This is a genomic window from Novacetimonas pomaceti (assembly GCF_003207955.1).
Lineage (GTDB): Bacteria > Pseudomonadota > Alphaproteobacteria > Acetobacterales > Acetobacteraceae > Novacetimonas > Novacetimonas pomaceti.
In genome coordinates this window covers 1-44,568 of record NZ_NOXG01000018.1, presented here as the reverse complement: position 1 = coordinate 44,568, position 44,568 = coordinate 1, and the positions used below count along the sequence as shown (strand labels likewise).

Below are 44,568 nucleotides of genomic sequence, written 5' to 3'. Positions count from 1 at the left end.
CCATCCAGAATGCCTCCTTCAGAGAATGGTCTGCATCCTATGAATCACATTTTTAAACCGATGGGTACCCCGTGAGTCAGGCCAAACAATGGTTGGTATAAATCCTCACCGTGAAAGTGGTGTATTTTATGCAGGATATAATTTTCATTCAATGATCTTGCGCGTGTTGAAGTCCCCCGTCGTGTCGGGATTACTGTTCATCGTGCTGATGGCGGTAACATGTCTGACCTATCTGCCACCTGATCGGCAGTTATTCGTGGCAATTGGCGGCGTAATACTGTTTTTCCTTGTCCGCAGACATCAGGAACGATGGTCGCGCGGCTTTCTGATGGTGCTTTCCATTGTCGTGTCAGGCCGTTACCTGGTCTGGAGGTTCACATCGACGCTGGACCTTGACGGCACGTTGCAGCGCATTCTGGTGCTGGCGCTCGCGGTCTGTGAAATCTATACCACCTTTCGCGTCGGGTTTACCTATTTCCAGCTTGCATGGCCCCTGCGCCGACAGGTCCATCCCCTGCCGGAGGATACGGCCCTGTGGCCGGTCGTCGATGTGTATGTTCCCACTTACAATGAAGATATTTCCATCGTCCGGACCACGGTGCTGGGGTGCCTGTCCATGGACTGGCCCGCGGAAAAGCTGAATGTCTATATCCTCGATGACGGGCGGCGCCGCGCATTCCGTGATTTCGCCGAGCAGGTTGGCGCGGGCTATATCAACCGTGCGCAGAACATGCACGCCAAGGCCGGCAATCTCAATCATGCCATCGAGGCCACCAATGGCGACGTGATTGCGATTTTTGACTGTGACCATGTGCCCGTGCGCGGCTTCCTGAAGAAAACCGTCGGATGGATGATCGCCGACCCCAATCTGGCGCTGCTGCAGACGCCGCATCATTTCTATTCACCGGATCCCTTCCGGCGCAACATGAGCGAGGGCTGGCAGGTCCCGCCGGAAAGCAATCTGTTCTATGGTCTGTTGCAGGATGGAAATGATTTCTGGAATGCCACGTTCTTTTGCGGCTCCTGTGCGTTGCTGCGGCGCAAGGCGATCATGTCGATCAACGGTTTCGCCACCGAAACCGTAACGGAGGACGCGCATACCGCCCTGCGCATGCAGCGCAAGGGGTGGGGGACGGGCTATCTGCGCGAACCTCTGGCGGCGGGGCTGGAGACGGAAACCCTGGCCCTTCAGCTTGGGCAGCGTATCCGCTGGGCGCGCGGCATGTTCCAGATGCTTCGTATTGATAATCCGCTGGCGGGACGTGGCCTGCGCCTGACGCAGCGGATCTGTTACCTGGCGGCGTCCACGAATTACCTGTTCGCCCTGCCGCGCATGATGTTCCTGCTGGCGCCGCTGGCCTATCTTTTCCTGGGCGTCACGATGATCGCGGCCTCGCCGTACGAACTTGCGGTCTATGCGTTGCCGCATCTGTTTCATACGATCATGACCATGTCGCGCCTGCAGGGACGGTGGCGCTATTCTTTCTGGAGCGAGATTTACGAAACCGTGCTTGCGCCATTTCTCGTGCGCATGACTTTCATCACCTTTATCGCGCCGCACAAGGGCAGCTTCAACGTGACGGACAAGGGCGGCCTGCTGGACCGTGAACGCTTTGACTGGCGGGCGTCCTATCCCAACGTCATCATCGCGGGCATCCTGGGCGTGGGACTGGTTACGGGAATATGGTCCGCAATCGCCCATTATCATGAAACGCTTGTGTTCCGGGCCATGAGCGTCAATTCCGTTTGGGTGCTGTTCAGCCTGATAATCGTCCTTGGCGCTGTCGCGGCCGCCCGTGAAACGCGACAGCGTCGTCGTAATCACCGTGTGTCGGCATGCATCCCCTTCGAAATCGTGGATGACGGCGGGTATGTCCATGCATGCACCACTGTCGATGTCTCGATGGGGGGCTGTCAGCTGGCTGTCTCCTCGACAGGGCCATGGGCCGTGGGGGACAGGCTGGCCCTGCGGTGGTCACTGGCATCCGGCACTGTTGAAATGTGTGCCGTGGTTATCGCGCGGCGCGAGGGGCGTCTGCATCTGCAATGGGTCATTCCCGACATCGAGGCGGAAAGGCAGATTGTCGGCCTGGTGTTCGGGCGTGATGACGCGTGGTCGAAATGGTCCGATTTTCCCCCCGACAATCCGCTGCGCAGTTTTTACCTGCTGCTGCGCAGTATTGTCGCGCTGTTCCGTCCGTTCCCCAGGGATGAACCCACGGACCATGAACCCCCGGTGGAAGGGAAAACCGTCCCCGAAGAGCAGCTTCCGCGCCAGCGCCTGGTGATCCCGCCACGCCATGATGCCGCACGCGGTGCGGGCAGGACCGTGGTGATGGCAGTCGGCCTGGTACTGCTGCACTCGGCGGCATGGGCGCAGGCGGTGTCGGGCGGTCAGCCCGCGCCGGCGGGAAATGGATCGGTAAGCGCGATTGACGACGCGCATATGACCACGGCCGATGTAGGCGAGGTTTCGCGCCAGCCGGTGACGCGCACGCGCGCGTTTGCGGATATGGGCCATACGGATCCCATGGTGCTGCAGGCGGATGCGCCGCTTCATGGACTGCGTGCGAATGTTGGCCGCGATGCCATCGTCACCGATGCTCACCTGACCGTCATGGGGACCGTGCAGGTCCCGCACGCGCCTGATCGCGCCGCGATCGCCGTGACCGTCAACAATCAGGATGTCGGGGTTGTCTGCGTTTCGGGCAATGGTGGGTTCGGCCCGGTGGACCTTCCGGTCAGTCCCATGTTTTTCGATGTGCGCAACCGCGTCAATTTCCGCCTGTTCATGCGTCCCGTCTCAAATGCGGGGACGCAGGCACCCGCCTGCGGTCCGGATGCCTCCGCGCCGGTGGACGATATGGCGGCCGTTCATGATCCCGCCGCCCGGATATCCATTTCCCCCCGGTCCAGCCTGACATTGACGACCGTGGGACTGGTGCCGCACCGACTGCTGTCGGCCCTGCCATATCCTGTCATCGATCCCGACGCGGCACAGGCTGTCCCGGTGTTTTTCGTCCTGCCGGACGTGCCGGACCCGGCGATACTGGCGTCCGCCGGGATGGTGGCATCGTGGCTGGGGGTGCAGACGCGCAACACCCGCATTCATTTCGAGGTCGGGGCCCAGGCGCCACGGCAAGGCAATGCGATCATGATGGCATCCGACCTGCCGGGGCCGTGGGGGGAGCATCCCGCAGGGCCGAGCGTGGCGGCCATTGCAAATCCGTACGATAGATTTGGCACCCAGCTTGTGGTGACGGGGCGTACCACGGCGGAGGTCGGGACGGCGGCACGCGCACTGGTGCTGGGGGCGGAACATGACGAATCAGGATCACATGCGATGGCCCCCGTCGTGGTGGCGCCACCGCGCAGGCCGTACGATGCGCCCGGTCTGGTCCGGACGGATCGGCCCGTAACCTTTGGCGAGCTGGTGTCCACGGCGGCCCTGCGCACCAATGGCCTGACGTCAAAAAAAGTGGAAATCTCCCTGTCCCTTCCGCCCGATCTCCGGTCGTGGCGTTCAAGGCCGTTCATGGCCCGCCTGATGTTGGAGGCACCGGGCGGCGATGTGCTGGACCGTGCGAAATCCCATGTAAGCGTCATGATGAACGGGATGTTCCTGCATTCCTATTCGCTGGCGCCGTGGTCCCTCAACCCGTTTCGCAAATCTGGCGCACCGGTGGAACACGTCCTGGAACTGCCGGTATGGAACATGTCGGAACATAACCGGCTGGACCTGTATTTCGACGTTCATCCCCGTCATGGCGGGGGGGGCGCGGCCCAGGCATCCGACGCGGTGGTGGAACTCGACCCTTCCTCGACCATGGATTTTTCCAAATCGCGGCATTTCGCCGTCCTTCCTGATATCGCGATGTTCGCGCAGGCCGGTTTCCCGTTTTCGCGCATGGCCGACCTGTCGGAAACCACCGTCGTGATTCCGCCGCGACCCGCGCCCGATACCATCGGCGCGTTTCTGGACATGATGGGGTTCATGGGTGCGCTCGACCGTTACCCCACGACGGGCCTTGACGTGCGCACGACAGACATGCCCCTCGACATGTCGGTGACGGGCGACATCCTGGTTTTTTCACCGCTGAAAGATCTCGGGAACGCCAGCAGCGCCCTGTCCCTTGCGGGCTACCGGCGCAAGGACACCCCGGCCACACGCGTCATGCGCTGGCTGGCTCACCCGCTGTCAGGCGGGAATGTCGCGCCTGCCTTCGTGAACCTTGATGAGGGCGCCGTGGTTGCCGCGCAGTCGCCCTTTGCCGCGCATCGTTCCGTGGTCGCCGTGTTGGGGGCGACACCCGCGGCATTGTCCGCCATCGTGCGCGACCTGCGCGATCCGGCGGATCTGGCGCGGTTTCAGGGGGACATGGTGGTTCGCCATGGCGCGCGGCTGGATGATTACCGCACCGGCGGGATCTATACCGTCGGCAGCATGCCGGCATGGATGCTGCCGGACTGGTATCTGGGCGGCCATCCACTGCTTCTGTGCCTGATCGGGATGCTGACGGCGGTATGTGGCACCTCGTGCGCCATATCGCTCCTGAGCGCGCGTAGCAGGCGGCGCATCCTTGACCACGACCTGACCGGCGATCTGTAGCAGAGGAACCTCACCATGTCCGATGGACCTTCCATGCCCTGCTGCATGTCGCGTGCCGCTGCGTCCTGGCATGACGTGCGCAGGTGGGGCGGGGCTGCCATTGCCGGCATGCTTGGCCTGTCCATTCCCATGGCGCAGGCGCAGACATCCGCGAATTATGCCGAAAGCATCCTCAACCAGCAGATAGAGGAGGGGGCGTTCTGGATCCATCATGGCGATGACATGCACGCCCTGCATGCGATCGAACGCGCGCTGCGCATAGAGCCGGATAATATCGAGGCCCGGCTGATGCTGGGGGCGATCGAGGTGCACCAGCGGGATTTTCCCGCCGCGCGCGCCACATTGCAGATCCTGCGGGCGGAAAAGGGAACGGCACAGCAGATTGCGGCCCTGCAGGGATGGATCGACGGCGGGACAGTCGATCCCGCCGCGCTGGCGCATGCCCGTTCGGTGGCGGATCACGGTACGCCACTGCAGGCGGCGGTGCAGTATCGCGCGGCCTTTCGCGGAACGCACCCGCTGCCTGAACCGGAGCTGGAATATGACCGCGTTCTGTCCGGTTCGCTTGTGGGATATGTCGAGGGGACGGACCGCCTGAAGGTCATGCGCGCCATCATGCCGCACGATCTCCAGGCGCGCGTGGCGCTGGATCAGGCGATGAGCTATCGTCCGGCAAGCCGGGCGGCCGCCATCGCGGACATGCGCGCCCTGGCGGAAACTCCCGATACGCCTTCTTTCATCCGCGATGAAATCGTCCAGTCGTGGCGCAAGGCGCTGGAATGGATGGGAACCGACCCACAGGCCGAGCCGTACTACCGGGAATGGCTGGGCCTGCATCCGGATGACAGCGTCATCCGCACCCGTCTGGAAACCGTGATCACCGCGCGGGCCGAGGCGGAGCGGCTGGCCATGGTCGGGACGGGATACCGGGCGCTGGCGCATGGTGATCTGGATCAGGCGGACCACGATTTTCACGGCTCCATGGCGTCCGGCACCCCCGAACCCGCCGCGCTGGAGGGGCTGGGCCTGGTGGCGCAGCGTCGCGGCGACCTGAAGGCCGCGCGCGCGTTCCTGATGCAGGCGCGCGCGCTGGCACCTTCCGATCCGGGAATCGGCAAGGCACTGGCGGGGCTGGACGCCCCCGCCATTGATCCGCAGCTTGCGCAGATGTGGGCGCTGGTGGCGCACCATCGGTATGATGAGGCCTGGGCCATGGTGCCTGCCGTGGAAAGGACGCATGGCCGGATCGCGGATACGGTGCGCGTAAGGGCCATCGTCCTGCAGTCGCGCCATCAGCTTGCAGCGGCAGAGGCGGCCTGGCGGGAAGTCCTGCGCCTTGTTCCCGGCGACCTGCCGACCATTGCCGCGCTTTCGGACGTGCTGATGGATGAAGGCAGGACGGACGAGGCGGCGGGCTGGGTCACAAGGCTGGTGGCGGAACGTTATCCCGGGGTTGCCGCCCTGCAGGCACGTCTGCTGGCAGCCCGCGCCGATGCGCAGACGGATCCGCGCCTGCGGGCCGAACTTCTGGAAGAAGCGGTGGACAAGGCACCGCATAATGGCTGGCTACGGCTGCATCTTGCGCAGCTGTGGCTGACGCAGGGGCAGGCCAGCCGGGCGCGCGCGCTGATGGCGGGACTGTGTGATCCAACACCCTCAGGTAACGAGGGCCTGCAGGTCTGTTTCGCCTTCGCCTTGCAGGAACAGGACATGTCGCGCGCCGACATGCTGCTGGCCCGCATGCCGCGTACGGCCATTACGCCCGATATGTCCGATGGCGTGGCGCAGGTGGTGCTGTGGCGCCAGATCCGCGACCTGCCGACAGCGGACGCGCAGGCGCTGCCCCTGCTGGAACGGATGGACATTGCGCCCGACCAGGAAGGCACGCATGCGCGTCTGGTGGTCGAGGCCATGTTGCGGCACCATGCCACGAATGACGCCATCGGAAGGGTGCTGGCCCGCGCGCTGGAGCAGAGTGCAGGGCATGTCAGCGTCAACCAGAGCCTGTCCTATGCGGGCCTGTTCCTGCAGGTGGGTGATCTGGCCGCGATGCAGCGTGTGCTGAATGGCATTCCCGCCATCACGATGGGGCAGGCCCTGACCCCGACGCAGGCGCGGGATCTGCATGCGTTGCAGGCCAGTCTTGTCATCGCGCAGGCGGATCATGACAATCTGGAGGGGCATCCCGATCTGGCGCAGCGCCTGCTTGACCCGCAACTGGCCCGCAGGCCGGCGGATGTGGCCCTCCTTCTGGCGCGTGGACGGGTAGAGGCCGCCCGCCAGCAGCCCGCGCTGGCGCTGGTTTATGATCGCAGGGCCCTTGATGTCCAGCCGGATGACAGGATGGCCCAGGCCACCTTCGCGCGGGACAGTCTGGCGGCCGGACATGAAAAGGCCGCCCGTGAAATGGCCCGCACGCTGGAGGCCCGGTATCCGAAATGGGGGGATGCCTGGGAAATCCAGGCGGAGCTTGACGGCGCGGGGGGACATGACCGCAGGCGCCTTGACGACCTGCAACGCGCGCGGGGGCTGGACTGCGCGCCGTCGCAATCCGATGACGACGCCATCGGACATGGCGCGCGGGTTGATGTGGGCTGTGCCCCGTATCGTCCAAGCGCCCGCGATGAATGGCCTGATATCGGCACGCAGTTCGTGCCCGACATGGGGGCGGCCATGCCGGAGACGTATCATTATGACCCGCGCCTGACGCCCGTTCAGGCACTGGACCGGCAAAGCGACTACCTCTCGCGGGCGCTGGCGCCACAGGCGGATGGCAATGTGGAAATCCGCGACCGTTCGGGGCAGTCGGGTCTGGGACACATGACGGTGGTCAACATTCCCATGACCGCCACCCTGCCGCTGTCGTCCACGCAGCAGCAGGTTTCTTTCTCCGTCATGCCCAGCGTGCTGATGTCCGGCGACCCGCTTTCCTCATCCGCCACGGCGCGGCAGTACGGCAGCGTTGCCACGAATGGCGTGCGATCGGGGTTCCGCATGCCTGCCGCGGCGGCCGGGGTGGCGGTGTCGGTGCATTATCAGCGCAGGTGGCTGGCGGCGGACGTGGGAACGACGCCGCTGGGCTTCGCCACGACGAACGTGCTGGGCGGACTTGAATTCACGCCGCATCTGACGCGTCATCTGGTCCTGCGGCTGACGGGCGAACGTCGCGCGGTGACCGACAGCCTGCTGGCCTATTCCGGGGCGCGTGATCCGGGAACGGGCCGCATCTGGGGCGGGGTGACCCGCAATCGCGGCCATGGGCAGCTCGAATGGGGGCAGGCCAGCTACAACCTGTATGCTGGCGGTGGTTACGCGGTCATGCAGGGGACCAATACGGTCGCCAACCATGAAACCGAAGCAGGGGCGGGGGGATCAGCGCTGGTGTGGCACCAGCATGAGGCCCATCACCTGCGGCTGGGGCTGGATCTGGTCTATTTCGGGTATCGCCGCAATACATACTTCTTTACCTGGGGGCAGGGGGGATACTTCTCCCCCCATGCGTTCCTGGCGGCACTGATGCCGCTGACCTATGACGGGCATGCCGGGCGATGGACATGGATGTTCAAGGGGGAAGGCGGCTACCAGCATTATACCGAAAATGCGACCGCGATGTTCCCGCTGGGCGAAGGTGGGATTCATGGCAGGGAGAAATATGCCGGGCAGTCAACGGGGGGCCTGGCAGGCAGCGCACAGGCGCGCGCGATCTATCAGTTGACGCCCGCGCTTCGTCTTGGCGTGGAAGGCGGCTATTCCCGGTCCGGAAGCTGGGATGAAGTGCATGGCATGTTCATGATCCACTATGCGCCGGGGCTGTAGGAACATGACGCGGGGGACCGCCTTTATCGCCGGTTCGTGCCGGGGTGCTGGCGCGAAGAGGCGTCGTGGTCATATTCCTCATGCCAGTAGATGGGATGGCGCGAGCGATGCGGGTCATGGCAGCCCGCAACGGTGGCGGCAAGCGGCAGCAGGATGAAGATACCGAAAACGCGTTTCATGAAAACCTCCCGGTAACTGCGGAATGCAACGCCGCATTATCGGGAAGGTTCGGCAGGACGGAAAATGCCGCAGGTTGCCTCATTTTCCCTCTGGCCAATGCAAGGGAAAAATATAATCATATTGTAACGGTCAGCCCGGACCATATCGGAAAGACAGGGCAATGCGCAGCCGACTTATTCTGGCCTTTTCTGTTTTCGGCCTGTTCATGATGCCATTTTCCCCTGCCGGGGCACAGGATCTTTCCCGGTGCATTACCGGCAGTGTCGTCCTGCCATTGCTGGGTGGGGCGGGGGACGGTCCCATTATTCCCGTGCGCGTCAACGACCATGACGTCGGAATGTATATCAGTCCCGATTACGACAAAATCTATGTCCGTGAAACCCGGGATATCCGCTTTCCCGATAAGGAAATGCCAGCCACACTGGACCTGAACGGGTATCATTACGAGGAAGTGGATTATATCGGCATCAAGGACCTGCAGATTGGCGGAGCCGATCTGGGGGCGGTCAATGGCATCCTGATCCGGGGGGGCAGCGTGCAGTCGGCAGGGGGCCGTCCCGTGATCGGCGTCATCGGGCAGATGGTGCTTTCACGTATGCTCGTCCTGCTCGACATGCCTCATGGGGAGGTGATGTACATCACCACCAGTAACAATGCGGGATGCGATGATGTCGGCCAACAGATCCTGGGGGACAAGGCGCGTTCCGTCCGCCTGGACGGGGACTTCCAGATTCCGGCTGTCATTGATGGAAAGAAACGATGGTTTTCCATGAACCCGGATCTGGATGTGACTTCCGTGCCGACAAGTTGGGATGACCTTCCCGAAGTTGCCCATCCGACCCTTGTCAGGGCGGAAAAGACGATTACCCGTTTTGACAGGTTCCTGACAGCGGGGCGGGAAGTAAAAATCAAAGATTTCGAGATTGGCGGAGAACGCATCAAGGACGATACTGTCGTTCTGCAACGTGATATCATGACCGGGCATATCGGGATGCCTTTTTTCGCGGACCGCGTTGTCCTGTTCGATTATCCGCATGGGCGCTTTTACTTCAAGTCCACTACGGCCGGTCCACGGCCTGCGGGGCACCACCTCCATTTCACGCAGACCTTTACAACGCATGTATCTGTCGTGGACAGGGGGGATAAGGCAGTCAATGTCGTGACCGCCGATAAAAAGGGAAAATCAGGCTGAATATGCACGGATTGATCTGAAATCCTGTTTCCGAAACAGCCTGTCATCATAAAGAAGTTTTTGGTGAAGCTTTTTTCAGAAAGCTTCAGGGGGTGTCGCCTTCTGTAAAAAAGGCGACACCCCGAAACGTTTACTGCCCTTTTGTCGGGGCGTTCTTTTACAGCATGGGGTCATCCCGTCCGGTCATTTCACGGCGGATGATGGGCATGGGCACAAGGCCGGAGCCCAGCAGCGAGTCATGGAATGCCTTCAGGGAGAACGCCTTGCCTTCATTCTTGCGCATGTCGTCACGCAGGTGAAGGATCATGAGCTTGCCGAGCAGGTAGGAATAATAACCGGGATCGGCCGTGCCGCGACGGGCCTCCTTGTACGCCATGACGGAGGACTGGTAGCATTCCTTCTGCATCAGATTTGTCGCGTCGGCCAGGCTCATGCCCTGGGTATGCATCCCGAACGATGCAAGGAAACGGCAGTCACGCAGCAGGGCGTCCTGCAACTGCGCAAGATGCAGTTTGGGATCCTGTGCGTGGAATCCCTGCTCGATCATCATCTGTTCGGTGTAATGCGCCCACCCTTCGGTGGTGGCATAGGACCGCCCGTCCTTGCGGGTCAGCGACCAGTCGGGATTGGCGCGCAGGTACAGCCCCTGCACGAAATGGCCCGGCATGGCTTCATGCACGGTGACGTTGAGCATGGACGGGGTATTGGCGTCCTCAAGCGATTCCTCAGCCTTTTCCGGGCTGAGTTTCGGGTCGATCGGCGTCACGTAGTAAAAGGATGTCGTGGCCTTGGTCTCGAACGGGCCGGGCCAGTCCGTTGCCGCCGTAATCATGGAACGTTCGAAACCTGGCGTATCGGTGACCACGGGCAGCGTGGTGTTGGGCAATGTCACGAGGTTATGTGACATCACGAAGCCCTGCGCATCGGTAAGCTGGGTGCGCACCAGCTGGTTCAGGGCATCGGCCGCGACATGGTCCTTGCGGATTTCGGCCAGGGCCTGATCCGGGTGGCGGCGATCGATCTGGCGTTCAGCCGCATGGAATGCGGCCTGATCGCGGGCAAGCTGCGCACGGCCAGCCTTGATGATGGTGTCTATAGGCGTGTTGACCATATCGGCGGCAAGCATCGCGCGGATGGTATCGGCGCCAAGCACGAATGTGCCGGACGGTTTGATGGCGTTAAGCGCCGTCTGGAATTTCGCAAGGGCGGCAAGCGTCGCCTGCGTGCTGGACCTGAGCTGGGCCTGCAATTTGTCGTCTTTCACGCTGGCGAAGGCGGCAGGCACGTTGTCACGCACGAAAACGATCGTGCCTTCCAGATCTTCCCTGGAAATCTCGACGAAAATCGCGGGAACCTGTTCAAGCTGCCTTTCGCCCCTGGCCAACATGGCGGGGATCTGCCTTTCACGGGCGATGACGTCTTTCATCCGGACGGGCAGGGGGGCGAAATCACGGTCGATCAGGCTGTAGAGCGCGTCGGTGGCAAGGGTGATGTAAAAATCCGGATTATGGCGAAAGGGCTGTATGCGTTCGTTCGTGATCAGTTCCAGATCGATATCCGCCTTGAGGATATCGCGATCGTCCTGCCTGCGTTGCGGCAGGGCGGAGACATCGAGCGCATCCAGCGCATCACGTTCGCGATGAAGGCGCTTCGTCTGCGCGCCTATGGCGCTGATCGAGACATTGTCCAGCTTTGCGTCCGTATCATGGATGCCAAGTGAGGTGGACGTAACCGGGCTTGCTGCCCATTCAGCCTTGAAATGCGCCGTTTCAAGGGAATCCAGCGAAGGTGCGGGACCTGCCCCCATTGTGGCGAAGGCGGCGGTGAAAGCCAGAAGGAGGCGTCGGGTGGTGGGCCGTGGGAATATTTTCATGCCGTCATGATATGGCGGTGATGGGTTGTTCGTAAACCAAAATGGATTGAGGCGTCATGCCGCCTGATTCAAAAAACGACCAGTGGGAAAAAAGGAGCGCAACGCTGTGGGGAACAGCGACGATCATCCCGATATCCATAACGGGAGGAGACTGTTTGAAAACAGCCGGCTGATGAAAAATAACAAAAGTTTTTGGGTATCGTCTTTTTTAAAAAGGCGATGTTTCTTGCAGCTTTTTGGGAAAAGCTGCACCAAAAACTTCTATAATTGTCAGGGTATTACGTGATCCGCCTTTTCAAGCAGACTTTAAGAAAGCCAATCATCGCCCGGCCCATTGGGGGATTCGAACTGTCAGCAATGACAGAGGCGGGGACTGAGTGGATGGCGTCCCATGAAGGCTGGTTTTTGCAGCACCAGCCTTCATGTCGGATCGCATCGCGCCCTTACCGGGGGCGTGACTCAATTCACCGGCGGCAAACCTCAGCTTTTCTGGGTCGAAGCCGCGTAAATCTGGTCGATGGATTTTGCAAGCGCCGCGTCGAATTCCGCATCGGTCATGGTATAGCGCAGATCTTCGAGCAACGCGCGGGAGAAGCTGGCGATCATGCCATGGTTGGCCGACAGGCGCTGGCAGGCTTCATCGCGCGGGTAGCCACCGGAAAGCGCCACCACACGCTGCACGCGCGGATGCTTGATGAGGTCGAGGTAAAGGTCCGCCTTTTCCGGGATCGAGACCTTGATCATCACCTGATAGTCACCGGGAAGCGCGTCCAGCCCACGATGCAGTTCATCATGCAGCAGGGTTTCCGCCCCGGCCTTGTCCGGGCTTTTGATCAGGACTTCGGGTTCCATGATGGGCACAAGTCCCCGCGCCGCGATCTGCTCCGCAAGGCTGAACTGCTGCTTGACGATCGCCGCCACGCCTTCGCGTTCGGGCAGGCGGATGACGGAACGCGCCTTCGTGCCGTAAATGCCCTTGCTGATCGCCTGATCAAGAAGGGCCTCCAGATTCGGAATGGGCTTCATCATCTGGACGCCGCCCGCTTCGGGTTCCAGGCCCTTGTCAACCTTCAGGAACGGGACGACGCCCTTGTCCTTCCACAGGTAGGTGGGAACGGGCGTGTCCTTTACCAGCCCGTTCATGGTCTGCTCGAACAGGATGGCTGCAATGATCTTCTTGCCCGTAAAGGCCGGGGCGGTAATGACCCTTACCCGCATTTCATGCATGAGGGCGAACATCTGCGCATCGGTGCTGTAGGCGCTGTCGGGAATGCCGTAATGCCGCAGCGCGCCCGGCGTGGAGCCGCCGCTCTGGTCCAGGGCCGCGATAAAACCCTTATTTTCCGACATGTTCCGACGCATCTGATCAAGAGGCATGATGATCTGTCCTATGTTCGTATATCTCATCAGGGTGATGAGGGAACATTATATATAATGTCCTGTGCGCTCAGTGACAGATAGGTTAAAATATAGGTGAATGAGCGTAAATACAAAAAGCGCGGACGGGTTTTCACGGTTGCTGGCGATAACTCCATCAGCCATGAGCAGCGGACGTGGCTGCCCTGTGTACGGTTCCGTCATTTGCCGGCAGGAAATCTTTTCAGGTTGATGCAGGCCTGATCCAACGCAAAACTTTGCGAAGTTCCATGAGTGCATGGCGCCCTCATGGACGCGAAACGGGCGATCGGCCTGCGGCCTGCGTATTGGCTGCCCATGGTGGAACATGCGGGAGTATCACGCAAAGATGGGCTTCGTTCCCTGTCCGGCCCCGTCGATGGGCGGGACGGCTGGATTTCGGGAGGATGGGGGAAGATCTGATTATTACGTGATATGTTCTATCTGTTTTTTTAAAGATCCGCAGTGCGGGTACCCTTCCGATAAACCTGCAATGGGTCCCGGAAGCATGATCTATGAACATGAAGCCCCGGATTTATTCGCATTATGAAAATGATCCAGCACAATAAGGGAAAATACGGATATTGTGTTTGCTGTCATCAGACTTCCCTCCGGATTTTTGCAGGATTTACCGCCTTTTCCCAATCAGGATGCCCTTTCTGATTGTTGGGCAGTCATATGGATAAATCTTTCAAGACAGAAAGAACCCGATACCGCCGGTGCGGGCCATTGTCAGGCCACCGTCGCTTTCATGCGCGGTTCCGGTCGCTTCCAATGTTCCGGTATGTGTCGGAAAATGGATATCTTTTCCCCTGGACGATAAATCCACTGACGGAACGGGCGGGTCGCGATACGATGCCGCAGGGGGAGTTGCATGAGCCTTGACAAGCATGGGAAAGCCGCCATTCGTGCCGTGACCTCCACCGATGTCGCCCGCATGGCAGGGGTGTCCCAGTCGGCGGTGTCGCGTGCGTTTTCCCCCGATGCCAGCATCTCGGCCCGCACCAAGCAGAAGGTGCTGGCGGCTGCCGCCAGCCTGGGGTACCGACCCAACCGTATCCCGGCCATCATGCTGTCTGGTCGGTCATACATTGTGGGCGTGGTCATCGGGGGGCTGGAAAATCCATTCTATGCCACGGCGCTTGAACGTCTTGCGGTCGCTTTGCGCGAAAGCGGCCTTCAGGTGCTGCTTGTGCATGTGGATGATGCCCTGACGCTCGACAGCGCGCTTGACCAGCTGCTCAGCTACCGGATCGATGCCGTTGTCACCTCCCTTGCCATCGGTTCGAAATCGGTGGCGCGGGCGCTGTCCCAGCTTCGCATCCCGGTTGTCTGCTTCAATTCGTCCCTTGTGGGACCATGGATTTCAACCGTGAATTCCAACAATCATGGCGCGGGCCTTGTCGCGGCGCGGCTGATGGCGCGGCGTGGGGTCACGCATCCCGTATGGCTGGCCGGTCCTGTGCGGAACACAGCCTCCCGCGCGCGGGGGGAGGGGTTCTGTCACGGATTGCGCGAGGCAGGCATGCCAGTGGCCGACCTGACCCGCCTGCAGGGCGACGATACATATGACAGCGGGTATGAGGCCGTGATCGACCTGTGGAAACGCAATATCCGGCCGGATGGTATTTTTTCCAGCAATGACATGATGGCCTGTGGCGTGATTGACGCCCTGCGCGAACGGATGGGCCTGCTCTGCCCGCGCGATGCGGTCATCGTGGGGTACGACAACATCCCCCAGGCGGCATGGCGCAGCTTCGACCTGACATCCTTCGACCAGCATACCGAGCAGATGGTAACGCGCGCCATGGACCTGCTTGATGAGGCGCTCGGGGCGAAGGATACGCCCCTTTCACGTACCCATGTCGTTGACGCGCAGTTGATCGAACGCGGCAGCACGGCCTGTAGCGAATGATGATTAGGGCTTGCACCCGGATGCAAAAATCGTCTTGTTTTGCATAGCTATGCAATCTGCATCCTCCATCCATCGGGAACGCCGTATGAGCAACCAGAATTTCCGCAGCATCCTTACCGGGTCATTTTCCACGCCCTGCGCCGACAATCCCACCGTCGCCATGATCGAGGCCGCGTATCGCCATGCCGGGATCGATGCGCGCTATATCAACTGTGACGTCAAGGCCGGGAACCTGGCCGCGGCGGTCCGGGGCGCGGTGGCGATGGAATGGGTGGGCTTCAACTGCTCCCTGCCGCACAAGGTGGCCGTGATCGAATACCTGGACGAACTGGCCGAGGCCGCGCGGATTATCGGCGCCGTGAACTGTGTTACCATTCGTGACGGCAGGCTGGTTGGCAACAATACGGACGGCAAGGGGTTTCTTGCCTCCCTCAGGGAGGTGATCGATCCGGCAGGCAAGAAGGTCTTCCTGCTGGGTGCCGGCGGCGCGGCCCGGGCCATTGCCGTTGAACTGGGACTGGCGGATGTCGCCCATATCACCGTGGTCAATCGTGACCCGGCGAAAGCCGAAACCATCGCCGCACTGGTGCGCGACAATACCAAAAGCGACGCGACCGCCCGCCCATGGGTGGGAAATGCCCGCGTTCCCGAAGGCACCGATATCGTCATCAACGCCACGTCGGTGGGGCTGGGCGATGCCGACGCCATGGTGGATGTCGATCCGGATACGCTGGCAAAGGGACAGGTCGTGGCGGATGTCATTCCCAATCCCCCCATGACCCGTTTCCTGCGCGAAGCACGGCAGCGTGGCTGCACGCCGCTTGATGGTCTTGGCATGCTGGTCAACCAGGGCGTGATCGGTGTGGAGCTGTGGCTTGGCGCGACGCTTGATGCGGGCGTGATGAAACAGACCCTGCGCGATATTTTCGGTGCGTCCGACGCAGGCTGATCAACGGCCCCTTTTGCCGCAGGGAAATTTGCCACAGGGAAAAAGGAACCCCGGCATGTCCACGATCCCGGATATTCAGGACACATCGCGTTACCATGCCCATAAACGTGCCCTGTCCGCCCTGGCGGCCATCGTGCACCGGGGGGACCAGACCCTTTCGCCGCGCCGGTATGTCTCCATCGCCGCCGCGGTCGCCGCCGTCGGGGGGCTGTTATTCGGATACGATACCGGGATCATCGCCTCTGCCCTGATTTTCGTGACGCAGACCTTTTCCCTGTCCACGGCAGGGCAGGAATGGGTGGCGGCGGCCCTGAATATCGGGGCGGTTTTCGGCGCCCTGCTCAGTGGCCCGATATCGGATCGGTGGGGCCGTCGGCCGGCCATCATGGGGGCTGCGGGCATCTTCATCGCGGCATCGCTGGGATGCGGGCTTGCGCCCGATGTCAGCACCCTGATCGCCGCGCGCCTGTGGCTGGGCGTGGCGATTGGCGCGACGACGCAGATCGTGCCGGTCTATGTCGCTGAACTGGCCCCGGCGTCCCGGCGTGGCGGGCTGGTGTCGCTGTTCCAGCTTGTCTTTTCGCTTGGCCTGCTGCTGGCTTTCTTCGTCGGGTATGAACTCTCCGGCGGTGTCGAATCATGGCGGGCGATGTTCATGCTGGGGGCCATTCCGGCAATCCTGCTTGCCCTTGGCATGCTCTTCCTGCCGGAAAGCCCGCGCTGGCTGCTGCACCATGAACGTGAACAGCATGCCGTCTCGATCCTGTACAGGCTGCGCGGGCACAAGGATGTTGTCCGGCAGGAACTCGACGATGTCCTGACGGTCGATGCGGGGCAGACCGCCGGGGCCAGCGGGTCCAGCCTGCGGCAGCGCTGGATCCGCCCGGCCCTGGTCGCGGCGTTGGGGGTGGCCGCCTTTTCCCAGCTGTCCGGCCCCAACGTGATCGTCTATTACGCCCCCATCATCCTGTCGCAGGCGGGCCTTGGCCATTCGGCGGCGCTGCTGACATCGGTTTCGGTGGGCGTTACGTCCACGATCACGACGGCCATGGGCATCGCGCTGATAGACCGGGTCGGGCGTCGCCGCATGATGCTGTGGATGCTGCCGGTCGCGGCACTGTCGCTGTTCGTGCTGGGGGCCGTGTTCCTCAGCCCCGCGCCGCTTGTCGGGGTGCGGCTGGTCCTGATGGTCGTATCGCTACTTGGGTATATCTTCTTTAATTTCGGATCGCTGTCCGTGGCGGTATGGCTGATCGCGGCCGAAGTCTTTCCCCTTTTCGTCCGCAGCAAGGCAATGGGCATGGCGAGTGCGACGGTATGGCTGTCCGATACGCTCGTCTCCCTCGTCACGCTGTCGCTGGTGCAGGCGCTGGGCACGACGGGCACGTTCTGGCTGTTCGGTTTCATCAATGTCGCGGCCTTTGTGTTCGTATGGAAATACGTGCCTGAAACCGCCGGGACCACGCTGGAGGAAATTGAAACCGCGCTGCGCTCCGGAACGTTTTACACCCATGTCGGCAATCACGTCGCCACGCAGCGGAAATCCTGAACGCGAAGGTATGGCCGGGCCATTCAGCCGGTCCGGTTTTCATGTCCTGCATGCCCCGCCCGCGGTTATGGCCGTGCGCGGGATCGCAGGCGGAGGAATGAAAAAGAAGTAATCATCCCGGTTTGTCTGTCGGAATGGCCGGGTTTTATTGTAATGATAATCATTTTCATAATAAGGTTTCACGGAACTTCCCATCTATAGGAAATCCGTTCATGTTCGCGTCAGCTTTCCCTGTTATCAACATGGCGTCATCATGATGATGGCGCGGGTCCAATATATGCAGGGGAATGGCCACACATTATGCGATGGATATTTCTGGCCGGCCTGCATGCACTCTGCATTTTCTTTCTGATCCTGCCGGCCGCGCGGGCGCAGGGCGGCACCGAGGGCATATGCATGACAGTCCATCAGGGGATCCGGCTGCATGTCGATGGCATGTATGGCGGGTATCCCCACTCCGTCCTGCGTGACGCGGTGCTTCAGGGTGTCGCCTGTCCGTCTGGCGAAGGGGAACTGCATGCCTTCAGCCAGATTGCCTCCCCGTCGCCCCATCTGCGTATTGCCGTCGTGCGGCCCATGGGACAGGGACAGCAGGGATCGATTTCCGCCCGCCTGTTCGCGCAGGGGCACTTTGTCATTGGCGAGCGTATGTCCCTCTCGCCCCTCGCGCATTCCCAGTCTCCATTTTCGGTGACTTCCGACGTCAATCTCATGATGGCGCGGCTGTGGAGCGACCTTGCCGCCCGGATCGCGCATGGCGGTTCCGTTATTCCATGACGCGCAAAGCCTGATCCGTCACATGTTCGCCATCCTGATTGCAGCCATGGCCTGCGCCATGATCTGGGCCTCTCCCGTGCGGGCGCAGGCGCCACGGCCCGGCCCCACGTTCCATGAGGCCGTCGGCATGGCATGGGCCATCGATCCCGTGCGCACCGAACTGCAGGTGGGCCACCATTCCGCCAGGGCCCGCGCCAGTGCCGCGGGATCATGGTTCGCCGGTGGTCCCGTCCTGTCGGGCGAATACATGGATGACCACATGCTGGGCAGCAACGAAGGCTACACGACCTATCAGGGCGGGGTGTCGGTGCCGCTGTGGCTGCCCGGACAGGGAAGCGCCACCCAACAGGTCGCCAGCGCGGAGGCGGCCTCCATCGAAGAGCAGCTAAATGTCGAACATCTGGCGCTGTCGATCCGGGTGCTTGACGCCAGTGCCATGGCCCGGATCGCGGGCGCGCGGGTGGATGTCGCGCGCGAACTGTACGAGGCGACATCGCGGATCGGCGCCAACGTCGCGCATGCGGTGCGTGGCGGGGAGATGGCCTCCGCCGACAGCCAGATGGCGCAGGCGGCGGTGGAAAATGCCCGTGGCGAACTGGCCCTGGCGCAGGAGGAGGCCCGCAATGCCACCGCCGCGCTGGAGGTGCTGCTGGGTCGTCCGGTCGTGCCCGACCTCGACCGCTATGGCAGCGGCGACGTGACGAAGGCCCGTTTCGTGGCCCCGCGTGACATGGAAGACAACGACCCGCGCGTCAGGGTCGCGCACCGGAACGTGGAAGCCGCCGAGGCCAACATGAAGCTGGCGCACCGCTCTTTCATGCCCAACCCGGAAATCGGCGTGGATGCGATCCATGAAAAGCAGTACGGCAGCCCGTGGGACAACCGCGTGGGCGTGAATTTCAGCATCCCCCTGCCCAGCGAGGTCCGGAACGCCCCCATCATGTCCGAGGCCCGGAACAGGCTGGCTGCGGCAGGCAGCCAGGAAACGCAGGCGCGGCGCATGGTGCATCTGGAGATGATGCGCGTGCGTGAACGCCTGATCGCGGCCACGACGGCGCGGCAGTCCACCCGGAATGCCGCCGACAGCATGGAGGCACGGGCAAAGGCGCAGGAACATGCATGGCGTCTGGGGGAGGTCAGCCTGGATACGGCGCTGGCGGCCCGGCAGGTGGCATGCGCGGCCCGGCAGGCCAGCGCCCGGGCGGACGTGGAATGGCATGTCGCCAGCATCCGCATGCTGATCGCAACAGGCATCGTGCCATGACGCGCGTTGTTGCCGCAATCGCCATGTTCGTCGTGGCCCTGTTGTCCTGCCTGCCGGCCCATGCCGGGGACACGACGCTGCCCCCGGTCGTGACGCTGGACGCGGCGGCCGTCGTCAACGAAGGCATTACGACCACCACCGCCATGACTGGCCGGCTTGCGCCCGTGCTGCCGGTCATAAGCCGGGTCATGCCCGATACGACGCGCGTCGTGCATATCCATCCCGCGGGCAGTGGCAAGGTGCTGGCGGTGCTGGTGCGGCCGGGCAGTCCCATCCGCAAGGGACAGGCGCTGCTGAGTTATCAGGACCATTCCCTGCATGTCGCGCGCCTGCAGGCCACGCAGATGCGCGCCGCGCTGACGGCGGCCATCGCCGCAAGGAACGACGCGGCGGGCGCGGTGCGGCGGGCACGCGAACTGGCGGGCGAGACCATATCCATTGCCGAGCTGCGCCGCAGGCAGGACGCGCTGGCACAGGCCGATGCGACCATGCGCGCGCGTCAGGCGGACGTGGACACGATGGGCCACCGTTTTGACGAGGAGTTCAATTCCGTCTCCGAACAGGGCGGACGCGCGGGACAGGACGAGACCTCGACCCTGATTTCCCCCATCGATGGCATGGTGCAGGCGATCAATACATCCGTCGCGGGCGATCTGGAGCCAGCCATGGATGTGGCGAGCGTGGCGGACCTGTCCAGCGTATGGATCGTCTCCGACATTGCGCCCGATCAGGCGGCGCGTATCGCGCCGGGGGACCAGCAGGTGACGCTGGCGGCGACGGGGCCGCTCATCTCGCGTATCGACACGGTGGATGGCATGGCAAGTCCGCTGACGGGGCTGGTGCGGGTCATCAGCAGTGTCGCCAACCCCACCGGTGCGCTGGTGCCCGGCATGGTGCTGGACGCGACACTGGCCCAACGCGACAGCATCGCGGGCATCGTCATCCCCGCCGAGGCGATCCAGCGGATCGACGGGCACAACGTCGTGTTCGTGCGGATTGACGGGACGCATTACCGGCCCGCCCCGGTTGACGTGGCGTTCGATGACGGAACGCGGGCGGTGCTGCGTGGCGGCCTGCAGGGGGGCGAGCAGGTGGTGGCCCATGGCAGCTTCGCCCTGCTTTCGGTCATCGGGCTGGCCGGGATGGATGCGGACTGATGGCGCGCAGGTATCTCGAGGTCCTGCTGCGCGCGCGGATGCTTGTACTGGGCGGCCTCGGGCTGGTGCTGGTCGCGGGCATCCTGGTGGTGCTGGGGCTGCCGGTGGAGGCCGTGCCCGATATCTCGCCCAAACAGGTGCTCGTCTCAGTCGTGGCCCCGGGCCTTGCGACGGAAGAAGTCGAAAAGCTCATCACCTTTCCCGTCGAGGCCAGCATGACCGGCATTCCCGGCATGACCGACCTGCGCTCCGTCTCACGCGGGGGGGTATCGGTGGTGTACGTGCAGTTCGCGGACGATACCGACATCAACCTGGACCGCACGCGCGTGAACGAACGCATACAGCAGGCGCGCGCCAGCATATCGGTGCCCGGCATTACGGTCGGCATGGGGCCGCTGGCCACCGGCATGGGCGAGATCATGCAGTTCCAGATCCGGGGGGCGGGGCGTTCGCTCATGGAACTCAACCGCATCATGAACTGGACCGTCGTCCCCCAGATGCGGCTTGTGCCCGGCGTGGTGGATGTCAACGTCAATGGCGGGGCGGAAGAGACGTATGAAGTCACGCTGGAGCAGGCGCGGCTGATCGCGGCCAACCTGTCGGTGGGCGAGGTCTATCGCGCGGTGGATGCGAACAACGCGGCATCGGGCGGCGGGTGGATCACCCACCATGCCGAACAGCAGAGCGTGGTCGGGCGCGGGCTGGTGGGCAGCCTTGCGGATTTCGGGAATATCGCCGTGCGGACCAATGCCGACGGTTCGGTCGTGCGGCTGCGTGACCTCGGGCGGATCGCCACGGGCGCGCGCACGCGGCTGGGGGCGGTGACGCGCGACGGGCATGGCGAGATCGTGATCGGCGTGGTGATGATGGAAAGCGGGGCAAGTTCCGACGCCACCCTTGCCGCCATCAACCGCGCCCTGCCGGGCATAAGGCAGGCCCTGCCCGCGGGCGTTACGCTGGAACCCTATTACACCCGCGCCACCCTGACCGGGCAGACCATCGCCACGGTGCGTGACAACCTGCTGATGGGGGCGGTGCTGGTGGCGGGTGTTCTGGTGGTGGTGATCGGAAGCTGGCGGGCGGCGCTGGTGATCGCCTCCGTCATTCCGGTCGCCCTTGTCTGCGCCATGGCGGGCATGCGGCAGTTCGGCATTTCCGCCAACCTGCTCAGCCTTGGCGCGATCGATTTCGGCATGATCGTCGATGGCTCGCTGGTGGTGATCGAACATGTCCTGTCGCGACGCGAGGAGGAGCCGGAGGCGGAATTCATCCCGCTGGTGATCTCCTCCGTGCAGCAGGTCATGCGTCCGGTCGGCTTCGCCATCCTGGTCATCATCATGGTCTACCTGCCGATCCTGACCCTGCAGGGGATAGAGGGGCACATGTTCCGCCCCATGGCGCAGACGGTCATCATGGCGCTGCTGGCCTCGCTGGCCTACTGCTTTGTCTGCGTGCCGGTGCTGGCCGCCCTCGCGCTCGGGCAGGTGCGGCCTGTGGGGGATACGCGGCTGATCGCCTTCCTGCGCCGTCCCTATACCCGCATGGTGACATGGGGGGAAACCCATCCGCGCGTCCTGTCCGGCGGCACGCTCGCGGTACTGGTCATCTCCGCCGGGCTTGCGACACGGCTGGGAGGCGAGTTCATTCCCCGGCTTGACGAAGGGGCGCTGGCGGTGACCACCACGCGCCTGCCCTCGGCCTCGCTCGATACGGTGCTGGCGTCGGTGACGCGGCAGGAGCAGATCCTGCGCCGCTTCCCCGAGGTCCGCTCCGTGGTCAGCAATACCGGAACGTCCGCCATCCCGACCGACCCGATGGGGGTGAACGAAACCGATAGCTTCATCTTCCTCAATCCGCCTTCCACCTGGAAAACCGCCCGCACGCAGGCCGGGCTGGTGGCCGCGATGGACGATACCCTGCGGCGTGAGCTGCCCGATGCGCTTTATTCATGGAGCCAGCCGGTGCAGATGCGCATGGATGACCTGCTGTCGGGGGTGCGCACGCAGATCGCCGTGTCGATCTTTGGCGATGACCTGTCCACCCTTTCCGAACTGGGCGACCGGGTGGTGGCCGCCATATCGGCGGTCAGGGGGGCGGCGGACGTCGCGGCGGCGGGGGATGGCACCGTGCCGCTGATCGTGGCCGACATCGACCGCGCGCAGGCCGCCAGCCGCGACGTGGCGGTGCAGGACATCCTTGATACGGTGGAGGCCGTGGGCGGGCATATCGGCCGGCCGGTCATCGTGGGCAACGCCATCATCGGTACGCAGGTCCGCCTTGACCCCCGCAATGTCGCCTCCGCCACGGCCATCGGAAACCTGCAGGTCCGGCGCATGGACGGGCAGGGCAGCGTCATGCTGTCGCAGGTGGCCCATGTGCACGAGGTCGACGGGCCGCCGCGCATCAGCCGCGATGGCGTGCGCAGGCGCATGGTGGTGCAGGCCAACGTGCGCGGCCGCGACCTTGCTTCCTTCGTGGCCGAAGCGCAGGCCCGCGTGGCCCACGATGTCAGGCTGCCGTCGGGCTATACCACGCAGTGGGACGGGCAGTTCCGTAACCTGCAGTCGGCCATGCGGCGGCTGGAAATCGTGCTGCCCGTGGCCCTTGGCCTGATTTTCGCGCTTCTGGTGGTGGCGTTTGGCGCGGTCCGGCCCGCGCTGCTGGTCTTTGTCAACCTGCCGGTGGCGGCGACCGGCGGGGTGATGGCGCTGACGGCGCGGGGCATGCCGTTCAGCATTTCGGCGGGGATCGGCTTCATCGCCCTGTTCGGGGTGGCCATCCTGAACGGGGTGGTGCTGGTCAGCGAGATCGCGGCCCTGCGGGCGCGGGGCATGGCGGTGGCGCAGGCGGCCTTTGCCGCGGCGGAATCGCGGTTCCGTCCGGTCATGGCCACGGCACTGGTGGCGAGCCTGGGCTTTTTCCCCATGGCATTTTCCCAAAGCGCCGGGGCGGAGGTCGAACGCCCGCTGGCGAGCGTGGTGATCGGGGGGCTGGTCACGTCCACGCTGCTGACCCTGCTGGTGCTGCCCTCCTTATATGCCCGCGTGATGCGAGAGAAGGTTCAGGACTGATGCGGATCCTTATTGTGGAAGATGAACATGACCTTGGGGCGGCGGTGCAGGAACGCGTGCGGCTGGACGGGCACGCCGTGGACTGGTTTACGACGCTGGAGGATGCGCGCGCGGCCGTGGCGACCGTGGATTACGATTTCATGCTGCTGGACCTTGGCCTGCCGGACGGGAACGGCCGCGACCTGCTGCGTGAAATCCGCCGGACTTCGTTCGATACCGCGATCCTCATCACCACGGCGGAGGACCAGGTCAGCGACCGGATCGCGGGCCTGTCCGATGGCGCGGATGATTACATCGTCAAGCCGTACGACCTGAACGAACTGGTCGCCCGCATCGCGGCAGTGGCGCGGCGGTACGCGGCGCCACGCAGGCAGGCGCGCCATCAGGTCGGCGATATCACGATCGACCGGGAAAACCGTTCCGTCTCGCGCAATGGGCATATGCTGGACCTGACCGCGCGGGAATGGGCCATCATGGAGCTTCTGTCGCGCAATCCCGGCCGGATCTATTCACGCCAGCAGATCGACACGGCCCTGTACGCGCTGGATCACGACGTGGACAGCAACACGGTGGAGGTTTTCATCAGCCGCCTGCGCAAGAAGGTCGGCAATACCGTCATCAGGACGGTCCGTGGCCGGGGATACTGCCTTGCCGATGGCGCCGGCGCATGAAGGGCTGGAGCCTGGCCACCCGGATCGTCAGCAGTGTCCTGGCGGTGGTCAGCATCAGCCTTCTTGCCCTCAGTATCGCCGTGGCCGGTTTCACCCGGTACGAGATAACGGAGCGGCTGGACAATTCCCTTCAGGAAGTCTCCGAACGGCTGCAGGCCACGATCGCGACCCAGCCGCATGGACCGCGCTCGGACAATGTCGCATGGGTGCCCGATGTCGGGCCACGGACGCTGGCCTATCAGGTTGTCGATCCGGCCGGCCACGTTGTCCTGCGCTCCCAGAATGCCCCTGTGGAACCTTTCGTGCCGGACATGCGCACGGGGTTTGCCGATACGCCGAATTTCCGGGTCTATGTCGCGGCCCCGACCACGACGGCCTATCGCGTGCTGGTGGGCGAGCCGACATTGCACCGTCGCGGCGCCACATGGCGCGCGACGGCAATCGCGGTCGTGCCAATCCTTGTTTTCCTGCCTGTCATCTGGTTTCTGGTGCGCCTGATCGTGCGGCGCGCCCTGCGCCCGCTTGAGCGCCTGCATGACGAGATGCAGTCACGCGGCAGTGGCAACCTGCGTCCTGTCCCGTCGCTTGACCTGCCTGTCGAACTGATTTCCATCCAGCACGCCGTCAACACCCTCCTGTCGCGGCTGGAGACGGCGCTGTCCACCGAACGGGCCTTTGCGGCGAGTGCCGCGCATGAACTGCGCAATCCGCTTGCCGCCCTGCTGGCGCAGGTGCAGATGCTGGGCCGCGTGGTGCCTGCTGAGTCGGAGATGGGACGGCGGGTCGGCATCATTGTCGATCGGACCCGTAGGCTGGGCCGGACGGTGGAAAAACTGCTGCAGTTTTCCCGCGCGTCCTCTGGCGTTGCCTTCCGCCGCGACCGTTTTGACCTTCTGGCCGTGCTGCATGTGCTGGTTGATGACCTGGGGCATAATCCCGGCGATGGCCGCGGCATGGACATGACGACGAATGGCATCAGCCACATATTCGTCCATGGCGACATGGATGCGACCGGCATCCTGATCCGCAACCTGCTTGAAAATGCCCTGCTGCATGGAAAAGATGCAGCGGCGGTTCATGTAAGCGTGATGCCGGATGGCAGCATTGACATAACCAATGACTGTCCCGCCCTGATGCCGGCCACACTGGCGCGGTTGACCAGCCCGTTCGTTCGTGGCGGATCCACCGCCCGTGGCAGCGGGCTGGGGCTGGCGATCGCGAATAATATCGCCAGACAGATGGATGTCCGCCTGCGGCTGCGCTCACCTCTTGCAGGGCAGGACCGGGGATTTGGCGTCTCCCTCCTTTTTCCCGATCCGGAAATCACGATGACGCCAGAAGAGGAATAGGACAGGGCGCCTGCGTTCAGGTCCGCGTCATGTCGGGGATATATGACAAGGGAATGAAACAGACGCTCCGCCTTCCTGCCCTGCGTTACGATACGCCAACGATCCTTTTCCACTGGAGCTGCGCCTTCATCATCGTGCTGCAGTTCATAGGCGCCAATTCATGGGGCCTGTTTCGCAATCCGCTGCATCATCAGCTTGTGGTCGCGCACCTTACGATGGGTATGGTGCTGAGCGTGCTGCTGCCGCTTCGGCTGCTGTGGCGGCTGAAGTGGGGACGGCGGATCCGGGCTTCTGACCGCTGGCTGGACTGTGTGATGGCACGCTCCGTGGAATATGGCCTGTATGGGCTGATCGTGCTGGAAATCTGCCTGGGCTATCTGTGGCGGTGGGGAAACGGGCAGGCCATGAGCTTCATGGCCCTGCAGATCATGCCACCCTTTGGCAGGTTTCCGGTATCGACAGTCAGCCTGCTGCAGTGGCTGCACCATTGGAATGGCTGGCTGATCATGCTGCTGGCCACGGGGCATGCGTTGGCCGCGTGTTTTCATTACTTCATTCTCAGGGATGATGTTTTTCAAAGAATGCTGATTGTGAAAGATGTATCCGATGGATATGGAAAATAGTTCCCCGCTTCGCGTCGTGGAGAGACATGCGACGTCGCGCCTGGGCTGGCTGCGGGCGGCCGTTCTGGGGGCGAATGACGGGATCCTGTCGACATCCAGCCTGATCATAGGCGTTGCAAGCGCGCACGCGACACAGGGCAGCATCCTGCTGGCCGGGATATCCAGTCTGGTGGCCGGTGCGATGTCCATGGCAGCGGGTGAATACGTATCCGTCAGTTCGCAGGCGGATTCCGAAAAAGCTGATCTTGCCCGTGAAAAAAAGGAACTGGGCAGTAGCTGGGATGCCGAAGTAAGCGAACTGGCTGGAATATACCGTCAGCGTGGACTGGACGATCTTCTGGCACGCAAGGTTGCCCTTCAGCTTATGCAACATGACGCGCTGGGGGCCCATGCCCGTGATGAACTTGGTATTTCCGAGGCTACGGCAGCCCGTCCGGTGCAGGCTGCCCTTGCATCTGCGGGCGCGTTTTCCTCCGGCGCAATATTGCCGGTGCTGGTTGCCGTGGTGTCGCCATCCGCGGTGGTGCCGTGGACGGTATCCGCGATTTCCCTGATCGGCCTTGCCATTCTGGGGATTGTCGGGGCCCGCGCAGGTGGGGCTGCGCCCATGCGCCCGGCATTGCGGGTGATATTCTGGGGAGTGATGGCGATGTTGGTGACGGCAGGGATTGGGAAAATATTTGGGATACAGACCTGATTCCATCGAAATGAAGAAAATTTCAAAATTATTCATCAGAAATTTCATGCTTCCATAGTATTTCTGATTCCATATTTGTTAAACAGTTGCCAAGAATTTCCGGCGCGTGGAGGCGTAGTGCGCGTCAGCTTTCGCACGTCTCCCGTATCGTGTTGTCCATGTAAAAGATCATTCCTTGGTCCGGTTATCCATACAATCGGAATCATTAAATAAAAATTCGTAACAAATAATGGAACGGACGGACTGATAATGTCAGGGCGCACTTGAACGATTGCTGAATTCGAATGATCCCCACCCGTCAGATTATCGCGTCCTTATGCCTGTTGCTTCCCCTGACGCTGGGTGCCTGCAGTGGGCACGGTTATGACACGGATGCCACCTGCCGGCGGGGGCCGCCATCGGGCATGCAATCTGGTCTGGGGCGGGGAATCCATGGTGGCCTGTCGGAGGGATTCGGGGGCGGTTTCGGCCCCGGTGGTGGAATGGCTGGCATGATGGGCGGGAACGGGCTGGCTGGTGGCATGATGGGACGGGGTATGGGCGGCGATGGGCCACCTGATGGTGGATTCGGGGGGCACAGGGGACCGCCGCCGGATATGGACCAGTCCGCCAGCCGTTGCGGCCCGCCCCCCATACCACGAGGCGGGAAGGCGGGACCACAAACACCGGCCGGGGAAACACATGATGACGTGGATGTGTCAAGGATCCAGATTGGCGGGTCGAAATAGGTGGCGCGTTTCCTGTCCCGTTTCATGATGATTTTGGGGTGCCTGTCTGTCCTTGCCGGTTGCGCCGGACACCGGCAGCCTCTGGACGATGATGGCCTGCCGGTTACCGATGGGTCCGAAAATAGCGGCATGCCGGGCGGCGGCAGGGGCGGCCCTGGCGGCGGCGGGATCTGGTCGGAAGTGCTGCGCACCGCCATGCAGACCGGCATGGGTTTCCTGCATCATTAGAGACTGAAGGCCTTCGTGTCCTTGTGGGGTTTGCATTCCGCTGGACATACGGCCTTGGCGGAACCCAGGATGCATGCGTCGTTGGTAATCACCCACATGCCGTTTCCATCAGAAGCATGGAGACCGGATGGTTCGGGTAAAGTGAAATTTTGGGTTCAGATAACCGCAGTCTCTGCCTGCTCCGGCATAATCATCTGTAATTTCATCGCGCGCGTGGATGGCGGCATCTATGCAGCATGCATACGTAACTTCATGCACACAGAGACGCCCCAATATATTCGTCACTCAGCATCTTTTCATGCCAATGCATGTCAGAGCGAAAAGCGATAAAACGGCAAAAATCCGGGAGGATGGCCAACCGTTGTCAAGGTATGTCGGGGAAAAATTGGCGGAGGGGATGGGATTCGAACCCACGGAACGAGTTACCCCGTTCAGCGATTTAGCAAACCGCCGCCTTCAGCCTCTCGGCCACCCCTCCGCCGGGGAAAAGCGTATATTTCTACACGGCGTTTGCAGCGCTGTTTGTAGCGTGTTCCCGCAGCGCCGTCAAATGCTCAGATGAAAAAATTATTCAGTTTTTACAAAACCTTTTTCAGCGCCTCGTTGACCAGGGCCGGATTGGCCTTGCCGGCCATTGCCTTCATGACCTGACCCACGAAAAATCCGAACAGACGGTCCTTGCCGCCCCGGTATTCCTCAACCTTATCGGCATGGCGGGCCATGATGTCCGCCACCGCCTTGTCGATGGCGCCGGTGTCCGTGACCTGTTTCAGGCCCTTGCGTTCGACGATGTCAGCGGCGCTGTCGCCGGTTTCCAGCATGTCCTCGAACACTTCCTTGGCAATCTTGCCATTGATCGTGCCGTCAGAGACAAGGTCCAGCATTCCCCCCAGCGCCTCGGCTGAAATGGGGCTGTCCTGGATGTCGCGTCCACTCCGGTTCAGGGCCGCGAACAGGTCGCCCGTAACCCAGTTGGCTGCCAGCCGGCCATCGCGGCCATGCGCGACGGTTTCGTAATAATCGGCGATCGCCTGTTCCGCCACCAGCACGCCGGCGTCGTAATGGGGGATGCCGTACTCCTTTTCGAAGCGGTCGCGCTTGTCATCCGGCAGTTCCGGCAGGGACTTTTCCAGATTGCGCACCCATTCTTCCTCGATCACCAGCGGCAGCAGGTCCGGGTCGGGGAAATAGCGGTAATCGTGGGCGTCTTCCTTGCTGCGCAGGGACCGCGTCTCGTTGCGGGAGGGATCGAACAGGCGCGTTTCCTGATCGACGGAACCCCCTGATTCCCAGATTTCCACCTGCCGCGCGGCTTCGGCCTCGATCGCATGCATGACGTAGCGGATGGAATTGACGTTCTTGATTTCGCACCGCGTGCGGAAAGGCTCGTCCTTCTTGCGGACCGAAACATTGACGTCCGCGCGCATGGAGCCTTCCTCCATGTTGCCATCGCAGGTACCCAGGTAACGCAGGATCATGCGCAGCTTGCGCAGGTAGGCGCCGGCCTCCTCGGGGGAACGGATGTCCGGCTCGCTGACGATTTCCATCAGGGCCACGCCCGCGCGGTTCAGGTCGATAAAGGACCGGCTGGGGTCCTGGTCATGCATCGACTTGCCCGCATCCTGTTCCAGATGCAGCCGCGTGATGCCGATATGGCGCACCGTCCCGTCAGACAGTTCGATCTCCACGGTCCCTTCGCCGACGATGGGATGCGTGAACTGGCTGATCTGGTAGCCGGTGGGCAGGTCGGCATAGAAATAGTTCTTGCGGTCGAAGCGGCTCTGCAGGTTGATGCGCGCCTTCAGGCCCAGCCCGGTGCGCACGGCCTGTGCCACGCATTCGCGGTTGATGACCGGCAGCATGCCGGGAAAACCCGCATCCACAAGGCTGACATGGGTATTGGCCTCGCCGCCATAGGTGGCGGAGGCGCCCGAAAACAGCTTGGACTGGCTGATGACCTGCGCGTGGACTTCCAGCCCGACGACAATCTCCCACGTTCCGGTCTTGCCTTCGATCAGGTAGGACATCACACGCCCTCCGCACGGATGGCGGGCCGGTGCGTGAATGCCGCCGCGCGTTCCAGCGCGTGCCCCGCCGCCAGCAGGCTTTTTTCGTCAAAGGGACGGCCGATCAGCTGCAGGCCCAGCGGCAGCCCGCGTTCGCTCAGCCCCGCCGGTAGCGACATGGCAGGCATTCCGGCCATGCTGGCGGGAACGGTGAATACGTCATTAAGGTACATCTGGACCGGATCATCCGTCTTTTCCCCCTGCGCAAAGGCAGGGGAGGGGGCAGTCGGGGTCAGCATCACGTCAACTTTTTCAAAAGCTTCCGTAAAATCACGACGGATCAGTGAGCGTACCTTCTGCGCCTTGAGGTAATAGGCATCGTAATATCCCGCCGACAGGACATAGGTGCCGATCATGATGCGGCGGCGCACTTCCGCGCCGAACCCTTCGCGCCGGGTTTTTTCATACATTTCGTCGAGGGTCGGCGCCTCGACCCGGCGGCCGAAACGCACGCCGTCATAACGCGCAAGGTTGGACGAACATTCGGCAGGCGCCACGATGTAATAGGTCGCCAGCCCGTATTTCGTATGCGGCAGCGAGACATCGACGATTTCGCAGCCCGCGTCACGGAGCCATTCGACGCCCTGTTTCCATGACGCCTCGATTTCGGCGGGCATGCCGTCGACGCGGTATTCGCGCGGAATGCCGACGCGCATGCCCTTCAGGCTGCCGGAACACGCGGCGCGATAGTCATCGACGGGGTGATCGACGCTGGTGCTGTCCTTGGGGTCGAAACCGGCCATGGACTGCAGCATGATGGCGCAGTCTTCCACCGTGCGGGCCATCGGCCCGGCCTGGTCAAGCGAACTGGCGAAGGCGATGGTGCCCCACCGGCTGCATCGTCCATAGGTCGGCTTCAGTCCCACGATCCCGCAATAGGCGGCGGGCTGGCGGATGGAACCACCCGTATCGGTGCCGGTGGCCCCCATCGCCAGCCCCGCGGCGACGGCGGCGGCAGACCCGCCCGACGACCCGCCGGGGACCAGCGCCGTCTGCGGGTCGCCCTCACGCTTCCACGGGTTTTCGACATTGCCGAAGGCTGAGGTGATGTTGGCCGACCCCATGGCGAATTCGTCAAGGTTCGTCTTGCCGACAAACACCGCGCCATCGCGCAGCAGGTTGGCCGTCACGGTGCTTTCATAAGGGGGGATGAAATTTTCCAGCATCCGGCTGGCCGCGGTTGTGCGCACACCATTGGTACAGAACAGGTCCTTGATCCCCAGCGGGATCCCCGCAAGGTCCGGCGCATCGCCATGGCCCAGCAGTTCGTCGGCGCGTTCCGCCGCCTTCAGCGCGTTTTCGGACGTTACGGTAATGAAGGCGTTGAGCCGCCCGTTCAGCCGGTCGATCGCATCGACATGCGCCTTCACCAGTTCGACGGCCGAGAAGTCACGGCGTCGCAATCCGTCCCGCGCCGCGGCGATTGTCAGTTCGGTCAGCATTATTCAACCACCTTCGGCACGGTATAATAGGGGCCAACCGTATCGGTGGCGTTGGACAGGACGGCATCACGGATATTCCCGTCGGTCACGATATCGTCACGCATACGCAGGATCGCGTGTTCGGTGCCAACCATCGGGGCGACGCCATCGACGTTCACCTCGTGCAGCTGTTCGATCCACCCAAGGATGCCGTTCATCTCCCCTTGCAGGGACTGCAGGTCGGATTCGTCAATACCAATCCGTGCCAGCCGGGCTATACGGCGGACGGTCGCGGGATCAAGCGACATGAAGCAATAACTTTCCATCGTGACAGTGTCAGAATATCCTGCGCGCAGGAATGCGAAGGACAATAGCCCCAGACGATGCCCCTGTTCAACATACCCGAACTGCGTTCTGCCCTGCGGCCCGGACAGCGTCTGATGGGAATCGATCCCGGCCAGAAGACGATCGGAATCGCGCTGTCCGATGTCTCGCTCATGCTGGCCTCGCCATGCACCACGGTACGCAGGCGCAAGCTGTCCCTTGTCGCGGCGGAAATCGGGGAACTGGCCCGGCGGCATGACGTGGGCGGGCTGGTGGGGGGGCTGCCGCTTTCGCTTGATGGCAGTTTTGGCCCGGCGGCGCAGGCCGCGCGCGACTGGCTGATGAACCTGTCACATCAGCTCGGCCTGCCTGCGGCACTCTGGGACGAACGGCTGTCGTCCTCGGCGGTCAACCGTATCCTGATCCAGGATGTGGACATGACGCGGCGCCGGCGTGAACAGGTGGTGGACAAGATGGCGGCCGCCTACATCCTCCAGGCCGCGCTCGATGCCTCAGCCTGACGGGGCTGCCATGCCGTCTCCATCCCGCCGTCGGCCTGCCTTCCGAACAGTGCCTGAAGCAGGACAAGGATGAGGAACAGGGCCGCCAGCAGGCCGAACGCCCGGCCAAACGCGCGAAAGGCCCCGATCACCAGCAGGACGAGCATGATGATCAGCACGACGCGCTGGACCTGACCATGCAGGCCGACGGAATCCATCATGGCAGCCATGAAGCTTTCGATCAGCACGATCCCGGCGATCACCAGTCCGACAAGACCGAACAGCATGTTCCCCAGAAGATTCAGCACATGGGCCATGACCGCGCGACTTTCCCCGTGAATGCTGGCCCGGACGCGATCCGAGGGGGGATCCCGTGGGCCATACGTCCGCTAACGCATGGGGTGCGGGCGGCGTTCAGGCATGCGGGGCGCGAAAATCCCCCATCGCCGGAACCACTTGTCAGGATGGGCGGACGCGTGCTGTTTAAACGGGACAATGTGACCGAAAAGGAGCGGGCAGCGGATGAAGATCGCCGTTATCGGAGCGGGTTACGTAGGTCTTGTGTCAGGTGCGTGCCTTGCTGATTTTGGCCATGAGGTCTGTTGCATCGACAGGGACCCGCGCCGGATCGAGAACCTCAGGGCCGGGCGCATGCCGATCTATGAACCCGGCCTTGCCGAACTGACGGCTGCCAACGTGTCGGCGGGGCGGCTGTTTTTCGAACAGGACCTGGCGACCGGCATCAGGGACGCGGAAGTCATCTTCATCGCCGTTGGCACCCCCTCCCGACCGGAGGACGGGCATGCCGACCTGACATTCGTTTATGATGTAACGCGCGAGATCGCGGCGCACCTGAAGGGATACGCCGTCATCGTCACGAAATCGACGGTGCCGGTCGGCACCAGTGACGAGGTCGAGCGCATCGTCCGTTCGCTGCGCCCTGAAATCGAGTTTTCAGTTGCCTCCAACCCGGAGTTTCTGCGTGAAGGGGCCGCGATCGGGGATTTCAAGATCCCCGACCGTATCGTGGTCGGGGTGGAGGACGATCGCGCGCGCGCGGTGATGGCGGCGGTCTATCGCCCCCTGTTCCTCAATCAGGCACCAATGCTGTTTACCGACCGCCGGTCGTCGGAGCTGACGAAATACGCGGCCAACGCGTTTCTTGCGACGAAGATCACCTTCATCAACGAAATGGCCGATATCTGCGAAAAAACCGGCGCCAATGTGCAGGATGTGGCCCGGGGCATGGGGCTGGACAAACGGATCGGGCCGAAATTCCTCCATGCGGGTCCCGGCTTTGGCGGGTCGTGCTTTCCCAAGGATGTGCGCGCGCTGATCAAGACCGGGCAGGATTTCGATGTCCCCAGCCGTATCGTGGAGGCCGTGGCCGACGTCAACGAACGGCGCAAGCGCAGGATGGGACGCCGGATCATCGCCGCGTGCGGCGGTGACATACGCGACCGCGTCATTGCCGTGCTGGGCCTGACCTTCAAGCCGCGTACCGACGACATGCGCGAGGCCCCTTCGATTGCCATCATCCAGACGCTGCATGACGCGGGCGCGCGCGTCCATGCCTTTGATCCTGCGGGAATGGAGCAGGCGCGCGAGGTCCTTGGGGACGTGACGTATTTCCGCGATCCGTACCAGGCCGTGGCGGGGGCCGACGCGGTGGCGATCGTCACGGAATGGGAATCCCTGCGCGCGCTGGACCTGAAAAAGATGCATGGCCTGATGCGCAGGTCGATACTGGTGGACCTGCGCAATATCTACGTGCCGGAACAGGCGGTCGCGGCGGGCTTTACCTATCTTTCGGTCGGGCGGGGGGATCTGGAGGCATAGGACGCGGGGAAAAGTTTCGCCGTTAAGGGTTTTCTGTATGTTCCGGGGATATGGTGATTGTATGTGTGGATATCGCCATCCTCGCCAGAACATCAGGAAGCCGTCATTCATGGGAAATACGTCCCGGGTCCAGTATGTCGCCACCGGCATATTCGTATGCCTGGTCATCATTTCGTCGCTGTATATCGAACAGTCCTTTCTGGGCGCGTTCGTATGGGGCATCATCCTGTCCATCACCGCCTTTCCCCTGTACCTGGCCCTGCGCGCCCGCGGGTGCGGCAACATGGTGGCCTCGCTGATCATCAGCGTGGGGATCTTCGCGCTGCTTGCGGTGCCGATGGTGGTCATGGTGACCAAGGCGGTGGATGACCTGCCATCGCTTTACGGCTGGGCGAAATCCGCGTCGCAGACGGGAATTGCCGTCCCCGAGCAGGTGAAGGACCTGCCGGCGGGTGGCAGGATCGTGCCCCTGTGGCAGAAATACCTGTCGGATCCCGATGAACTGCGAAGCTGGCTGGGATCAATGACCCATACCTTCGCCAGCAGTGATGGCAAATCCGTCACGCATCACCTGATGGAAATCGTCGAAACCTTCATGATCGCGGTGCTGTCGGTCTATTTCTTTCTGGTCTCCGCCGAAAGCCTGATTGGCGACATCCGCGCGGTGGGCAAGAAATTCCTTGGCCGTCGCGCGACCGACGCCATCGACAATATCGTGGGATCGGTGCGTGGAACGGTCGCGGGGCTTGTGCTGGTCGGAATGGGGGAGGGCGTCATCATCGGGATCGGCTATTTCCTGGCTGGCACGCCGCATCCCGCCCTGTTCATGCTGCTGACCGCGATCGTCAGCATCGTGCCGTTCTGCGGTCCTGTCGTCCTGGCCGCCGCGCTGGCGACCACCTTTGCCGCCAGTGGCGGCACGCCGGCCCTGATTGTCGGGCTTGTCGGGGCGATGGCGTATTTTTTCGGCGATCATTTCGTGCGGCCCAAGCTGATCAGCGGGAACACGAAAATCCCGTTTCTTGCCGTCCTGACCGCGATCCTTGGGGGGCTGCATGCCTGTGGCCTGCTGGGACTGTTTATCGGGCCGGCGGTCATTGCGGTGGCATTTTCGCTCTGGCGCTCGGCGGTTGCCGACAGCCGCGCGGACATCGCCGCGACCTGACGGGACGGGACCGCAAGGATGGGGCCCGGAACAGGCGCGCAACCACGCAAAGCGTCATGACGTTAGGAAAACATCCCCCCGTGACGTGACGCGTCATGCAAGATCATGATCCTGACAGGAGAAATTCCATGCATGATATTTCCGATACTGAAACAACATGGTTCGATGTCATTGCGGTATCGGAAGTGCGCGGCATGCGTCCCGTCAGGGTGGAGGTCGCGGGGACACCGATGGTCCTTGTTTCGCATGAGGGCGAGGTCAGGGCTTTTGCCGCCACCTGCCCGCACAAGGGCGCGCCCCTGGATAAGGGGATCGTGTGTGAGGGGCGCATCGTCTGCCCCTGGCACAAGGCGGAGTTTTCGGTGCGTGACGGGCGTCTTCTGGAACCGCTCGCGCTGGATCCGCTGCCGCGTTACCCCGCGCGGGTGCGGCAGGGAAGGGTGGAGGTCGCGCCCCATGTGGAGCCGTCACCCTCTTCGCCAAGGGTGGCAGAGGACCGGTCCGTCATTATTGTCGGGGCAGGTGCCGGGGGAACGGCGACGGCCGTTTTCCTGCGCGAGGCAGGTTTCGCGGGACGGATCACCCTGATCGGTCAGGAAGACTGCGCCCCCTATGACAGGACGGCGTTGAGCAAGAACGTGCTGGCGGGCAAGGCCGAAGGCAATGCCCCGCCGCCTTTGCGCCCGGAAAATTTTTATGAAACGCACGATGTCGCCTGCCGCGTGGGCCGCGTCGTGGCGCTGGACCCGCAGACGCGCACGCTGGGACTGGCGGATGGTGAAAGCCTGTCGGCCGATCATGTTGTCCTGGCGCCCGGCAGCACGCCACGGATGCTGGATGTTCCGGGCCATGACCTGAAAGGCGTCTTCACGCTGCGCACTTCCCGCGATGCACAGGCGATCCTGTCATCCGGACAGGCGCGCAGGGACTGGCGTGTGGTGATCTGTGGCGGAAGCTTCATCGCGATGGAGGGGGCGGCGGCCCTGCGACAGCATGGCGCGGACGTCACCATCGTGGCCGATCCCGCCATACCGTTTGAAAATGTGCTGGGCGTGGAAATCGGCGGTCGCCTGCGTGCCCTGCATGAAGCAAACGGCGTTGTCTATCGCGGGGGACGGCGCGTTGCGAAAATAGTGGGCGGCGATCATGTCAGTGGCGTCATCCTTGATAATGGGGAAAGTCTTGCCGCCGATACGGTGGTCGCGGGCATCGGGGTGCGTCCCGCGACGGATTTCCTGCCGCGATCCCTGCTGGCCGGGGATGGCGGCGTCGATGTGGACGGGCGGATGCGCGTCCTGCCCGGCATTCATGTCGTGGGGGATGCCGCCCGTTTCGTTCATGAAGGCCGCCGCATGCGTATCGAACACTGGCGCACCGCGCAGGTGCAGGGACGCGTGGCGGCGCGTGCGATTGTCGGCATGGAAGACGAATTTGCCGAAATCCCGTGGTTCTGGACCCAGCAGTTTGGAAAAAAGCTGGAATATGCCGGGTATCAGGGGGAATTCGACCATGTGGAAATCGAAGGGGACCTGGAGCATTTCGATTTCACGGCGACCCTTTCAAATCAGGGACGCCCTGTCGGCGTGGTCACTGGCGGCAGGCCCGATGTGACCGCCCGGATGGTGGCGCGGCCCCCGACGGGCTGAACGGCCATAATTTCCACCCTGTTTCCATATGAATGATGAACGCGGGGCAGACTTGGTCTGCCCCTTTCTGTTTCGGGGATCATCAGGTTGTGAATGCCCCGAAGATATGACTATCTCCCATGGGACAATTTTTTCACGTCCCGTCTGTAAAACGCGTCAAGGTTGGTAAATTGCACGATTCTAGAGAAAAAGTTGTCATCATCACGGGTGGATCCTCGGGGATCGGTCGATGCACTGCCCGGATGTTCGCCTCCCACCAGTGGAAGGTCGGCATCATCGCCCGGGGACAGGCCGCGATGGAGGCAACGGCGCAGGACGTGCGCGAGCATGGGGGCATCGCCGCCATTGCGGAGGCCGATGTCACGGATACCGCCGCGCTGGAGGCCGCGACCGACGCCATCATCGCGGCGCTGGGACCGGTCGATGTCTGGATCAACTGCGCCGGGACCGGGATCTATGGCCGTTTCAGCGACGTGCGTGAAGACGAGTTCCAGCGTGTGACGGATGTGACCTATCATGGCACTGTCAACGGAACGCGCATCGCCCTGGAACACATGCGTCGGCAGGGGCATGGCTCCATCGTCAATGTCTGTTCCGCCATCGCGTTCCACGGGGTGCCGCTGCTATCGTCCTATGCCGGGGCAAAAGGGGCGGTCCGCGCCTTTACGCAGGCGATCCGTGGGGAACTGCGCCTGGAAAAAAGCCCGGTGCGGATCTGTTCCGTCTTCCCTGCCGCCATGAACACGCCCTTTTTCAGCCACGCGCTCAGCCATATGGGTTGGCCCGCACGCCCCGCCAAGCCGATTTACCAGCCCGAGGTCGCTGCGGAGGGGATATGGCTGGCGGCGCGCAGCAACCATTCCGAGCTTTTCATCACGGGCACCACGGAACTGTTTTCGCTGGCCACCCGCTTCATGCCCGGCGTTATCGGCTGGTGCGTCAGCCAGCTGGGAATGGAACGCCAGCTGACGCGCGATGACCGCGCGGTCGATTTGTGCGAACCGACCCTGTTCCAACCCTCCCTGCGGGTTCGGGGCGGGCGTGGCCCGTTCAGCCATCAGGCGCGGGGATGGAGCCTGCAGGTCCGGCTGCTTGCGCTGCGCATGAAGATATCCGACGCCATCAGGGGCATGTTCAGCAAGCGGGGATAAAGCCGTCCGGATCCGGATTTTTGCCGGCAGGGCTGAACGATTTCCATGATACGGCGTTGTGTGGGGATACCTTCATTCCAGACAAGGGGTATCACGATATGAAATGCATGGCGATCAGCACGCTGGGATTCTTTTTTTCCGGGGGCATCAGCAATGCCTATGCCACGCCTGCCTCTCCGGTTTCGATCGTGATGTTCGTGCCGGATCACGCGGGACAGCCGTCACGCGCGGATGTGCATATGTCTGGCGATACGAAGGCCTGCGCCTATGCCCGCCCGATAATGGAACAGGCGCAGATGCGATAGCGTGGGGGCGGCGGGTCATTTCATGGCCTGCCGTCGTGCGTATTCCATGCTAGGCTCGGGCAGTCCACAAACGCAGCAAAGCCCCGTCACGCAGCATGCACCCCAGCCCCATTGCCTGTCCGGGCCACAATGTCCCGTCATTCCCATGTCCTGGCGCCGGGCGTTCCCGCTGGATGGTCCGTTCCCTGATGGCATGTCTTTTCGTGTGGGGATGGCATGGGGCTGCCTTGGGGGCCGCCCTGGCCGAGGACATGATTGATGGCGTGCTGCCCGCGCGATGCGTGGCGCATGTCATGACCGTGCCCCTGATGTCGCACAGCGGCAGCCCCGTGGTACCGGTCGAAGTCAATGGCGTGTCGGGTCTGGCGTATGTCAGCTTCACACAGGAAGAGGTGGGCGTCTTCCTCGGCACGATGGATTATCCCAAGGGACAGACATTTCCCATCCAGACCATCGGGGGGCGGAGCTACTCGTTTTCCACCGTGGTCAGGTCGTTCCACCTTGCGCAGGGCGTGGCCGAGAATGTGCCCGCGTGCGTGGTGGGTGACACGATAGAGAAAATTGGCGACAGGCCGGTCCTGGCGATCGTCGGCTACAGTATCCTCAGCAATTACGATGTGCTGCTCGACTTCGTGGGAAAGAAGATGGTTCTCTTCCGCCCTTCGGAGACGGCGCAGGGCTGTCGCGCGATGTCGCAATGGCTGGGGCCGGATGCGGTATCCCTGCCGCTGCAGGCCAACGAGCGCGGGGTGCGGACGGGTATCGAGGTCACGGCCGGGAATGTGCCGCTCCATATGGAGGTGGAACCCGGCTCCAACGCCTCTGTCGTGCGGCAGAAGGATGCCCGCGCGGCCGGGATCACGCACGCCGTCCTGCGTGACGACCCGCGTGTGCGGACCGTGGTCGGGCGCGTCCTGCTTGGCCATCGCCATCACTTTGACAACGTGAAGATCGGGGAATGGAAGGGACAGTCTCTGGATGTGAATGTGGAAAAGGCGCAGTACAACCTGCTGGGGATGGATTTCCTGCGCAACAGGAAGGTTCTCATGGCATTTCCCCAGGGAATGCTTTACGTCACGCGCGCACAGGCCAGCACTGACGGAGATCTGCGTGTGCGCAGTGCGCTGAGTACCCACCTTGCCACCGCCACGGTTCAGGAAACGGGTGGCGTCAGCAGGTAAGGGTATCGCGGACATGACGCAGGAAACCGATGTGACCATTCCCGATGGCCTGATGGCGCGGCTGCGCCAGCGGCCCGTGTCGTTTGTCGCATGTTACGTCAGGCGGCATCTGGGCGCGCATGTCCTGATCGCGGGGACCATCGTCCTTGCGATGGGCTGCGGGGTCAGCACGTCCTACATCATCCGCCGGCTGGTCAATGCCATGGCGGCATCCCCGGCGCCGGACATGTCGGTGGTCTGGGCCATGGTCATCGTGTTCTGCGTCGTGATCCTGATTGATGGTTGCGCCTGGCGGGTTGCGGGATGGATGGCGTCAGGCGTGTTCGTGGAGGTGGGGGGAGATATCCGCCGCGATCTGTTCCGTTACCTGACCGGCCATTCGGCGGCCTATTTTTCCCAACGCATGTCCGGCGCGCTGTCCGCGCGGATTTCCACGGCGGCGAATGCGGTCTTCAGCATTGAAAACCTGACGGCATGGACCCTGCTGCCGTCCAGTCTGAACATCATCATGTCGATTGGCATGCTGATGACCGTAAGCCCGTGGATGGCATTGTCCATTGTCGGCATGACGGTGGGGGCGGGGTGCCTGATATTCCTTCTGGGGACGAAGGGACGCAGCCTGCATCGTGCGTACGCGACGCAGGCTGCGGAAAATGATGGCGAAATGCTTGATATCGTCAACAACATGCCGCTGGTGCGGGCCTATGGCATGACCGCGCGTGAATGCCTGTACATGGGACAGCGCATCCGGCATGAGACGGGACTGCACCGGCGGTCGCTGCGTTATCTTGAAAAGCTGCGGATGTTTCATGCCGGCCTGACCATGCTCATGACCGCGGGGCTGCTGATATGGGTCGTGATGCTGTGGCGCCTGCACCGTGCCACCATCGGCGACGTGGTGATGGTGACCACGCTGGGGTTTGTCATACTGAACTGCACCCGCGACCTTGCCTTTGCGCTGGTGGAGGCGGTGCAGCATGTCTCCCGCCTGTCGGAAACTCTGGATCGTCTCCTGCTGCCCCACGAAACCGCCAGTCGCCTGCCGTCACGCAGCCTGCTGCCACGCAGTCATGGGCGCATCAGCATACGCGACGCATGTTTCTCCTATCCCGGGGGCAGGCCTGTCGTGTCGCATTTCAACCTCGAAATCGCGGCGGGCACGCGCGTCGGGCTGGTGGGGCAGTCGGGATCGGGAAAAAGCACGTTGCTGGCGTTGCTGCAGCGACAGCGTTTCCTGCAGGAAGGACAGATCCTGATCGACGGGATCGATATCCTCCAGCTTGACGAGGAAAGCATGCGGGGCTGCATGGCCGTGGTCGCGCAGGAGGTCGCATTGCTGCGACGTTCGGTGCGCGACAATATCCGCTATGGCTGCGAAAATGCGACCGATGCCGAAGTGGCCGCCGCTGCGTCGGCCGCGGGGTGCCATGACTTCATCATGGCCATGCCGCAGCAGTTCGACACCATCGTGGGGGAACGTGGGGTCATGCTGTCGGGCGGACAGCGGCAGCGGATCGCGATCGCGCGCGCCTTCCTGCGCAATGCCCCCATCCTGATCCTTGACGAGGCGACAAGCGCCCTGGACAGCCAGAGCGAAAAGCACGTGCAGGAGGCTCTTGACCGTCTCAAGGCCGGGCGGACCGTGATCGCGGTGGCCCATCGCCTGTCCACCCTGCATGGCTTTGACAGGATCGTGGTCATGGATCATGGCCGCATCGTTCAGGACGGCAGCATGTCGGAACTGGAAAACATGCCGGGTCTTTACCGCGATGTCCTGATGCAGCAGGACGCGGCGGCATTGGTCCGGTAATGGTCGGGATGCATCCGTCCGGGGCGAAATGCTCCGCATATCAGGAGTGCCGCTTCCGGAAGCATCAGAAAGAGTGTTTGGAAACAGTCTCCTGATGAAATGACAAAAGTTTTTGGGTGCCGCCTTTTTTCGAAAATGCGGCGTCTTTCGAAGCTTTTTGCAAAAAGCTTCACCAAAAACTTCTATAATTTCAGTGTATTACCGAACCTGTCTTTTCAAAGGACCTCTTAGTGGGCCGTGGTGACCTTCGCCTGTGCCCTGAGCATTTCCCCCAGCGTTTCATGAATTCCCTGCGGGGCGGGCTGGGGCAGGTGAAAGGTCAGCCTTCCACCCGGCGGGATGCTGAATGACAGGAAAACTTCCTGCCGCGTCCGGTCGGTGGCAAGTTCCCACTGCGTGATCTCATAGGTCGGATTAGCCTGGCCACCCCCAATGGCCTGACAGTCGGAGGCCAGCTTGGAAAACAGGGGCAGGCAGTTGACCAGTTGCCCGGGGGGAAAGGACAGATGGCGTATCGTGCCATCCGTATCCTCGACCTCCAGGATGACGTTTTTGCCATCCGGGGACGGCTGCCCCCCACGGATCTTGCGGATATTCAGTGTCTCGGGCGAAATACTCATGAACGGGGCCTGTTCTGGTCAGGGGGATGGAAACCCCCATCCTATCACCATGGGCGGATGGAGGGGATGTCCCTTCCTACGGATGCGCAAGGATTGCCCGGCAGGACAGCCCCTCTCCCGACAGGGTCTTCCCCCGGGTCGGATCGACCTTGAGGGTCAGGCGCATGACCGCGGCCGACAGATGGGCGCCGCTGTTATGGGTGGAAATCTTGATATTGATGTTGTTGTTGTTTTCCATGACCGCCCAGCTTCCGCCCCGCGCCATGGTGGCTTCCGCCTTCACCGCCCAGTAGGTCCCGTTCAGATCCCCCAGACGTGTCAGGTTATAGACGGAACCATCCCCACGAATATGGGAATAGCCGATCCCCACCGCGCCGCCGCCCCGGATCCTGACCGGATAGGAATGCGTTCCATACAGCAGTTGCCCTTTGCCCCAGGTATAGCCCCCGGCCACCGCGATGGATTTCACGGAAAAGCACAGTCTGGCCATGGGCTGCCCCAGCGCATCATCGGCCCGGGCGGTCGGGATCGTGAAAATGCCTGCGAACATCAGGGCAGACATGGGGAAAAGGACTGGACGCACAATATGTTCCTGAAAAACACGGATTGGGAATGGTGACGCGGCAGGGGGCGGCATGCCCCCTCGCACCCCCGAAGACTGGAGAGTATCCTATTTGTCGGGCCTGCATCGGCAAAAGGCAAGTGCCGATCCGTCCACACCGCATCAATCAACGTTATATGACAATGAATTCACGAAGTTTTTTGGCAGATGTCCACGCTGCATGGCTGGATGTATCCTCATGAAGCCCAAGGGAGTAGCAGAATGTCGATGATCACGGTGTCATGGGACGATCCGGTCGTGCGCACGCGGTTGGCTGCGATCCGCAAACGCGCGCCCTTTGTATATGGGCTGACGAATTACGTGGCCGCCACCCTCAGCGCCAATGTCCTGCTGGCTGTGGGGGCCGCGCCCGCCATCGGAAGCGCGCCGGGATGGCCGGCGACTTTCGGGCGGGGTGCCGCCGCTGTCTGGGTCAATACGGCCGCCCTTATGGCCTCCTCGATACAGGACCTGCTGGAAACAGTGCGTGGCGCGCGGGATTCCGGGGTGCCGTGGGTGCTCGATCCCGTGGCGTTCGGGGCCGGCTGCGCGGAATATGATGGTCTGGTAAGGCAGCTTCTGGATTTCAGCCCCAGCGTGATCCGGGGCAATGCCAGCGAACTGATGGCCCTGGCGGGGGCGGATGCCAGGGGCAAGGGCGTGGAAAGCACGCAAGGCTCGCACGACGCCATCCCGCATATCCAGACGCTTTCCCATCGGACAGGGGCGGTCGTCGCGGTCAGTGGCGCGACGGATTATATCGTATCGGGAGCTTCCCTGTTTGCGGTGAAGGGAGGAGATGTTCGCCTGACCCGCGTAACCGGCGCGGGATGCGCACTCGGTGCGCTGGTCGCCGCGTTCCTTCCGGTCAGCGAGACGGTGGTGGAAGGAACATGCGCCGCGCATGCCGTCTATGCCGCCGCCGCCGAACGTGCCGGGGCACGAACCGTGGGCACGGGCGCGTTCGGGGTGGCGTTGCTGGATGAACTATCGATGCTGGCGGGCCTGCAATAGCCGCCGTTTATTTCGCGCGCGGGGCAGGCGGGGCAGATTCGCCGGGTTCATCGTTCAGGTTGATGACGGCCTCGTTGGCGAAGGAAATCATTTCGGATGAGGGACGCTTGCTGGCCTCATTCGTTTTCTGGGCGATGCCACTGGTCATCGTCCGCAGTGCCGCGACCTCTGCCCGGACGTCATTGAGGATCTCGACCAGTGCCTGATGATCTTCCGCCGCGCGCTGGTCCGATGCCTGGCTCAGCACAGCATTGCCCACCATCAGCGCCGGAAGCGCCACCAGCTGGATGCAGTTGCTGATATATAAAAGGGTGTTCTGCCAGGCCGGGGCCGCAAGCGGGATCAGCGAGAACACGAAGAAAGCATAAACGCACCAGATGCTTCCAAAAAGGAAAGTCATCTTTACGGCGATCTGGTCATTAAGCCGCGTGAGAAGGGTTGCCTTGGGAGCCGGTTGCATTGGGGTGTGCGTCTCTTGTCTGCTGGAATCGTGAATGAGGTGAATGGTCCTTCATGACAGGAAAAAAGGAGCCACCCTCTATCTGGTCTCACATTAAGGGGGAGGGGAGGGGCGGTCTGCTCTGATTTTGGTTATAGCAGTTATCGCAATGGAAATATTTTGTTATATTATAACGACGCAAGGAAGGGCCAGAACACTGCCTGTGAGTTTGCGGAGAAAAAATAACAGCCTGAAATGGCCGAAAACTGCGGATGTGTTTCCTTTTTTGGACAAGAGACCCAAAAAACTTTCATTTTTTGATTGACGGTGGTGATTGGTGGTCCTATATCCCCGTTCACCGCTTCGGGGGCAGAAAGTTCTTGAGTTTAGCGGTTTGGTTTTCTAGAGTGTTTGGCCCGGTTGGGTTGAGGCTTTTTGAAGGC

Annotated in this window: 35 protein-coding genes and 1 tRNA gene; 24 read left to right on the top strand and 12 right to left on the bottom strand. The window is 62.3% G+C overall.

From position 1 onward, the window contains the following. The first annotated feature begins 163 nt into the window (after positions 1–163). Positions 164–4,609: a UDP-forming cellulose synthase catalytic subunit gene (gene bcsA / locus CFR71_RS12285; RefSeq protein ID WP_239020402.1), complete on the top strand. Its 4,446-nt coding sequence runs from the start codon at positions 164–166 to the stop codon at positions 4,607–4,609. Between the two features lie 15 nt (positions 4,610–4,624). Next, the gene (locus CFR71_RS12280; protein WP_110531529.1) at positions 4,625–8,425 is read left to right on the top strand and encodes a cellulose synthase subunit BcsC-related outer membrane protein; all 3,801 of its coding nucleotides are present in this window, start codon (positions 4,625–4,627) and stop codon (positions 8,423–8,425) included. Between the two features lie 23 nt (positions 8,426–8,448). On the opposite strand, the gene CFR71_RS16585 is transcribed toward CFR71_RS12280, so the two are convergent. After that, positions 8,449–8,604, bottom strand: coding sequence for a hypothetical protein (locus tag CFR71_RS16585; protein ID WP_165829244.1), 156 nt, complete (start codon positions 8,602–8,604; stop codon positions 8,449–8,451). A 161-nt stretch (positions 8,605–8,765) separates the two neighbouring features. Here CFR71_RS16585 and CFR71_RS12275 point away from each other — a divergent pair, with 161 nt between their 5' ends. After that, positions 8,766–9,797: a hypothetical protein gene (locus tag CFR71_RS12275; protein ID WP_110531527.1), complete on the top strand. Its 1,032-nt coding sequence runs from the start codon at positions 8,766–8,768 to the stop codon at positions 9,795–9,797. A gap of 157 nt (positions 9,798–9,954) precedes the next feature. Here CFR71_RS12275 and CFR71_RS12270 read toward each other — a convergent pair whose 3' ends face one another. Together CFR71_RS12270 and CFR71_RS12265 are read right to left on the bottom strand one after the other, a co-directional pair. Then, positions 9,955–11,670, bottom strand: a complete 1,716-nt coding sequence (locus CFR71_RS12270; protein WP_110531525.1) for a DUF885 domain-containing protein — start codon at positions 11,668–11,670, stop codon at positions 9,955–9,957. A 480-nt stretch (positions 11,671–12,150) separates the two neighbouring features. Next, positions 12,151–13,047: a fructose bisphosphate aldolase gene (locus CFR71_RS12265; RefSeq protein WP_110531549.1), complete on the bottom strand. Its 897-nt coding sequence runs from the start codon at positions 13,045–13,047 to the stop codon at positions 12,151–12,153. A gap of 892 nt (positions 13,048–13,939) precedes the next feature. On the opposite strand from CFR71_RS12265, the gene CFR71_RS12260 reads away from it, so the two are divergent. The 11 genes from CFR71_RS12260 to CFR71_RS12210 all read left to right on the top strand — a co-directional run bounded on the left by CFR71_RS12260 (position 13,940) and on the right by CFR71_RS12210 (position 27,087). Further along, positions 13,940–14,980 (top strand): LacI family DNA-binding transcriptional regulator, encoded by a 1,041-nt coding sequence (locus tag CFR71_RS12260; protein ID WP_110531523.1) that lies wholly within the window; start codon positions 13,940–13,942, stop codon positions 14,978–14,980. Positions 14,981–15,065: 85 nt separating this feature from the next. Further along, complete coding sequence (gene aroE / locus CFR71_RS12255) at positions 15,066–15,929, top strand: shikimate dehydrogenase (protein ID WP_110531520.1); 864 nt, start codon at positions 15,066–15,068, stop codon at positions 15,927–15,929. Positions 15,930–15,984: 55 nt separating this feature from the next. Then, complete coding sequence (locus CFR71_RS12250; protein ID WP_110531518.1) at positions 15,985–17,478, top strand: sugar porter family MFS transporter; 1,494 nt, start codon at positions 15,985–15,987, stop codon at positions 17,476–17,478. Between the two features lie 300 nt (positions 17,479–17,778). Next, positions 17,779–18,255, top strand: coding sequence for a hypothetical protein (locus CFR71_RS12245; protein ID WP_239020401.1), 477 nt, complete (start codon positions 17,779–17,781; stop codon positions 18,253–18,255). Between the two features lie 22 nt (positions 18,256–18,277). Next, positions 18,278–19,519, top strand: coding sequence for a TolC family protein (locus tag CFR71_RS12240; RefSeq protein WP_110531545.1), 1,242 nt, complete (start codon positions 18,278–18,280; stop codon positions 19,517–19,519). Beyond that, entirely contained in the window at positions 19,516–20,676 is a 1,161-nt protein-coding gene (locus CFR71_RS12235; protein ID WP_110531516.1) for an efflux RND transporter periplasmic adaptor subunit, read from the top strand. The genes CFR71_RS12240 and CFR71_RS12235 overlap by 4 nt, the downstream gene beginning before the upstream one ends. After that, positions 20,676–23,747, top strand: a complete 3,072-nt coding sequence (locus tag CFR71_RS12230) for an efflux RND transporter permease subunit (protein ID WP_110531514.1) — start codon at positions 20,676–20,678, stop codon at positions 23,745–23,747. Before CFR71_RS12235 ends, CFR71_RS12230 begins: the two co-directional genes overlap by 1 nt. Continuing rightward, the gene (locus CFR71_RS12225; protein ID WP_110531512.1) at positions 23,747–24,418 is read left to right on the top strand and encodes a response regulator transcription factor; all 672 of its coding nucleotides are present in this window, start codon (positions 23,747–23,749) and stop codon (positions 24,416–24,418) included. Before CFR71_RS12230 ends, CFR71_RS12225 begins: the two co-directional genes overlap by 1 nt. Beyond that, positions 24,415–25,767, top strand: coding sequence for a sensor histidine kinase (locus CFR71_RS12220; protein WP_110531510.1), 1,353 nt, complete (start codon positions 24,415–24,417; stop codon positions 25,765–25,767). Before CFR71_RS12225 ends, CFR71_RS12220 begins: the two co-directional genes overlap by 4 nt. Before the next feature lie 53 nt (positions 25,768–25,820). Continuing rightward, positions 25,821–26,390: a cytochrome b gene (locus tag CFR71_RS12215; RefSeq protein WP_110531543.1), complete on the top strand. Its 570-nt coding sequence runs from the start codon at positions 25,821–25,823 to the stop codon at positions 26,388–26,390. After that, positions 26,380–27,087, top strand: coding sequence for a VIT1/CCC1 transporter family protein (locus CFR71_RS12210; RefSeq protein WP_110531541.1), 708 nt, complete (start codon positions 26,380–26,382; stop codon positions 27,085–27,087). The genes CFR71_RS12215 and CFR71_RS12210 overlap by 11 nt, the downstream gene beginning before the upstream one ends. A gap of 314 nt (positions 27,088–27,401) precedes the next feature. Here CFR71_RS12210 and CFR71_RS16215 read toward each other — a convergent pair whose 3' ends face one another. Further along, positions 27,402–27,665 (bottom strand): hypothetical protein, encoded by a 264-nt coding sequence (locus tag CFR71_RS16215; protein ID WP_133251151.1) that lies wholly within the window; start codon positions 27,663–27,665, stop codon positions 27,402–27,404. Positions 27,666–27,815: 150 nt separating this feature from the next. Here CFR71_RS16215 and CFR71_RS12205 point away from each other — a divergent pair, with 150 nt between their 5' ends. Beyond that, positions 27,816–28,043, top strand: a complete 228-nt coding sequence (locus tag CFR71_RS12205) for a hypothetical protein (RefSeq protein WP_239020400.1) — start codon at positions 27,816–27,818, stop codon at positions 28,041–28,043. Between the two features lie 386 nt (positions 28,044–28,429). On the opposite strand, the gene CFR71_RS12200 is transcribed toward CFR71_RS12205, so the two are convergent. The 4 genes from CFR71_RS12200 to gatC form a co-directional block, all read right to left on the bottom strand. After that, positions 28,430–28,521 (bottom strand) — tRNA-Ser (locus CFR71_RS12200). Between the two features lie 100 nt (positions 28,522–28,621). After that, the gene (gene gatB, locus CFR71_RS12195; protein WP_110531508.1) at positions 28,622–30,070 is read right to left on the bottom strand and encodes an Asp-tRNA(Asn)/Glu-tRNA(Gln) amidotransferase subunit GatB; all 1,449 of its coding nucleotides are present in this window, start codon (positions 30,068–30,070) and stop codon (positions 28,622–28,624) included. Next, a complete protein-coding gene (gene gatA, locus CFR71_RS12190) occupies positions 30,070–31,551 on the bottom strand; it encodes an Asp-tRNA(Asn)/Glu-tRNA(Gln) amidotransferase subunit GatA (RefSeq protein WP_110531506.1) in 1,482 nt (493 codons plus the stop codon). Before gatA ends, gatB begins: the two co-directional genes overlap by 1 nt. Further along, on the bottom strand, positions 31,551–31,838 hold the full coding sequence (gene gatC / locus CFR71_RS12185) for an Asp-tRNA(Asn)/Glu-tRNA(Gln) amidotransferase subunit GatC (RefSeq protein WP_110531537.1): 288 nt from the start codon (positions 31,836–31,838) through the stop codon (positions 31,551–31,553). The genes gatA and gatC overlap by 1 nt, the downstream gene beginning before the upstream one ends. A gap of 75 nt (positions 31,839–31,913) precedes the next feature. Between gatC and ruvX the strand changes: the two genes are divergently transcribed. Then, positions 31,914–32,375 (top strand): Holliday junction resolvase RuvX, encoded by a 462-nt coding sequence (ruvX, locus tag CFR71_RS12180; protein WP_110531504.1) that lies wholly within the window; start codon positions 31,914–31,916, stop codon positions 32,373–32,375. Here ruvX and CFR71_RS12175 read toward each other — a convergent pair. Further along, positions 32,339–32,671, bottom strand: a complete 333-nt coding sequence (locus CFR71_RS12175; protein WP_110531501.1) for a hypothetical protein — start codon at positions 32,669–32,671, stop codon at positions 32,339–32,341. The two genes, ruvX and CFR71_RS12175, sit on opposite strands and share 37 nt — an antisense overlap. A gap of 205 nt (positions 32,672–32,876) precedes the next feature. Here CFR71_RS12175 and CFR71_RS12170 point away from each other — a divergent pair, with 205 nt between their 5' ends. From CFR71_RS12170 to CFR71_RS12140, 7 genes are all read left to right on the top strand, one after another. Beyond that, on the top strand, positions 32,877–34,193 hold the full coding sequence (locus tag CFR71_RS12170; protein ID WP_110531499.1) for a UDP-glucose dehydrogenase family protein: 1,317 nt from the start codon (positions 32,877–32,879) through the stop codon (positions 34,191–34,193). Between the two features lie 109 nt (positions 34,194–34,302). After that, positions 34,303–35,358 carry an AI-2E family transporter gene (locus CFR71_RS12165; RefSeq protein ID WP_110531495.1) on the top strand — a complete coding sequence of 352 codons (1,056 nt, stop codon included), beginning with the start codon at positions 34,303–34,305 and terminating at the stop codon, positions 35,356–35,358. Positions 35,359–35,486: 128 nt separating this feature from the next. After that, a complete protein-coding gene (locus CFR71_RS12160; protein ID WP_239020399.1) occupies positions 35,487–37,004 on the top strand; it encodes an FAD-dependent oxidoreductase in 1,518 nt (505 codons plus the stop codon). A gap of 170 nt (positions 37,005–37,174) precedes the next feature. Beyond that, complete coding sequence (locus CFR71_RS12155) at positions 37,175–38,155, top strand: SDR family oxidoreductase (RefSeq protein ID WP_165832104.1); 981 nt, start codon at positions 37,175–37,177, stop codon at positions 38,153–38,155. Between the two features lie 107 nt (positions 38,156–38,262). Further along, positions 38,263–38,460 (top strand): hypothetical protein, encoded by a 198-nt coding sequence (locus CFR71_RS12150; protein WP_113596484.1) that lies wholly within the window; start codon positions 38,263–38,265, stop codon positions 38,458–38,460. A gap of 188 nt (positions 38,461–38,648) precedes the next feature. Then, the gene (locus CFR71_RS12145; protein WP_239020398.1) at positions 38,649–39,641 is read left to right on the top strand and encodes a retropepsin-like aspartic protease; all 993 of its coding nucleotides are present in this window, start codon (positions 38,649–38,651) and stop codon (positions 39,639–39,641) included. Positions 39,642–39,654: 13 nt separating this feature from the next. Next, positions 39,655–41,451: an ABC transporter ATP-binding protein gene (locus CFR71_RS12140; protein ID WP_110531485.1), complete on the top strand. Its 1,797-nt coding sequence runs from the start codon at positions 39,655–39,657 to the stop codon at positions 41,449–41,451. Between the two features lie 227 nt (positions 41,452–41,678). Here the strand turns inward: CFR71_RS12140 and CFR71_RS12130 are convergent, their stop codons facing one another. Together CFR71_RS12130 and CFR71_RS12125 are read right to left on the bottom strand one after the other, a co-directional pair. Then, positions 41,679–42,071: a hypothetical protein gene (locus CFR71_RS12130; protein ID WP_110531482.1), complete on the bottom strand. Its 393-nt coding sequence runs from the start codon at positions 42,069–42,071 to the stop codon at positions 41,679–41,681. 76 nt (positions 42,072–42,147) lie between these two features. Further along, complete coding sequence (locus CFR71_RS12125) at positions 42,148–42,654, bottom strand: hypothetical protein (RefSeq protein ID WP_239019320.1); 507 nt, start codon at positions 42,652–42,654, stop codon at positions 42,148–42,150. A gap of 240 nt (positions 42,655–42,894) precedes the next feature. Between CFR71_RS12125 and thiM the strand changes: the two genes are divergently transcribed. Beyond that, positions 42,895–43,686, top strand: coding sequence for a hydroxyethylthiazole kinase (gene thiM / locus CFR71_RS12120; RefSeq protein ID WP_239020397.1), 792 nt, complete (start codon positions 42,895–42,897; stop codon positions 43,684–43,686). Between the two features lie 7 nt (positions 43,687–43,693). Here the strand turns inward: thiM and CFR71_RS12115 are convergent, their stop codons facing one another. Next, entirely contained in the window at positions 43,694–44,146 is a 453-nt protein-coding gene (locus tag CFR71_RS12115; RefSeq protein WP_110531479.1) for a hypothetical protein, read from the bottom strand. Positions 44,147–44,568 lie beyond the last annotated feature (422 nt).

Coding starts and splice junctions, on each gene's coding strand:
- CFR71_RS12210 (WP_110531541.1), top strand. CDS start 26,380: ATGGAAAATAGTTCCCCGCTTCGCGTCGTGGAGAGACATGCGACGTCG.
- ruvX (WP_110531504.1), top strand. CDS start 31,914: ATGCCCCTGTTCAACATACCCGAACTGCGTTCTGCCCTGCGGCCCGGA.
- CFR71_RS12160 (WP_239020399.1), top strand. CDS start 35,487: ATGCATGATATTTCCGATACTGAAACAACATGGTTCGATGTCATTGCG.
- CFR71_RS12265 (WP_110531549.1), bottom strand. CDS start 13,047: ATGCCTCTTGATCAGATGCGTCGGAACATGTCGGAAAATAAGGGTTTT.
- CFR71_RS12220 (WP_110531510.1), top strand. CDS start 24,415: ATGAAGGGCTGGAGCCTGGCCACCCGGATCGTCAGCAGTGTCCTGGCG.
- CFR71_RS12170 (WP_110531499.1), top strand. CDS start 32,877: ATGAAGATCGCCGTTATCGGAGCGGGTTACGTAGGTCTTGTGTCAGGT.
- CFR71_RS12175 (WP_110531501.1), bottom strand. CDS start 32,671: ATGGCCCATGTGCTGAATCTTCTGGGGAACATGCTGTTCGGTCTTGTC.
- CFR71_RS12235 (WP_110531516.1), top strand. CDS start 19,516: ATGACGCGCGTTGTTGCCGCAATCGCCATGTTCGTCGTGGCCCTGTTG.
- CFR71_RS12115 (WP_110531479.1), bottom strand. CDS start 44,146: ATGCAACCGGCTCCCAAGGCAACCCTTCTCACGCGGCTTAATGACCAG.
- CFR71_RS12165 (WP_110531495.1), top strand. CDS start 34,303: ATGGGAAATACGTCCCGGGTCCAGTATGTCGCCACCGGCATATTCGTA.
- CFR71_RS12240 (WP_110531545.1), top strand. CDS start 18,278: ATGTTCGCCATCCTGATTGCAGCCATGGCCTGCGCCATGATCTGGGCC.
- gatC (WP_110531537.1), bottom strand. CDS start 31,838: ATGTCGCTTGATCCCGCGACCGTCCGCCGTATAGCCCGGCTGGCACGG.
- CFR71_RS12250 (WP_110531518.1), top strand. CDS start 15,985: ATGTCCACGATCCCGGATATTCAGGACACATCGCGTTACCATGCCCAT.
- CFR71_RS12130 (WP_110531482.1), bottom strand. CDS start 42,071: ATGAGTATTTCGCCCGAGACACTGAATATCCGCAAGATCCGTGGGGGG.
- thiM (WP_239020397.1), top strand. CDS start 42,895: ATGTCGATGATCACGGTGTCATGGGACGATCCGGTCGTGCGCACGCGG.
- gatA (WP_110531506.1), bottom strand. CDS start 31,551: ATGCTGACCGAACTGACAATCGCCGCGGCGCGGGACGGATTGCGACGC.
- gatB (WP_110531508.1), bottom strand. CDS start 30,070: ATGTCCTACCTGATCGAAGGCAAGACCGGAACGTGGGAGATTGTCGTC.
- CFR71_RS12260 (WP_110531523.1), top strand. CDS start 13,940: ATGAGCCTTGACAAGCATGGGAAAGCCGCCATTCGTGCCGTGACCTCC.
- CFR71_RS12150 (WP_113596484.1), top strand. CDS start 38,263: ATGGCGATCAGCACGCTGGGATTCTTTTTTTCCGGGGGCATCAGCAAT.
- CFR71_RS12280 (WP_110531529.1), top strand. CDS start 4,625: ATGTCCGATGGACCTTCCATGCCCTGCTGCATGTCGCGTGCCGCTGCG.
- CFR71_RS12215 (WP_110531543.1), top strand. CDS start 25,821: ATGAAACAGACGCTCCGCCTTCCTGCCCTGCGTTACGATACGCCAACG.
- CFR71_RS12225 (WP_110531512.1), top strand. CDS start 23,747: ATGCGGATCCTTATTGTGGAAGATGAACATGACCTTGGGGCGGCGGTG.
- CFR71_RS12275 (WP_110531527.1), top strand. CDS start 8,766: ATGCGCAGCCGACTTATTCTGGCCTTTTCTGTTTTCGGCCTGTTCATG.
- CFR71_RS16585 (WP_165829244.1), bottom strand. CDS start 8,604: ATGAAACGCGTTTTCGGTATCTTCATCCTGCTGCCGCTTGCCGCCACC.
- CFR71_RS12270 (WP_110531525.1), bottom strand. CDS start 11,670: ATGAAAATATTCCCACGGCCCACCACCCGACGCCTCCTTCTGGCTTTC.
- CFR71_RS12145 (WP_239020398.1), top strand. CDS start 38,649: ATGGCATGTCTTTTCGTGTGGGGATGGCATGGGGCTGCCTTGGGGGCC.
- CFR71_RS12140 (WP_110531485.1), top strand. CDS start 39,655: ATGACGCAGGAAACCGATGTGACCATTCCCGATGGCCTGATGGCGCGG.
- CFR71_RS12230 (WP_110531514.1), top strand. CDS start 20,676: ATGGCGCGCAGGTATCTCGAGGTCCTGCTGCGCGCGCGGATGCTTGTA.
- CFR71_RS12245 (WP_239020401.1), top strand. CDS start 17,779: ATGCGATGGATATTTCTGGCCGGCCTGCATGCACTCTGCATTTTCTTT.
- aroE (WP_110531520.1), top strand. CDS start 15,066: ATGAGCAACCAGAATTTCCGCAGCATCCTTACCGGGTCATTTTCCACG.